The organism is Nonomuraea sp. NPDC048901, from assembly GCF_040649695.1.
Classification (GTDB): Bacteria; Actinomycetota; Actinomycetes; order Streptosporangiales; family Streptosporangiaceae; genus Nonomuraea.
On sequence record NZ_JBEZFW010000004.1, the window covers coordinates 575,030 to 631,021 of the forward strand.

A 55,992-nucleotide genomic window follows, 5' to 3' on the forward strand; every position below is an offset into this window, starting at 1 on the left:
TGACCACCTCGCGGATCGTCTTGCGCTCGGCCAGCGCCTGCTTGGCGATCTTCGCCGCCTCCTCATAGCCCACGTACCGGTTCAACGGCGTGACGATCGACGGCGACGACTCCGCGTACTCCCGCAGCCGTGGCACGTTCGCCGTGATCCCCGACACGCACCGGTCGGCCAGCAGCCGCGAGACGTTGGCCAGCAGCCGGATCGACTCCAGGATGTTCCGCGCGATGACCGGCAGCTGCACGTTCAGCTCGAAGCTGCCCGACGCGCCCGCGAACGTGATCGCGGCATCGTTGCCGATCACCTGCGCCGCGACCATGGCCGTGGCCTCGGGGATCACCGGGTTGACCTTGCCGGGCATGATGGACGAGCCCGGCTGCAGGTCCGGCAGGTTGATCTCGCCCAGCCCGGCGCGCGGCCCGGAGCCCATCCACCGCAGGTCGTTGGCGATCTTGTTGAGCGAGACCGCGACCACCTTCAGCTGCCCCGACAGCTCGACGATGGAGTCCTGGGCGCTTTGCGCCTCGAAGTGGTCCATCGCCTCCCTGAACGGGATCCCGGTCGCCTCGCGCAGCTTCTCGATCGCCAGCTTCGCGAAGCCCGGCGGGGTGTTGATGCCGGTGCCCACCGCCGTACCGCCCAGCGGCAGCTCCAGTACGTGGCCGAGCGCCGTCTTCACCCGTACGGAGCCGTGCTCGATCTGCGTGGCGTAGCCGCCGAACTCCTGCCCCAGAGTCACAGGCGTGGCGTCCATGAGGTGCGTCCGCCCCGACTTCACCACCTGGTCGAACTGGATCGCCTTGGCCCGCAGCGCCGCCGCCAGGTGTTCCAGGGAGGGCAGCAGGTGGTAGGTCACCTCCGTCGCCGCCGCCACATGGATCGAGGTCGGGAACACGTCATTGGACGACTGCGAGGCGTTGACGTGGTCGTTCGGGTGCACGGGACGGCCCAGCCGCTCCTCGGCCAGCGTCGCGACGACCTCGTTGGCGTTCATGTTCGAGGAGGTGCCGGAACCGGTCTGGAAGACGTCGATCGGGAAGTGATCGTCGTGCTCGTTCTCCGCGACGTCGGCCGCGGCCTGGGCGATGGCCTCGGACAGATCCTTCTCCAGCACGCCGAGCTCTCCGTTGACCTCGGCGGCGACCGCCTTGATCAGGCCGAGCGCGGCGATGTGCGACGGCTCCAGCGGCCGTCCGGACACCGGGAAGTTCTCCACCGCCCGCTGCGTCTGCGCGCGCCACCTGGCTCCGACCGGAACGCGCACCTCACCCATGGAGTCATGTTCAATGCGGAACTCGCTCATGCCTCCCAGTCTGGCTCACGCATCCCGGAACAGCCCGAAAGGGGCGCCACGACGAGGCCGCGCCAGCTCACGACAGGACGCGGCTGTCTCGGCTCAGCTGGACAGCAGCGCCACGATGAGGACGGCGATCACCACGGCGGCGGCCGCGGCCACGGCCATCAGGACCAGCATCCCGTTGCGGTTGCCCGTGGGGCCCTGCTCGGGCTCCTTCGCGATGGCGAACAGGTCCGTTCCCAGCCCCTGCCCGGCCTGGCGCTCCTGCCCCGACTGCCCTGCCGGGCGTGACGGGCCTGGGTGCGGGCCGGTCGGCGGCCCCTGCTGCGGCCCCATCGGTCCCATGGGAGGTCCAGCCTGCGGTCCCATATAGGGCGGCCCTGCTTGTGGCCCACCGGGCTGGGGGCCGCGCGGGTTCTGCTGGGGCGGGGGCACCGGGTAGACCTGCTGCCCCGGAGGGTGGTGGATGCGGGTGGTGACGGTGCTCTGCTCGTCGGAGCCACCCCGAGACGGGTCCTGGGGCATGGGGGTCTTCGGACGCGCCACGCTGATGGTCCGCTCGGGGTCGTACGCACCGCTCTGGCGAGGCCCGGTCGGGGCGCCAGGCCCTCCGGCGCCACGCTGAGGGCCACCGGGCCCGGATGGGGCACCCGTGGAGCCGTGCGGGCCGCCCACAGGGCCGGATGGCGCGCCCGTGGATCCCGGAGACCCGGGAGCGGCACCTGCGGGCCCGTGCGGCCGCGCTCCGGTCGCCGGACCGGCGGCCTGCGCGCCAGGCGCCCCGCCTGCCCGCGCGGCCTGTGCTCCTGTCTGGGGGCCCTGCGGGGGCGTGCCGAACGCGTTCGGACCGGGCCTGGGCCCCTGTGACCCGCCCATCGGCCCCTGCCCGCGCGGATCGGCTTGCCCACCGGGACCGAACGCCCCGCCCGGCGCCTGGCCGCTCGGACCCGCTCCGCCCGGCGTCATTCCGCTCGAGTCCGTCGCGGCGTGCGGGGACCGCGCGTCCCGACCGGCCGCCGCGGCCGGAGCCTGCGCCCCACGGCCGGGTGGGGGACCCCACGTGCCGGCCGCCCTGGGGGGCTGTACGGCGGGCGCCGTGTCGTTCGAGTCGGGCACGCCGGCCTCCTGGGCGATCAGGGCCTCCGCCGTGATCGCCGGCATCTCGCTCGTGGGCGTGTCGGCGATCATCCTGAGCAAGGTCTCCGCCTTGGCCGCCGACAGTCGCCGCTTGTGGTCCTTGTCCAGCAGCCCGGTCAGCACCGGCCGCAGCTGCCCGGCCTGGGTGGGCGGGTCGGCGTTCTCGCTCAGCAGCGCGGCGAGCGTCTCCGCGATCGTGGACCGCTCGTACGCGGGACGGCCCTCGACCGCGAAGTACAGCGTCGCGCCCAGCGACCAGACGTCGGACTCGGGCCCGGTGTATTCGCCCCTGGCCCGCTCCGGCGCCGTGTATCCGGGCGAACCGATGACCATGCCGGTCTTGGTGAGCCGGGAGTCGCCCTCGGCCTTGGCGATGCCGAAGTCGGTCAGCACCACGCGGCCGTTCTCGGTGATGAGCACGTTGCCCGGCTTGACGTCGCGATGCGTGATGCCCTGGGAGTGCGCCGCGCGCAGCGCGCCGAGCAGGTCGACGCCGATCTCCGCCACCAGCCGGGGCGGCAGCGGGCCCTCTTCGTCGATCACCTGCTCCAGGGAGCGGGCCTCGATGAGCTCCATGATGATCCACGGGCTGTTGTCGTGGATGAGCACGTCGTGGATCGCGGCGACGGACGGGTGCTGGATCCGGGCGGCGATGCGCCCCTCCCGGACCATGCGTTCGCGCAGCTCAGACCGCTGTTCCTCGGTGAGACCCGGGTCCTGGCGGATTTCCTTGACCGCCACCTCGCGCCCGAGCGCGCGGTCGCGGGCGCGCCATACGGTGCCCATGGTCCCTCGGCCGAGGGGCGCGATGAGCTCGTAGCGCTCCGCGAGCAGGCGTGTCTGCTGTTCCGGCATGAGAAGAAGATATCGATTCTCGCTTGGGAAGTGCTTTACCCTCGCTTGCGAAGTTCTCTTGGCCAGAACCGTCGAGGAAGGCACAACTTTATCACCGTCGCTTTGAAACGGGCATAAGCGGATGGTGTAGGTCGGGGCTCGACCCGTTTCCGATGGACGCCTTCACCCGGTTTACGTTCCTGACGTGGTGGCGGGACCGCCAAAGCGGCCGCGGTGGCCTCTGCTCGGTGCAGCCCGCGGTGTGCGGGCCTGCGCGCGAAAGAGGGAGTGGTGATCACCGGCGCCGGCCGTACCGATCTGGTCGGGGCCAGCGGCTCCTCCGCGGAGCCGCCCGCCGCGACCCTGGCCAGCATCAACGAGGCGCGTACGGAGTCGAGCCTGGTCTGCGGGTCGATGCGCAGCAGCGCGTCGAGAACCGGCGCCAGCGGCCCGGCCTTCGTCATCGGGATCGGCTCGCCGCTGGTGAGCGCGGCCAGCGCGGCGGCGGCAGTGCGGCGCCCGTGCAGGCCCCGGCCCTCGACGGCGGTGTAGAGGGTCGCGCCGAGCGACCACAGATCACCGGCCGGACTGGCCTTGGACCCCAGCACCCGCTCTGGAGCGATGTATCCCGCCGAACCCAGCACGATGCCCGCCTGGGTAATAGAAACGTCACCTTCCAGTGCGGCCAGCCCGAAGTCCGTCAGGACCGCGCGGTCCTCCATCACCAGCACGTTGCTGGGCTTCACGTCGCGGTGCAGGATCCCCTTGGCGTGTACGGCCCGCAGCGCCCCGAGGATCTGCCGCCCGATCTCGGCCGCCTTGCGGGGATGGAGCGGTCCGCCCTCAAGGATCAGCTGCTCAAGGGACTTGGCCTGAAGCAGCTCCATCACGATCCACGGCCGGTCGTCCTCGGTGACCACGTCGAACACGGTGATGACCGACGGGTGCGCGACCATCGCGGTCGCCCTGCCCTCGCGCTCGGTGCGGGCGCACAGTTCGGCCCGCAGCTCCTCGTCGAGCACGGCCGGCAGCCGGACCTCCTTGACCGCCACGTGCCGGTCGAGCAGCTCATCGTGCGCTCGCCAAACGGTACCCATGCCGCCGCGGCCGACCGGCTCCAGAAGCCGGTAGCGCGCGGCTAGTAGGTAACCGGAGGGCGCACGCATGGCAGGCAGCTTACCTATTTGTCTAAACCGACCAGTAGAGGCGGGGCCGATAAATTGTTGCGAAGTTAAGTCAACTGGTCTGACTCGTGCCGTCAGCAAACCTGCCGTCCGCATCGGTCCAGTTGATTAGGGAGTAGGCGTGCTCCCAGGCGTCGAACACCGGCGGTGTTCCCATCATGGTGGTAAACGCGCTCGATGGCCAGCCGTCCGCCCAGCGGTTCCCCGGCCCCACACCCCGGCTCCCTACCCCCGCGTACCGCCGTCCGCTTCGGGAACGCGCCAAGTTCCATGGCCGCCGAGCTCGCCCTTGTCGCGCCCGAGGGCCTCGGCAGGGTGCCAGTCCGAATCTGCCTCTGGTCGCTGACCTGCGGATATAGCAATCGGCCCAAGTTGGTCACCAGGATTGTGCGCGATGCCCGCAAGAAGTTCGCAGGCGTCCGGCAGGGTTGCTCATAGGGGCCTGACGCAGCCGTCAGCAGTTTGTAAGGGTGTCGTAAGGGCCCAGGGGCAGACTGAAGTTAAGGGGATCGGATGAACCCGGAGACGGCCGAAACTGTCAGTGGCGGCGGTCACACTGGGGACAAACGCCCTGGTGCTTACCGGAACCAATAACCGAGACGAGTTCGTTGAGGGACGTGATGAGGATGCGCCAGAGTCAGGTTCGTCGCCGACCGGCAAAGAGGCCGGTCGCACCCGCACTGGACCTTCGCACGCCGTCGGGGCGACAGCTGCCCTTTTGAAACCCACAACAGGAGCGCCACCTGAGAGGTGCACGATGTGCAGTCACTACCCGCTTTGTCCCACCGCCGACTCACCCGACCGTGAGGCTTCACACGTGATCTCGGCTCACCCTGATCAGGGCTGGAGCCTGCTGTGCAATGGCGTGGTGCTGTTCGAGGACACCGGGTTGCTCCTTCCAGACGGCTCCGTCGTCGCGCCCCACCGAGGTCTCGTGGCCGCTTGATCCGTTAACGACCAGTGCCGTCTAAGTGTCACCTGACCGGTGTCGTCTGAGCTTCACCTAACGGGTGCCGCCTGAGCGCCATCCGACCGCCGGGGCCGAGCGGCCGGAGACGGCTCACCCGGCACCCTTTCGGCGACCGGTCCGCGAGAGCGTCAGCGGCGGCCGATCGACAGGACCGGCCCGGTGCGATCGGTGAAGAAGTCGTCACCCTTGTCGTCGACGACGATGAACGCGGGGAAATCGACCACCTCAATCTTCCACACCGCCTCCATCCCCAGCTCCGGATATTCCAGGACCTCCACCTTCTTGATGCAGTCCTGGGCCAGCCTGGCCGCGGGCCCGCCGATGGACCCCAGGTAGAAGCCTCCGTGCTCCCTGCAGGCGTCGGTCACCTGCTTCGACCGGTTGCCCTTGGCCAGCATCACCATCGAGCCGCCGGCGGCCTGGAAGCGCTCCACGTAGGAGTCCATCCGCCCGGCGGTCGTGGGGCCGAACGAACCCGACGCGTAGCCCTCCGGCGTCTTGGCCGGGCCCGCGTAGTAGACGGCGTGATCCTTCAGGTATTGCGGCATCTCGCCGCCCGCGTCGAGCAGTTCGGCGATCTTCGCGTGCGCGATGTCGCGGGCGACCACGAGCGGGCCGGTCAGCGAGAGCCGCGTCTTCACCGGATATTTCGACAGCTCGGCCAGGACCTCCGGCATGGGCCGGTTGAGGTTGATGGTGACGACGTCGTCCGAGAGGTGCTCGTCGGTGGTCTCCGGCAGGAAGCGGGCCGGATCTGTCTCCAGCTGCTCCAGGAAGACGCCCTCCGGCGTGATCTTGGCCAGGGCCTGCCGGTCGGCCGAACAGGACACCGCGATGGCCACCGGGCAGGACGCGCCGTGCCGGGGCAGCCGGATCACGCGTACGTCGTGGCAGAAGTACTTGCCGCCGAACTGGGCGCCGATGCCGAGCTTCTGCGTCAGCTCGAAGACCTTGGCCTCCAGCTCCAGGTCGCGGAAACCGTGCGCGGAGGGGGAGCCGGAGGTGGGGATCGAGTCGAGGTAGCGGGCGCTGGCGTACTTGGCCGTCTTCAGCGCGTACTCGGCCGACGTGCCGCCGACCACGATCGCCAGGTGGTACGGCGGGCAGGCCGCGGTGCCGAGCGAGCGGATCTTCTCCTCCAGGAAGGCCAGCATCCGCTTCTCGTTGAGCACGGCCTTGGTCTCCTGGTACAGGAACGACTTGTTGGCCGATCCGCCGCCCTTGGCCATGAACAGCAGTTTGTACTCGTCCGCGTGGCCGTAGGGGTCCTCGGCGTAGAGCTCGATCTGGGCGGGCAGGTTGCTGCCGGTGTTCTTCTCCTCCCACATGCTCAGCGGCGCCATCTGCGAGTAGCGCAGGTTGAGGCGCGTGTAGGCGTCGTAGACACCGCGCGAGATGTGCTCGGCGTCGCGCCCGTCGGTGAGGACGTGGCGGCCGCGCTTGCCCATGACGATGGCGGTGCCGGTGTCCTGGCACATGGGCAGCACGCCGCCGGCCGAGATGGAGGCGTTCTTCAGCAGGTCGAGTGCGACGAACCGGTCGTTGCCGCTGGACTCGGGGTCGTCGACGATCTTCCGCAGCTGGGCGAGGTGCGAAGGACGGAGAAAGTGGGAGATGTCGTGGATCGCGGTCTCGGTGAGCAGCCGCAGGGCCTCGGGCTCCACTTCGAGGAAGCTGCGCCCGGCGGCCTCGACCCGCCGCACGCCGTCCGGCGTGATGAGCCGGTATTGCGTCTCGTCGGCCCCCAGCGGCAGCAACTCGCTGTAATCGAACTCGCCCATGATCCTCCCCATTCGCCGCACAGAGCCTATCTTTTCTACCAGTCTTCTTTACGGCCAGCCCGGTGGGCCCCACCCGCCGACCATGGCCGGGCCCTGTCCAGGGACACGCTCCTCCGGTGGAGGTGGCGGGCCGCCGTGACGTGCGCGACGTCGGCCGTCTGGGTGGTCTGTGAGACGAAGTCGTGGTCTGTCAGCCGACGGTGACCGGTTCCCGCTTCCGTGTGGTGGTCAGGCCGACAAGGATGCCCGCGATCACCAGTGCCGCGCCGAGCAGATCGAAGAGCGTCGGGGTGGCGATGCCCAGCGCGAGCCCGGTGATGATCGCGCCGACCGGAATCAGCCCGGCGAACAGCCCGGCGTGGCCGGGGCCGAGCTTCGGCAGCGCGGTGTACCAGAGGAAGAAGGCCAGCACGGTCACCACGGTCGCCAGGTAGGCCAGGCCGAGCGCCTGCGCCGGGGTAGGCGTCTGGAGCATGCCGGTGCCCTCCTTGACCAGGCCGATCGTGGCCAGCATGGGGACGGCCAGCACCGCCGAGTACGCCGACAATCGGATCGCCCCCAGCGTCGGCAGCAGCGGGATGGCCAGCATCGAGAAGCTGACCTCGCCGACCAACGCGCCCAGCGCCCACAGCAGGCTGGGCAGGTCGCCGCTGCCGAGCCCGGTGGCCAGCGTCGCGCCCGCCACCACGACCACCGCGCCGGTCAGCAACCGGGGCGCGGGGCGGCCGCCGAGCAAGGCCAGGGCGAGCGGCACGGTGCCCAGCACGGTCCCGACCAGCGCGGGGCCGGAGGTACGGGTCGACTCGATCACGCACATGTTGAACAGCACCAGCCCGAGCAGCGTCAGGCCGACGAGCAACAACGTCTCGCGACGCGTCAGCCGGACGAACCGCAGGCCGAGCGCCCGGATGACGACGAGCCAGATCACCGCCGCGACCAGGTAGCGCACGGCCTGCCCGCCGTACACGGGGTAGCCCTGGATCAGGCCGGACACGCCCGCCAGCGTCCCCACGAGGAACATGGCGGTGGCGGCGCCGGCGACTCCGCTTCTCATCAACTACCACCGGGTGAAGCTGGTGGTTTGCTCTCGCGGTCCCGTCTGGCTGAGGGGAGGCCGGTAGCGTGTGGCTGGTTGATGGCAGCCCAGCCCGCGATGCCGCGTGCGGCGATGTTGCGGGCCGCGATGTGGTCGGCGTGCCCAGCGAGGCCACACCTTGTGCAGACGAACCGGCCCCGCGCCGGCCGATTCGCCCTGCTGATGTGCCCGCAGTCCGGGCAGGCCTGGGAGGTGTAGGCGGGGTCGACCAGGACGAAGGCGATCCCGGCGCGGGCGGCCTTGTAGCGGGTGAAGGTGATCTGCTGGGCGAAGGCCCAGCTGTGCAGGGTGCGCCGCTGGAACCGATGAGCCCTTACCCGATCGCGGATGCCCTGCAGATCCTCCAGGGCGACCCCGCGGCCGGTGCGTTCGGCTTCACGCACCACAAACGTGCTGATCTGGTGGTTGAGGTCGGTCATCATCCGGTGTTCACGACCGGACAGACGGCGCAGCACCCGCCGCGCCGCCGCCGTGCCCTTCTTCTGCAGCCGTCGGCGTTGGCGGTGGCGCCGCTCGCGCAGGGTGCGGACGTGCCCGTTGCCGCCGATCGGCCCGCTCAGGGCGGGGCCGGGCAGCACTGCGCCATCGGAGGTGACCGTCAGGTTCGCCACTCCTTGATCCACTCCGACGAAGCCGCCGACCGGCTCCCGAACCACCGGCTGGGGCAGGGTGAGGGTGACCTGCAGCAGCCACACGCCGCGTCGGCAGATCAGGTCGGCCTCCCCGAGCGGCAGCGTGTCGATGGCTTTGAGGTCTTCTGGCCGACCGGTGAAGGGGACGGTGACGCGGCCGGTGGGAGTCCACAGCGACACGGTCCGGGCGTCCCGGTTGAAGCTCATCAGCCGGGCGTCATAGGGGACGGCGCCGTGCGGGCGGAAGATGTGAGCGCGTTTCTTGCTGGCGCGCCGGTTGGCGTAGGCGCCGGCGACCCGGGCGATCGCCCGCACGGCCGCCTGCGCGCCCAGCCCGGCCACCTGCGCCCGCACCTCGTAATAGGCCAGCCGATGCAACTCCACCACCGCGAAGACGCGGTGCTGCCAGGCCAGGCGGGACACGGCAGTGGCCGCCTGATTGCACACCTGCACCGCCGCTGCCAGTGCGTCGGCCTGGTTCGGGGCGACTGTGAGCCGGAGCTGCACGATTGTCGGCAGGCCGTTGCGTTTGGTGGCGGAGCGGCGGATCGCCATCGTGCACCTCCTGCCACAGGACCCTCACCCACCGCACACATTACCGAACGTGACCGAGCCTTTCCATACTGTTTTCGAAAGGAGGGGTGGCGCTTCCTCCCGCCCTCAAGGATCAGGTCTCCGCGCCACCATTCAGATGAAAGAAGACTAGGGACATAATGGCTCATAACAGCAGTCCAATGTCCCGCTAAAAGGATGGACCAATGTGGCTGACCTACATGTCCCGATAAATCGTGATCAAGGGGGCATCGCCGGGCAGATCGCGGCGGAGATTCGCGCGTCCATCCGGCACGGCCGCCTCGCTCCGGGCACCCGGCTGCCCGCCAGCCGAGACCTGGCCGCCGACCTCCAGGTCTCGCGGGGCGTCGTGGTGGAAGCGTACGAGCAGCTGGTGGCCGAGGGCTTCCTGATCTCCCGCGTCGGCGCGGGCACCCAGGTGGCCCCCACCTCGGCCCGCTCGGCAATGGACGTGGTCCCCGCGAGTGGCCCGGTCTACAGCCCTCACTACGGCCACCGCCCCACCTCTCCCGATCTCGGCTGCTTTCCCCGGGAGCGCTGGCTGGCCTCCGTACGCCATGTGCTCACCACGATGCCCTCGGACGTGTTCGACTACGGCGACCCCGGCGGCGTCCCGGAGCTGCGCGACGAGCTGGCCGGTTACCTGCGGCGGGTCCGGGCGGCGGACGTACGCGCCGACAACCTGGTGATCGTCGGCGGGGTGGCCCAGGGGATCAGCCTGGCGCTCCACGTACTCACCCAGGGAACCCGCGGCCTGCGGCTGGCCGTGGAGGACCCGAACAGCCACCGCCAGGTCCCCCTCCTCCGCCGGGCGGGCGCCGAGCTCGTCCCCGTCCCGGTGGACGACCAGGGTCTCGTCGTGACGGAGCTGCGGGCGCGCGGCGCGGACGCGGTCCTGGTCACCCCCGCCCACCAGTACCCCACCGGCGTCGTGCTCTCCCCGGCTCGGCGGGCCGCCCTCATGGAGTGGGCCGCCGAGAGTGGCGCGGTCGTGCTGGAGGACGACTACGACGCCGAGTTCCGCTTCGACCGCGACCCCGTCGGCTGCCTGCAGGGCCTCGCCCCCGCCCGGGTGGTCCTCTCCGGCAGCGTCAGCAAGGCGCTGGCCCCTGGCCTGCGGCTCGGCTGGGTGGCGGCTCCCGCCGAGCTGGCCGAGTCCATGCGGCAGGCGAGAGGCGAGCTGGACCTGGGCTCGCCGGTCATCGATCAGTACGCCCTGGCCCACTTCCTGCGTACCGGCGGCTACGACAAGCACCTGCGCCGGATGCGCCGGGAGTACCGGCGCCGCAGGGACGCCCTGGTCAAGGCGGTGGCCGAGCACCTGCCTGAGGTGCGCGTCCGGGGCATCGCGGCGGGCCTGCACGCCTACCTGGACCTGCCGCCGGGCTCGGACGAGGACGCCTTCGTACGGCCGGCGCGCGAGCTGGGCCTGGCCGCCGACCCGGTCGGCCCGACGCGTCTCACGCCAGGACCGCCCGGGGTCGTAGTCGGCTTCGCCCGCCTCCCCGCCCACCGCGCCGCAGAGGTCATCCAAGGCTTAAAGGTCAGAATGTCAGGACAAAATATTGACTGATGGAGAAGGTCACGCTTAGAAAGAAATCCCCATCTCATTGGAGGCGCCATGCGCGTGGGACTGCTGGGCTTGGGCAGGATCGGCGCGTTTCACGCGGCAACCCTGGCCGCACATCCGCTGGTGGACGAGCTGATCGTCTCGGATCCCGTACGTGAGTCGCCGTACGGCAGGCCGGGCGACCCCTTCGAGGCGGACGCGCTGGTCATCGCCTCGCCGACCAGCACGCACGCCGAGCTCCTGCTGAAGGCGTGCGGGCTGGGCATCCCGGTGTTCTGCGAGAAACCGGTCGCGGGGAGCGTCAAGGAGACCGTGGAGGTGCTCGCGGCCAGCCGGGGCAACCGGGTGCAGATCGGTTTCCAGCGCAGGTTCGACCCCGGTTACATCGACGCGGCGATGGCGCTGCGCGGGGGTGAGCTGGGGGAGTTGCACCGGGTTCACCTCATTACCGCGGATCCGGCGCCGCCGCCCGCCGAGTACATCCCGCTGTCCGGCGGCCTCTACCGCGACTGCCACATCCACGACTTCGACATCCTGCGCTGGGTGACAGGACGCGAGGTGGTGTCCGTGTACGCGACCGGCGCGAACCGGGGCGCCGCCTTCTTCGGCGCGGCAGGCGACGTCGACACCAGCGCCGCGCTGCTCACACTCGACGACGGCACGCTGGCCACCCTGCAGGGCTCCCGCTACAACGGCGCCGGCTATGACGTGCGCATGGAACTGGCCGGCACCAAGGGCACCCGGGCCGTCGGCCTCGGGCCGCGCGCGCCCCTGAGCAGCTCGGAGGGCCTGCAACCGCCAGGGGAGCCGTGGCCCGACTTCGTCACCCGCTTCGCCGACGCGTACGCCGCCGAGATCGACTGCTTCCTGCGCAGCGACGTGAGCCTGTGCTCCATCGAAGACGCCCTGGCGGCCCTGTACGTCGCCGAGGCCGCCGAGCTCTCCCGCCGCGAACACCGCCCCGTCGAGGTCGCGGAGGTGACCGGATGAACCTGGCTGGAGCGCCCATCTCGTGGGGCGTGTGCGAGGTGCCCGGCTGGGGCTTCCAGCTCCCGCCCGAGCGGGTGCTCGCCGAGATGCGCGACCTCGGCCTCACCGCGACCGAGCTGGGCCCGGACGGCTTCCTGACACCCGCCCTCATCGAGGAGTACGGCCTGAGCGTCGCGGGCGGGTTCGTGCCCGTGGTGCTGCACGATCCGGGTCACGATCCGCTCCCCGGGCTGCCCACCGACCCGCCGGGCATGCTCGTGCTGGCGGCGGCCACCGGCGCCGACGGCTACGACACCCGGCCGGTCCTCGACGAGAAGGGCTGGGCGACGCTGCTGGCCAACCTCGACCGGATCGCCGCGGCGTACGGCCGTGGAGCGTCCCTGCACCCGCACGTCGGCACCATGATCGAGACCCGCGAGGAGGTCGACCGGGTGCTCGGCGGCAGCTCGATCCCGCTCTGTCTCGACACCGGTCATCTGCTGATCGGCGGTACCGACCCGGCCGCCCTGGCCGCGGCCGACCCCGGCCGCGTCGCGCACGTCCATCTCAAGGACGTCGACGCGTCGCTCGCCCGGCAGGTCGCCCGCGGCGAGCTCACGTACACGCAGGCCGTGCGCGCGGGCGTCTACCGGCCGCTCGGGCAGGGCGACGTGGACATCGCGGGCATCGTCTCCGGCCTCGAGAGCAGCGGCTACCAGGGCTGGTACGTCATGGAGCAGGACGTGGTCCTGTCCGGTCCGGGGGACGAGCCGATCCACGACGTACGGCGGAGCCTCGCCTACCTGGGGGTCGGCTGACTGTCATGCGATCTCTTTGACCCGTCGCGGCTCGAAGCCCCTGGCCAGGACGATGATCACGGCGGATAGCACCAGCGGCGCGGCGAACGCCACCTGCATGTCGCTGGCGCTGGCGATGCCGCCGACCAGCGCCGCGCCCACGATGAAGCCGACGTAGTTGAACATGTTGACCCGCGCGATGGCCACCCCCGTCCCCGCCGGGTCGAGCCGCCCCGCCGCCGAGAACGACTGCGGCGCGATCACCGACAGCCCCACCCCGGTCAGGCCGAACGCCAGGATGGCCAGCGGCTGGCTGGGCGCCAGGACGATGCCCAGGAAGCCGAGGGCGGCGATCCCGCCGCCGATCCTGACGATCGCCGCCGGTCCGTACTTCCTGACGGCGGCGTCGCCGCCGAGCCTGATCAGCAGCGTGGTGGCCTGGTAGGCGGCGTAGGCCAGCGGGACGACGGTGGGGCTCGCGGCCAGCACCTGCTGCATGTAGACGGTGCTGAAGTTGGAGACCGAGGCGTCCCCGACGTACAGGAAGGCCATCGCCAGGCAGAGCGGGATGATCGGCTTCCACGGGAACCCGCCGGCGGCCGTAGCGGTGGTCTCCTCGACCTTCTCCTCCTCGACGGTGCACAGTTGCGGCCCGGCGTACAGGGAGCCCGCCACCGCCACGACCATCGGAACCGTCATCGTGACGATCAAGGGAAGCTCGGCCGCGACCGATGCCCACAGCGCCCCGGCCGTGCTGAACACGCTCCACATGCAGTGGAAACCGTTCAGCACGGCCCGCCCGTAACGGCGTTCGACCGCCACGCCCTGCATGTTGATGCCCGCGTCGACCGCGCCGAGCCCGAGGCCGAACAGCAGCAACGCGAGCACCAGCAGCGGCACGCTCGGCGCGAGGCTGATGAGCACCACGGCGACGGCCACGACCGGCTGCGCGAGGCGGAGCAGCGGCTTGCTCCCCTTGCGCGAGGCGAACCACCCGGCGCCCACGCTGCCCAGCCCGGCGAAGACCGGCACGATGAGCAGCAGGATCGTCAGGGCGCCCTCGTCGAGCCGGTGTTTGGTCTGCAGGTTCGCGACCTGGGCGAGCAGCGTGATGAACGAGAGGCCCTGCACCGCGTACACGACGAACGTGGCTATACGGGCCTGGCGATCACGAGGAGTCGGCACGGCGGCCTCCTGATGGGGGGAACGTGAGGCGGGGTCAGGTTAGCCGCTTGGCCAGCTCTTTCGCCACCATGCCAGTGTGACGTCACAACCCCGTGACACCGCCGCCCGTGTGCCGACGCCGCCTATGTCGGTGGTGGGATCAGCCCAGCGCTCGCCGTACGAGATCGTCGCTGAGCTCGCGCAACCGCTTCCGCGCCGCGAGGTCGTATGCCTGGGCGTCGGCCCGGCTCTCCCGCAGCCCGTTGAAGTAACGCCCGCTCACACCGTCGAGCTCGTCGATCAACTGCCGCGTCGCCGCCACGCCCTCGTCGACCGTGCTCATCACCGGCGCACCCGCCTCACGGACCATCGTGGTGTCCATGTACGTGGCCGGATGCAGGGCGTTGACCGTCACCCCCTGCCCGGCCAGCTCCTCGGCCAGGTCGAAGGTGAACATGATCTGCGCGAGCTTGCTCTGGTTGTACCCGCGCTGGCGCCCGTAGCCGCGGGTCAGCATCGGGTCGGCGAAGTCGATCGCCTGCTGCCCGGCCGAGGCGACGTTCACCACCTTCGACGGCGCCGACTTGACGAGCAGCGGGAGCAGCCGCCGGGTCAGGTGGTATCCGGCCAGGTAGTTGACCGCGAAGCGGAGCTCGACGCCGTCCCGGCTCTCCGCGCGGCCGGAGCCGGGCGGACCGCCGCCCATCCCGGCGTTGTTGACCAGCACGTCGAGCCGGTCGAACCGGTCGAGCACCTCGTCGGCCAGTCGGTCCACCTGGCGCAGATCGGCCAGATCGGCCAGAACGCCTTCGGTAGTGCCGCCCGCGTCGGCCTGCTCCCGCCGTACTCGCTCCGGGTCGGCCCGCTCTGCGTCGGCCCGCGCCCGCCGTACCCGCTCCGGGTCGCGTCCGTGCACGATGACGCGGTCGTCGGCGGCGAGCCGTCGTGCCAGCTCCCGCCCGAGCCCATCCGTCGCGCCGGTGATCAGGATCGTCCTCATGCCTTCAGCCTGCCCCCTCCGTCGACGGTCAGCACCGTTCCGGTGACGAACGAGTTGCCCACCACGTAGGCGATCGTCGCCGCCACGTCCTCCGGCCGGCCCACCCGGCCGACCGGCGAGCTCCCCGCCGCGTGGGCGAACAGGGCCTCCCGCGCGTCGTCGGGGAGCCCGGACCACCACTCGGTGTCGATCACGCCGGGGGAGACGGCGTTCACCCGGATGGGGCCGAGCTCGACCGCCAGACCGGGCACCGCGGCCTCGATCGCGCCGTTCACCGCCGCCAGAGCGGAGACGCCGGGGAAGGCCGAGCCCGCCGACGCCGCGGTCACGAATGTGATCGAACCTTCGGGACCGAGTACGTCCAGAGCGGCCTGCGCGGCCAGCAGGTGCGGGATCAGCTTGTTCTGTACGGCCTCGACCAGCGCCTCCCGCGTCAGCGAGCGCAGCGGCCCGGCGGGCCCGCGGCCGGTCACGGTGATGATCAGGTGGTCGATGGCACCGGTACGGGCGAAGAGATCGCGCATCGCCTCGGTGTCACGGGCGTCCACGGCCTCGCCCGAGGCCCGGTCGCCGAGCAGCTTCACCGCGGCCGCCACCCGCTCGGCGGACCGGCCGGTGATGACCACCTCGGCGCCGTCGGCCGCCAGCCGGGCCGCCGTCGCCAGCCCGATGCCCGTGGTGCCGCCAATGATCACGACTCGCATCGCGTTTCCTCCTAATTCAAGACATCTTGCCTCGAAACTATATCGAGGCACCGTGTCTTGTAAAGTGGCGGGCATGGTAGGCAGACCGCGTAGCGAGGTGGCCAGGAAGGCGATCCTCAAGGCCGCGCTCGACCTGTGCGAGCGCGACGGATACCCGAACGTCACCCTGAAGGGCGTCGCCGCCGCGGCGGGCGTCGGCAGGCAGACCCTCTACCGCTGGTGGCCGACCAAGCGCGAGGTGCTGCTGGAAGCGATGACCGACCTGGTGGGGGCAGAGATGCGGCCCCCGCCCATCAGCGGGGACGCGGGGACGGACCTGGTCGTGTTCCTGCGCGAGACGTTCGCGGTGGCCCATGGCGTGGCCGGGCGCGTGGTCGTGGGTCTCATGGCCGACGCCCAGGCCGACCCCCGGTTCGCCGAGGAGTTGCGGGCCAAGCTCATCGGCCCGCGCCGGCAGGCATTGCGCTCGGTGCTGGAACGCGGCGCGCTCCCGGCCGACGTGGACGTGGAGCTAGCGGTCGATCTGATCTTCGGCGCCATGTGGTACCGCCTGCTCAACCGCCACGCCGAAGTCGACGAGAGGCTCGCGGAGGAGATAGCGGCCCTGGTCGCGCGGCTCGGCTGACTTTCGGGGCACTTTCGGCTGGCGCGGCGACCGAGGCGCGAGCGAAGTGGCCGCCTGCCGGATATCGTCAGAAGTGTGAATGAACGCCCGGGATCCTGGTTGCCACGCCTGCAGGAAGTCGGAGAACGGCTGGCCGAGGAATGGGTCTCGGCACGCCGCCCCAAGGAGGATGACAGCGGCCCGCGCCCGGACGAACTACGCGCCTCCGACGACGATCGCGAGCGGTTCGTCCAGGTGCTCCAGGACGCCCACGCCGACGGCCGCCTCATGCTCGACGAGCTGGAGGAACGGCTCGGCGTCGTCTACGCGGCCCGGACACTGGGCGAGCTCGCCGCGGTGACGGCCGACCTGCTGCCGGCGGAGCAGCAACCGCTGAACCTCGACGGCAGGCCGGTGTCGGCGTTCTTCAAGCAGGAGCAGCGCGGCGGACGCTGGGTGGTGCCCGCCGAGCTGACCGTGACCGCCATGTTCGGCACCACCAAGCTGGACCTCCGCGAAGCCATCCTGCAGAACCGGCGCGTCATCATCAACGCGACGCTGGTCTTCGGCGGTCTCGAGATCCACGTGCCCGAGGGCCTTGAGGTGATCCGCGTCGCGAAGGGCAGCACGGTCCGGCTGACCAAGCAGCCGACCGAGCCCGAAGCGCCGGTGGTCGAGGTGCGCACCACGAACTTCGTGGGCGACGTCAAGGTCAAAGAGCCGCCCCGCCGCAAGCGCCGCCGCTGATCCCCTATCCGGCCGTGTCGAAGTTGATCGCGCTGTAGGCGCGCAGCTTCGTGAGCTGGTGCTCGCTGTCCACCTTGCGGATGGTGCCGGAACGCCCGCGCATCACCAGCGAGTGCGTCAGCGCCACCCCGCCCCTGAACCGTACGCCCTGCATGAGCTCGCCCTGCGTGATGCCGGTCGCCGCGAAGAACACATCCTCAGAACGCACCAGGTCGTTGGTGGTCAGCACCTGGCCGAGGTCGTGCCCGGCGTCGAGCGCCTTCCGCCGCTCGGCGTCGTCGCGCGGCCACAGCTTGCCCTGGATGACACCACCCAGGCACTTGAGCGCGCACGCGGCCACGATGCCCTCGGGCGTGCCGCCGATGCCCAGCATCAGGTCGATGCCGGTGTCGGCGCGGGCCGCCATGATCGCGCCCGCCACGTCCCCGTCGACGATGAACTTGATCCGCGCCCCGGTCTCCCTGATCTCCTTGACCATCTGCTCGTGCCGCGGGCGGTCGAGTACGACGACCGTCACGTCGGAGGACGAACAGCCCTTGGCCCTGGCGACCGCCTGGATGTTCGTGGCGACCGGAGCCTCGATGTCGACCACGTCAGCGGCGTCGGGGCCGGTGACCAGCTTCTCCATGTAGAACACGGCCGACGGGTCGTACATCGAGCCGCGCTCGCTCACCGCGATCACCGACACCGCGTCCGGCATGCCGAGCGCCGTCAGCCGGGTGCCGTCGATCGGGTCCACGGCCACGTCGCAGTCGGCGCCGCTGCCGTCGCCGACGCGTTCGCCGTTGAACAGCATCGGGGCGTGGTCCTTCTCGCCCTCCCCGATGACCACCACCCCGTTCATCGACACGGTGTTGATCAGCTGGCGCATCGCGTTGACCGCGGCGCCGTCAGCGCCGTTCTTGTCGCCCCTGCCCACCCAGCGGGCCGCCGCCATCGCGGCCGCCTCGGTGACGCGTACGAGTTCCAGAGCCAGGTTGCGATCAGGGGCGCGCTCTCCCGTGGCCAGCGCTGCGGGTACGGACGTCTGATCGGACATGATGAAGGGCCTCCTCGTGGACAAACTGTCTCGATCGTAGTTGTCCCTGTATCCCCGGTCACCGGAGGATAATGTGCCTGCCATGAGCAGCGATGTGGAACAACCGGCGACAGCCCGCACCTCCGGGCGAGGCGCGGCCACGCGCAGCGCGCTACTCAAGGCCGCCAGAGACGTCTTCGTCTCCAAGGGTTTCGCCGAGGCCGGAGTGACCGATGTGGTGGCCAAGGCCGATGCCAGCGTGGGCAGCCTCTACCACCATTTCTCCGGCAAGGCCGACCTCTACCTCACGCTGTTCGAGGAGTGGCAGGGCAGGCAGGCCCAGCGGACCAAGCAGGCCGCCCGCGAGGCTCGCGCCGAAGGAGAGAACGACCCGATGCGGGTCTTCATCCGCGCCGCCCGCGCCTACCTCGACGGGTGCATCGAGGAACGCGAGCTCGCCGCGCTGTTCCTGCGCGGCGACGGGCCGCCCGGCTTCGAGCTCGTCATGCGCGCCCGGTTGCGCAAATGGGCCGAGCGCAACGCCGCGCTCTTCGAGGACCAAGGGGCACTGGTGGTCGTCCTCACGGGCGCGCTCGCGGCCGCCGTCTCCGAGGTGGTGCTGTCGGACGACCCCGCGCTGGCCGAGGACGTGCTCGCCATCATCGGCCAGATCCGCCCGGCCGCTTCGTCGGGCGGCATCACCAGCGGGTAATCTCGCCAGTTGTGCGACGGTTCACGGAAGGTTTCTACGGCTACGCGGTAGCCCTGCTCGTCTGTCTTGTGGGGGTAGGGCTGTTCCTGCTGGTCACGCCGCAGAGCCGGGAGGAGCACATTCCCAAGCTCAACTACTCCATCACCGTCGCCAACTTCGCACATGACGTGCCCTACCAGGTGTGGGCGCCCGCGAAGGACCCGGCGGGCTGGATCCCCAACAGCAACAAGATCGCCAAGGGCTCCGGCGGGGCCCAGGTCCTCTACCTGGGCTATGCGACGGCCAAGAGGCAGCACGCCATGTTCGTGCAGAGCGACGAGAAGCCGGCCGCCGGGTTCGCCGACCGGATGGCCAACTCCAACCGGGCCGTGGGCACCCAGCAGGTGGCCGGGCAACCCTGGGAACAGCGCTTCCGCGAGGACAAGAACCAGCGCTCGCTGATCCGGGTGCTGCCGGAGGTCACCTTGGTCGTCACCGGCACGGCCGACTGGACCGAGCTGGGCGAACTGGCCGCCATCCTGCAACAGCGACCGAAGCCGACAAGCTGACCCACGCCTCCGACCGGAGGCGGCGGCCGGAGGCGAGAGTCTGACCCGCTCCTCGCCGGGGCTCCTCGGCGGGCCAGGGCGCGGGATGTCGGTGCCTGACTCTAGGGTGGTGCCCGTGGCAGAAGAGAAGGCACCCTCATACGAGCAGGCCCGCGAGGAGTTGACCGAGGTGGTGCGCCGCCTGGAGACGGGCGGGCTCACCCTGGAGCAGTCGATCGAGCTGTGGGAGCGCGGCGAGAAGCTGGCCGCCATCTGCGAGGAGTGGCTACAGGGCGCCAGGGTGAAGCTCGCCGCCGCCATGGCCCGCCGCGCCGACCCCACCACCAACCAGTCGGACGACGCCCCGTTCTAGTCGCCCACAGCCGGACGACGTCCCACAGCCGGACGACGCTCGTTCTGGCCGCTGATGCCCGTCAGGCGGAGCGGTGGAGGGCCACTACCGGGATGCGGCGGGTGGTCTTCTCCTGATACTCCGCGAAACCCGGGGCGATCGTGACCACGTGGGCATAGAGCCTGTCGCGCTCTTCCTCGCCCACGACCTCGGCCGTGAGTTCGTACGTCTCCGTCCCGATCTCGGCGGTCACCTCGGGGTTGGCGACCAGGTTGTGGTACCACGCCGGGTGGTGGTCCGCGCCGGCGTACGAGGCGATGACGATGTAGCGGTCACCGTCCTCGAAGTACATCACCGGGCTGGTCGTGCGCTTGCCGCTCTTGGCGCCCGTGGTCGTGAGAAGCAACAGGTTGGCACCCTCGAACATGCCCCCGACCTTGCCCTTGTTGGCACGGAACTCGGCGATGATCTGCTCGTTGAAGTCGTTCGCCATGATCGCTCCTCGAATCGGAAATTTCTCCATTTATGGCAGCCAAAGCCTAGCCGGAGATATTTCCGTTTACCACGTTTATGCTCAGTCTGTGTGCGAGCGTCGATCTCTGCCGATCATCGGGCAGCCCCAGCCCGAACGGGCGGACGCGGCCCGCAACAGGCAGAAGATCATCGAAGTGGCCGCCAAGATGGTCGCCGACGGAAGTCTCGGCCGGCTCTCCCTCGACGAGGTCGCCCGTGAGGCGTGCGTGGGGGTCGGCACCGTCTACCGTCGCTTCGGGGATCGGGCCGGTTTGGTGCTGGCGCTGATCGACGATCGCGAGCGGCGCTTCCAAGAAGACTTCCTGCGCGGGCCGCCGCCGATCGGGCCGGGCGCGCCTCCTGCCGAGCGGATCAGGGCGTTCCTGCACGCGCTGATCGATCGGGTGGTGGCGCAGATGGACCTGTTCCTGCTGCTCGGGCCGCCGACCGCACAGCTCAGTGGGGCGTACAGGGCGCATCACACCCACCTGGCCGGACTCCTCACCCAGGTACGCCCGGAAGGCGCGAGTTTCCTGGCCGACGCGCTGCTGGCGCCGATCAACGCCCATCTGCTCCAGTACCAGCGGGACCAACGTGGCATGTCGATCGAGGAGATCAAGGCCGGATTCGACGCCTTGACCCAGGCGATCAGAACATGAGGCAAGGCAGGTCGCCCTCGAAGTCCGGTTCAAGCGGTTTCGAGAGCCAAGCGCCCGCTAAAAAGCCAGGTCGGGAGCGGGCCGTCCCCGAAAGCCGGCTCAGGAGGCGGTTTCGTCGGAAGCCTTCTTGCGGGGCTTGCGGGGTTTGGCGGGGTCTTCCGTACGGACGGTCAGGCGGTCGTCGCTGAGCCGGATCGTCAGTAGGGAGCCGGGGGCCACGTCCTTGGCCAGCCGGACGACCTCCCCGGACGGATCCTGGACGATGGCGTAGCCGCGTTCGAGCGTGGCGGCGGGCGAGAGGGCGACGAGCCGGGCGCGGAGATGCGACAGTGAGTCCTCCGCGCGGTCGAGCGAGCCGCCCAGCGAGCGCCTGGTCCGGTCGCGGAGCGCCTCGACCTGCTCGGCCCGGCGTTCGAGCTCGCGCACCGGGTCGGCCAGCGAGGGCCGGGAGCGCGCCGACGTCAGCCAGGACATCTCCCGGTCGAGCCAGCCGCCGAGCACCCTGCGACCCCTGTCACGCAGCTGACGCACCAGCGTGAGCTGCTCGCCCACGTCGGGCACCACCTTCTTGGCGGCGTCGGTCGGCGTCGAGGCCCGTACGTCGGCCACCAGGTCGAGCAGCGGACTGTCCTGCTCGTGGCCGATCGCGCTCACGACAGGAGTGCGGCAGGCGGCCACGGAGCGCACCAGCGTCTCGTCGGAGAACGGCAGGAGGTCTTCCAGGGAGCCGCCGCCACGGGCGATGACGATCACTTCGATCTCGGCGTCCGCGTCGAACTTACGCAGCGCCTCGGTGACCTCGCCCACGGCGTACGGGCCCTGGACGGCCACCTCCTCGACCTTGAACCGCACGGCCGGCCAGCGGCGCCTGGAGTTTTCCAGCACGTCACGCTCCGCCGCCGAGTCGCGGCCACAGATCAGCCCGACCGTGCCGGGCAGGAACGGCAGCCGCCGCTTCCTGTCGGCGTTGAACAGGCCCTCGGCGGCCAGCAGCTGGCGCAGCCGTTCGAGCCGCGCGAGCAGCTCGCCCACGCCGATCGGCCTGATCTCCAGCGCGGTGAAGGCGAACGAGCCCTTGTTGACCCAGAAGTCGGGCTTGACGTGCACCACGACCCGCGCGCCGTCGGCCGGGCGGGGCATGGTCGCTTCGTAGACGCCGCGCGGGGCGGTGACCCGGGCCGACACGTTGGCCACCGGGTCGCGCAGCGTCATGAACACCGTGCCGCCACGCGCGCTCAGATCGGTGATCTGGCCCTCGACCCAGACCGTGCCCAGCTTGCCGATCCAGCCGCCCACCATCTGCAGGACGGTGCGGATCGGCAGCGGAGACTCGGGCGAGGTCTTCGAGGTCATGGCGGAAGACTACGGTGCCGGGACGACTTATTCCCCGGCCTGCAGCTTGACCAGGCGGTTCTCGAACATCCGGACAACCTCGGGCCGCCCGCTCGTGGCCTGCTCGTACGCGATGAGCTCGGTGATCTGCTCGGCGGACTTGCCGCGCATCCTGGCGCGCAGGGAGGCGACGGTCAGCTCGGAGTAGCCGGGCAGCGGCTCGGCCAGGTCGGTGGCGGCCTTCGTCTCGGTGACGGCCGCTGCCTCGGCGGTGGCCTTCGCCTTGGGAGTCGCCTTCGGCTTGGGGGTGGTCTTTGCCTCGGGGCTTGCCTCCGCCTCGGTGGTCGCCTCGGTCTCGGTGGCGGTCACCGTCTCCGTGGCGGCCCTGGCCTTGGGGGCGGCCTTCGGCTTGGCGGCGGCCCGAGGCTTGGCAGGGGTCCGGGGCTTGGTGGCCCGCGCGGGCTTGACCTCGACGGCCTCCGGCGCGACCGGCTCCGCCCCGGCCACCGGTTCGGGGGCGACAGCGGGCTCGACGGTGGCGACTTCAGGCTCGGGGGCGACCGCAGGCTCGACGGTGGCGGCCTCAGGCTCGGGCGCGATCTTGGGCTCAGGGACGGCGACGGGTTCGGGCACGACAGCGGGCTCAACGGTCGCGGCCTCAGGCGCGGCCACCGGCTCGGGAGTGGTCACCGGGGCGGGCGCGGCGGCAGCGGTCTCGGTGGTGGTTGCCTCGGGCTTCGGCTTGGCCGCCGGGGCGAAGATGACCGGGTCCGGCTTGGTCTTGGGGGAGCCGTTGGACGCGGGGGTGTCGGACGGCGTGGGGCGCGGCGCGAAGATGACCGGCTCCTTGCGAGCGGGCTTCGCCACCTCCTCGTCTGCGGTCACGGGCGGCGTCACCTGGTCGGCGGCGGACGGGCGGGAGTCGTGGTCCGCCTCCTTGTCCTCCTTGCCGCCGATCCCCTTGATCGAGTTCTTCATCCGGTCGACGAGCAGCAGCGCCTGACCGGCCGCGCTCAAAGTGGTCTGGATCACGAGGAGGGGAAGGTCTTTGGCCTTCTCCTTCAGCTCGTCCTTGTTGGTGATGGTCTTCGTGATGTTGCGTATCACGTCGCTGAGGGACATGACGTCTCCCTGGGAGGTCTGTATTGGACGGCCAGTCTGGCACGGCGGGCAACCACGCACGCGCGGGCCTGTTGGCCGCTCCACGTAGCATAAGAAGTATGGAGCCCCAGACCCCCACTTCCCGCCGAGTGCTCGTTGCCCGGCCACGCGGCTACTGCGCCGGAGTCGATCGAGCCGTGGTGGCGGTCGAGAAAGCCCTGGAGCAGTACGGTGCGCCCGTCTACGTGCGTAAGCAGATCGTCCACAACACGCACGTGGTCAAGACGCTGGAGGCCAGAGGCGCGATCTTCGTCGAGGAGACCGATGAAGTGCCCGAGGGTGAGATCGTGGTGTTCTCGGCCCACGGTGTCTCGCCCGCGGTGCACGACGAGGCCAGGCAACGCGGATTGCGCACGATCGACGCTACCTGCCCGCTGGTCACCAAGGTGCATAACGAGGCAAAGAGGTTCGCGGGTCAGGAATACGACATCCTGCTGATCGGACACGAGGGGCACGAAGAGGTCGAGGGCACCGCCGGTGAGGCGCCCGACCACATCCAGCTCGTCGACGGCCTCGACTCCGTCGACCGGATCCAGGTCAAGGACCCGTCCAAGCTGGTCTGGCTGTCGCAGACCACGCTCTCGGTCGACGAGACCAACGAGACGGTGGCCAAACTCAAGGAACGCTTCCCCACGCTGATCGACCCGCCCAGCGACGACATCTGCTACGCGACGCAGAACCGCCAGGTCGCGGTCAAGGAGATCGCCGCCGAGTCGCAGCTGGTCATCGTGGTCGGGTCGGAAAACTCCTCCAACTCCAAGCGCCTGGTCGAGGTGGCCAAGGACTACGGCGCCGACGCCTCCTACCTGGTCGACAACGCCACCTTCATCCGGGACGAGTGGCTCGAGGGCGTGACCACGGTCGGCGTGACCAGTGGCGCCTCGGTGCCGGAGGAGCTGGTCGCCGAGGTGCTGGCCCGGCTGGCCGAGCACGGGTTCGACGACGTCGCGGAGGTCGAGCCGGTCCACGAGAGCGTGCGCTTCGCACTGCCGCACGAGCTCCGCAAGGACCTCCGGGCTTCCTGACCTCGGGCGCGCGTAGCCTCGTCAGCGTCCCCGGGCGTGCCCGGGGGCCTGGTCACTCCTCGGTGCGCGCCGTGCCGTACACCTTGGGCTCGAAGTAGCCCTCAGGCTCCGGTACGAACGACTGGCGCGGGCGTGGCGCTTCGGCGCCCGCCCGCAGCTCCTCGCGCAGATCCCGTACGTTGTCGCGCAGCCCGCGACGCCAGGCGACGACCAGCACGATCGCCGAGCCCGCGAACAGCCAGGGCGCCCCGCGCGACAACGAGCTGAACAGGCCGACCAAGAGCGACTGCATGATCGACAGCGCGCCGAACGCCCGGCCCAGCTCGACGAAGAACGTCGCGACGAAGAACACCAGCGGCGGCGTCACCACCAGCGACAACAGCTCGCGCGGGTTGACCAGGAGCACGCCGAGCAGGCTCGCCACCACGAACACCGGCCCGACCACGATCGGCAGGTTGATCACGGCGGCCACGACATAGGCCGCCAGTGTGGCGATCAGGGCGAGCGCGATGGCACCGCGAGCGGTCAGCCTGACGGCTGATCGCTTGCCTCTCTCACTCATTGGCCCCCGCCCCCTTACTGCGACCCGTTGGCCAACTTACCGTTCGCGTGCGAGATCAGAGACGAGGTTTCCAGCAGTTCGGGCGAGGCCAGCGGCCTGGGCAGGCCCTCCAGCATCTCCGGAGCGTCGAGTTCGCCGTCGACGACGCCCAGATCGTGCAGCTTGCGCGCGCTGACCAGTACGCGGCTTTCGAGCGATCCCACAGTCTTGTTGTACGCCTCGACGGCCCGGGTCAGGGACTTGCCCAGGGACTCGACATTCCTGCCCAGCGACGAGAGCCGCTCGTACAACTCCTTGCCCAGCTCGAACACCGCACGCGCGTTCTCGCTCAGCGCGGCCTGCTGCCAGGCGTACTGGGCGGTGCGCAGCATCGTGATCAGCGTGGTCGGGGTGGCGATGTGCACGCGGCGCGTCATCGCGTACTCCAGCAGCGCCGGATCCCGCTCCAGCGCGGGCGCCAGGAACGCCTCACCGGGGATGAACAGCACCACGAACTCCGGCGACGGGTTGAACCCCTGCCAGTACGCCTTGGCGGCCAGCCGGTCGACGTGCTCGCGTACGTGCCTGGCGTGCGCGTCGAGCCGCACGGTGGCCAGCGAGTCGTCGGACGCCTCCGCGGCCTCCAGATAGGCGGCCAGCGACACCTTGGAGTCGATCACGATGTTCTTGCCGCCGGCCAGCCGCACGATCATGTCGGGCCGCATGGCGCCCTCGGTGACCTGCTCGTCGAAGTCGCAGTAGCGCTGCATCCCGGCGATCTCGGCGACCCTGCGCAGCTGCAGTTCGCCCCACCGGCCACGGGCCTCGGGCCGTTGCAGCGCGCGGACCAGTGCCGTGGTCTGCGAACGCAGCTCCGCGCTGCTCTGCCGGACGAACTCCATCTGCTTGGCCAGCTCCGCCCGGCCGGCGCGCTGGGCCGACTCGGTGTCGCGCAGCTGGGCCTCCACCCGCGTGAGCGCGTCCTTCAGTGGTTCGACCAGGTGCTCGACCGCCTGCCTGCGCTGGTCGAGGTCGCCGCTGGCCTCGGCGCGGCTGGCGGCCAGCCGCGTCTCGGCCAGCTCCAGGAAGCGGAGGTTGTTGACGTCTAGCGCCCGGGTGGACAGCGCCTGGAAGCGCTCGGCGAGCTGCTCCTCGACGTAGACGAGCTTGTCGGCGGCCGATCTGGCCTTGGCGTCGGACTCGGCCAGCCGCACCGCCGCCCGGGTGCGGGCGATCATGAACCCGATGGCCAACCCAACGGCGAGGCCGATGAGAAGCGAGACGACATCCACTCCTTCGCTGTCCACTCCAACGATGATTGCAGGTCATCGATCGCGGATCTCTCCGACACGCTTGGGCATTCCGCTTGTGCGCCTCATCATCAGTCACCCACAGTACTTGTATGATTACCCGATGGCGGCCGACGCTGTCGCTCGTGGCGGCGCTCGCCGTGGCGGCCGGCGTGGTCGCGCTGGCGGTGGTGGTCGTCCGCGCCGGCTCCCCGCGCCCCGTCGCCGCCCTGAACCCTCGGCCGGCGCTGCGGTGGGAGGCCGGCGCGTGCGTACGCCGATCCGCCGAACGCTACGACCTGACGCCCTGCAACGGCGGCGACGCGGAGGTGGTCGCCTTGTCCGCCGACCCACCGGGGCCGGGCGCCTGTCCCGACGACGTCGACGACGTCCTGCGCATCGACGGAGGGCGCGCCGCCTGCGTACGCAACTTCCTCGAACCGCACCCCGGCGCGCCGGGCGGTGGCGGGGGAGTGCTCAGACCGGGCGACTGCGTCGCGCTCGACGGCCGCGAGCGGCCGTGTTCGGGATCAGGCTGGTACGGCAGAGCCGTCGCCCTCGTCCGTTCACCGTCGAGCTGCCCCGCGACCACGCTCGACACGCTGACTTTGGACGGTCCGGCACCCGGCACGCCATTCGGCGACGCCGTGATCTGCCTGGGCCGCGGCGGCAAGGTGCTCGGCCGGGGGATGTGCGTGGCCGAGCCGGGCCCCGGCGCGGTGACCAGGTCGGCGATCGACCGGGTCGCCTGCGCGTCGCCGAGGGCCTGGGCCCGGGTGACCGCCTTCGCCGAGTCCGCCGCGAGCTGCCCGGGCAGCTCCGAGCGCTACCTGGAGGCTCGGGGCGCCTATCGGCCCGTGACCTGCCTGAGTCTTGTGAGCAAGTAAACTCGGCGAACGTGAGCCTCTCCATCGGCATTGTCGGTTTGCCCAACGTCGGCAAGTCCACGCTGTTCAACGCGTTGACCAAGACCGGCAACGCTCTAGCCGCGAACTACCCGTTCGCCACCATCGAGCCCAATGTGGGCATCGTGGGCGTGCCCGACGACCGGCTGCCCAAGCTGGCCGAGATCTTCTCCTCGGCGAAGGTGCTGCCCGCCAAGGTGGAGTTCGTCGACATCGCCGGCCTGGTCAAGGGCGCCTCGGAGGGGCAGGGGCGGGGCAACCAGTTCCTCGCCAACATCCGTGACACCGACGCGATCTGCCAGGTGATCCGGGTCTTCACCGACCCCGACGTCACGCACGTCGACGGCGAGATCTCTCCCAAGCGCGACATCGAGACCATCAACACCGAGTTGATCATGGCCGACCTGCAGACCGTCGAGAAGGCCGTGCCGCGCCTGCAGAAGGAGGCGCGCCACAACAAGGACAAGAAGGCCGCCCTGGAGGCCGCGGAGGCCGCTCTGGCCGTGCTCGAGACCGGCAAGACCATCTTCGAGAGCGGCCTCGACCGTGAGGAGCTGCGTGAGCTCCACCTGCTGACGGCCAAGCCGTTCCTCTACGTGTTCAACCTCGACGCCGACGAGCTGATCGACTCCGCGCTCAGGGAGCAGCTGTCCACCCTGGTCGCCCCGGCCGAGGCGGTCTTCCTCGACGCCAAGATCGAGTCGGAGCTGGTCGAGCTCGACGACGAGGAGGCGCTGGAGCTGCTGCAGTCGGTGGGCCAGGAGGAGTCCGGCCTGTCGCAGCTGGCGAGAGTGGGCTTCGAGACGCTCGGCCTGCAGACCTACCTGACGGCCGGGCCCAAGGAGACCAGGGCCTGGACGATCCGTAAGGGCGCCACCGCGCCCGAGGCCGCCGGCGTGATCCACACCGACTTCCAGCGCGGCTTCATCAAGGCCGAGGTCGTCTCGTTCGACGATCTGGTCGAGGCGGGCTCCATCGCCAGCGCTCGCTCGGTGGGCAAGGCCCGCATCGAGGGCAAGGACTACGTCATGCGTGACGGAGACGTCGTGGAGTTCCGCTTCAACGTCTAATACGTGTGGCGAAAGTCCGTCTGACCTGTGGCGGAGTGGGTTGGGCGGCCTTTGCGGTCGGCGCAGGGTCCGCAGCGTGCTGACTTCGGTCAGCGCGCGGGTTTAGGGGTTATGCTGCTTCGGTGAGCTGGAACACCAGCAGGTAGGCAGCCAGCGCGCGCAGGTTCGGCCCGTACGACGACGGCGCGCCCGCCACCGTCCGCGGCAGGTCCGCGCCGGTGAGGTGGCCGCACCCGCCACATCGGCAGCGATGCGCCCGGTGCTCGGTCACCGTCACGGTGACCAGGGGAATGTCACGCACCTGACGGCGCGAATAGCCGACACTCTCCTCGGCCGACAGCGGTTTCCCGCATCCGCTGCACGCGGCCGGGATGTGGTCTTCCACCTCACTCGTGCAGGAGCATCCGCAGCTCCGCTCCACGGCCAGAAGCGCACGGGAGTGGCTGGTCGCGCGCGGAGTCGGTTCCTGAGTCCGGTCGCTCGCCACTGAGAGGGGCCCGCGCGGCGGTCAGCCGATTCACTGTTGGTTGATACGACCCGAGTGCTATCATGGCTGATATCGGCTGAGGAGGTGGTTCTGATGTCATCCATCGTCGTCCGCGGGCTCGAGGAGTCCGTAAAGAAGCAGCTCGCCGTTCAGGCGAAGGAGCATGGCCGCTCCATGGAAGCCGAGGTCCGCGACATCCTAACGAAGGCCGCGCGCCGGCCCCACATCGGCCTGGCGCTCATGCGGGCCGCGCAGGAGGCTGGCGGGATCGACGATCTCGTTATCCCTGAGCGCAGCGACGTCGCGCGAGCGGTGGACTTCGAGTGATCGTCCTCGACACGAACGTCATCTCGGAGATCTTCCGACCGAAGCCCGATGCCCGCGTCGTGGCATGGCTGGAGTCTCTCGCCGGCGATGTGGCCATCACCTCCGTCACGCTCGCCGAGCTCCTGGCCGGCGTGCGCCGTCTCCCAGACAGCAAGCGCAGGTCGGCGCTAAGCGCGACGATTGAATTCGCGCTGCAGCCCTACCGGGAGACCAGAGCAGTGCTGTCGTTCGACGAAGAGGCGGCAGCGCACTACGCCGACGTCCTCGTTGTGCGCGAACAGGCCGGACTGCCCATCAGCACGGCAGACGCCCAGATCGCTGCGATCTGCCGGTCCCACAAGGCCGCGTGCGCGACCCGCAACATCAAGGACTTCGTGCAGACGGGAATCGAACTGCTCGACCCATGGACAGACTGAGCTGGCTCCCTCGCTGCGCCCGACGCTGGCACGCTCCTTGGCTGAAAATTCCAGAGTCGCGTTCCGGTTCAACCTTTGATGGGTTTGCCGCCTGACATGCGGAAACATTAATTTGCGCTGGTTTTTGAGGGTGTTTTGTAGCGTTTCATGTCCTCCCACGGAACGTGGTGGAGTTCCGCTTCAACGTGTAGCGGGTGACGCACCACCATGTCGCTTATCCGGCAAATATGGTGGTCAGAAGGAGTCCGACTCTCCGGGGTTGGGCCTCTGGTTTCTTCCCGTGCTGAGATGCCTGACCTTTATGACTCGTGACCTGAACGACAACTGGCGGGGCTGCTCTACTAACATCGATGTTAGTAACCTGTGTGGAGGTCGGCCTGGCAGCTCTTCGCCGGCACCGCGCCGTGCTCACTGACGAACCCGTTCCAGTCGTGGCTGTCTCGCGCAGCGGAGTCGACTGTCCGGGGCTCGATGCCGCCTACGGCCCTGGCGAATTCTGACCGCTTGGCCGCTGTGAGCGGCGGATCGCCACCCTGGCCGACCGCCGTGACGGCCTTCCCCTGGTCGATCTGCTCACCCTCTATGGCAGCTGAGCTCCAGAGTGGCCGGTCTTCGGACGTGCCTGCTCTGGGGAGGGATGGGGGGCGCGTACCAGGTGAAGGCCGACTCTGCCTCGCGCATCCGCTCCTCCAAGCCCTCTGGAGTGTCGTCTTCGACGATCAACGGCCTCGGTGCCGGCCAGGCCGCTATGGCGTAGAAACGGCGGTTGCCGAGACTGTAGAGCACGCTCCAGCCGGGCCATGCCTGATCGAGTAGTTCGGCCTCGGCGCGGGCCGGGCCATCCCACAGGCGGCGGTACGCCTTCGTGTGAGCCTGGCCCTTACGGTGGCGGCCGGGGGCGCGGGCAGGGCGTCGCCGGATCATGAGATCACCCGCTCGGCGATCTCTTCCTGCCGGGCGACCTCGACCTTCAGCGCGTCGAAGGTGTCGGCGTCCACAGTGGGTTCCGCCCCTGCGCGCAACGCGTCCGGAGGGAACGCCTCGCGGCGGACGGCCCAGAAGCGGCCCCTGTCGCTGAGGATCAGCCGCCAACCGGGAATCGTCGGTTCTGGCGTAGCGGTCTTAGCATCGTCCATGGATCGCAACTCCTTTGCGATCAAGGAACCCCGTATGGCCTGCCCGCCTGCGGGGTTCCGCTTTACGTAGCGCTGACTGGTGCCATAGTTGAAGCGACTCAGCGTGTTGGACAAGACACGTAGCGTTGCTCCGAGGTCGGTGCAACGCGTGCAACGGATCGCGAGGCAGACGTGATCAGACAATCGACATCGACCGTTTCGACGACCTGGCAGGAGTTCGGCCGTGCTCTGCGGACATGGCGCGAACGGAACGAACTGAGCCTGCGTGACCTTGCCGGGCGGATTCGATGGGACTACTCATTGATCGCCAAGTGGGAGCAGGGGAAGAACCGCCCGCCCGCCGAGGCGATCACGGCCCTTGACGCCGAACTCGGCGCCGGGGGCGAACTGGTGACCCAGGCGCTTCGTGCGGCCATGGCCGAGACCGATCGGCTACGAAGGGGTACCGTCCAAGCAAACGCCTCAACGCGGGATGAGGGTGAGGATGTGGAGCGCAGACGACTGATGCGGAATGCGGCTGCCGTCGCCGCTGTAGGTGCGCTGGCTCCCGTGCTGACCTCGCTGACCGATGCGCTGGCCATCACGCGACGGCCGCTGCCGGGCGCGAGCGTGTCACGCGGGATGATCGACGACTGGGAAGATGCCGCCGATGTCCACGAGCAGCGAGCGCGCTTCGATCCGCCCGCCGTCGTTCTCGCCGCGCTCGCGGTCGACTACACCGACATGGCCCCTCATCTGGGCCGCGCTCAACCCGATGCCGTACAACGTGACCTCTCCCATGCCGCCGCGCGTCACGCGGCCCTGATCGGTGGCAAGTGGTTCGACCTGGGTAACCGCCGCGAGGCGCAGCGCTGGTGGGCACAAGCCCGGCAGTTGAGCGAACGGTCCGGTGATGACCTCCTGGCGTCGTGGCTGAGAGGCTGGGAGGCGGGCTACCGGCTATATGATCAGGGTGAGGATCTCGACAGTGTGCTTCTCGTGGCGGGGGAAGCACGTCGTCTCGCGGGAGATGCCCCAAGCGCGCCACTCGTGGCCGCTCTCGCAACCGAGGCTATGATCCTTTCGATGGTCGGGCGCCACGCTGAGGCGATCACCGCGCTACGCCGCACTGAGGAGACATACGAGCGGCTGCCTTCCTCGGGAGGCTCAGATCAAGGCCGTACGCTGTGGTACGACCGAACGCTCATCTACACTCTCGCGGGGGACGCCAAGCGCGCCGAGGATGCCCGCCATACGGCCGAGAGCCTCTATCCGGCGGGGCATCGCACAGCGACCCTGCTCGCGCTCTATGGCGCCGCGCTCCACGCCCGCACCGATCCCGCCGAGGGCACGCGTCGGGGGTTGCGACTCCTCGACGCAATACCCCCTGAGCGACGCGATACCCGAGTGATCTCAGCGGCCCATCTGATCATCGACGCCTTGCCGGAGAAGGCCCGCGCTCTGTCTTCGGCACGGGAACTGCGCGCCCTGGCGGTGAGTGGCCGGTCGGCCTGAGCCGGACACACGACGACGCCCCGCTGGTCGATGGCCGGCCGGGGGTGGACGAACCGCGGCCGGGAGTTCTGCGTCAACGGCTGATTCTTGGATAAGTGAGTTGTCAACCACTTTGGGCCCCTACGCGTCGAATCGTCACAGCGTTTACGCTGACTCGGGAGGGCCCTCATGATCCGTCGCATCATCCGGAAACGACGTCCCGCACCTTCACTGGCGGGCATCAGCCTCGAAGAGGAGCTCGCACTGTTGCGGGTCGAGCTCATGTACGGTCTGCGCGTCAATCGCGAGGCGTACTTGCGCAGGAAAGTGGACGAGCGCGAAGAGCTCGCCATGCGGGTGCGCGGGCAGGACGCCGCCGCCATGCTCGAAGGCCTGCGTGGTTCGCTGGAGCGGTCGGTGGCGCCCACGGTGGTCGATCTACGTAGCAGGAGACGGCGCGACTTGGGACAGGACCCAGAGCCTGCCTGAGGGCGCGCCACGCACCAGGCCGCAGGCCCCTTGGCGGGCATGCGGCCGTTCGCGTGTTATACCAATTCCGCAGGTCAAAGAGAGTCCATGGCTGGTTTGGACAGGAATCCGTGGCCGCAGGGCTATGCCATTACCGGCCTCTGGCCTGGTCAAATGCCCATTTGGCAGGGGAAGTGACAAGAGTTGGCACTCCAGCGTGGCATACACAACCTGGTTTGCCCATGGACGGCGATGCCTGCAGCATGGGCGTGGCTTTCCTGGAACAATGGCGGAGACCGGTAGGGTGACTGCTTCACCGCGGATGATGGGGATCGGCAACGGACGACACCGCGCCAGCCCGGGGGATCGGCGCGAGCGGAGGCGTGATGGCTCGTAGGTCAACCGTCCAGCAGGGTCCTCGGATCCCTGGCGACCCCGAGCTTTCGGCTCGCCATGACATGGCCGACTTCGACGTGTCGCCTGCCCGCAGGCCGCGCCGTGGCGGCTGGTCTGGCGCCGGCGGGAGATGGCTGGTGTGGACCGGCCGAATCGTTCTTTGGGCGCTTATCATAGTTATCGTGGTTAATGGGGTCCGTGCCCCATTTGAGAGGTTTACTCAGAGTGGCGCGGCGGCTCCGAATGAGGCGCCCGTGGCCAATCACGGATTCCCGGCCGACCGCGGCATGGCGTTCGCGGCCCAGTTCGCCGGCGTCTATCTGAATTTCACTCCCGCCGACGCGCAGAGCAGGGCGGGCAAGCTGGCCGCGTTCCTGGCGGACGGCATGGATCAGCAGATGGGCTGGGACGGCAATGGCAAGCTGGCCGCCGTCGCGATCCAGCCCTACGACATCGAGGCCACCAGCGCCAGCGACGCGATCGTCACCGTGGCCTTCCAGTCGGGCTCCCGCCGGATGATGCTGTCGGTCCCGATCTACTACTCGGCCGACGACGGCGGCAGCTTCGTCGTCTCCGGCCGGCCCGCCATACTGCCCGCGCCCGGCCGGGCGGATCTGCCCCAGCTCGCCAAGCCCGAGAACGACGACGCCGTCGCCGCCGAGCTCAAGCCGCAACTGGAGGACTTCTTCAAGAACTACGGCTCAGGCGACACGACGGGATTGCAGCGCTATGTCGCCCCGGGCAAGAGCATCACGAGTTTCGGCGGCGCCTTCACCTTCGCCGAGCTCAAGGACATCGTGGTGCCTGTGGGGGGCGCCACTCGAGAGATCCAGGTGGTCGTGGTGTGGAGCGTGCCGAGCGGCGCGACGCCGTCGGCCGAACCGGACGCCGCCGACGCCAACGCGGTCGGCGCCCGCCTGGAGCAGGCATATCGCCTCACCGTCGAGAAGCAGGGCGACAAATGGTACGTCGACGACATCCGCGGTGCCGGTCGGGCCGTTGGGTAGACGCACGAACGCCCTGTTGATCGGTACCCCCGGGAGGACAAAGAAGTGATCTTGAAAACGATAGTGCTCAACCTGATCGAAATGACGCCAACGCCCGCCCCCACCGGCATCGACTCCGAGGGGCTCGCCAACTTCCTGCGGGCCTTCTTCGCCCCGCTCTTCCTTGTCGTCGTCTCCGTGGTCGCGCTCTTCTTCCTCTTCACGCGCGAGATCACGAGGTTCGTGCAGTTCCTCATCCTGGCCATCGCCATCGGCGTGATCTTCTACGTGCCCAACATCATTGAGGTGACGGCGAAGGCGATCGCGGGAGCACTGGGCATCAAGTAAAGGGTTGAGACCGCTCAAGGGCGGTCATTGTACGAGCGGGTGGAGAGGAGGACCGCGTGGACCTGCCCACGTATACCAATATTTGGCGAATTGAGAAGCGGCTCTACAAGCTGTACGACCTACGGCTGCCGATGCCCCTCCCGATCGTGTGGATCGGCGTGTTCGTCGGCGTGCTGGCTCCATGGTCCCTGCTCCTCATGCTCCTGCACATCCCTTTCGCCGCACCATGGCACGTGCTTTACCTGGTGCCACCGGGTGTCGTCACCTGGCTGTCCACCCGCCCGGTGATCGAGAGTAAGCGTTTGACCGAGCTCCTGCAGTCGCAGCTGCGCTACGTGGGCGAGCCGCGGGCCTGGTGCCGGATGGCGCCGACCTCCGAGCCCGAGACGGTCACCTTCGCGGGACGCGTCTGGCGGGTCACGCCCAAGCGGGTCAAGGCGCCGCGCAAGGCCCGCCAGCCCCAGCGCAAGCGCCGCGCCGAGCTGGAGCTCGCCACCCAGACCAGGCGGGCCGTCGGCGCCGAGCCGGTTACCGGCCCGCGCCAGGTCCGCCCCGCGGTCGCGGCCGCCGCCGCGGCGGCCGCCCAGGCTCCGGTCGCCGAGCCCAGGCCCGCCCGTCCCGGCTGGGGTTCGGTCACGCGCCGCGGCACCGCGCCCGCCCTGGGCGCCGAGCTCGCGGTCCAGCCGCCGGCACTTCAGCCTGAGCCCTCCGTACGCCCCGACAAGACACTCGCGATGGGCTCACGGCCGGCCCAGGCGGGGTCGTCGGCGGACAAGACATCGGGTGTGGGGCCAAGAGCGGGCAGGGCCGCTGAGAGCGGCTCACGGCCTACGGAGCGGCCGCTGATCGCCGTACAGGGGGACGAGGGCGGCGAAGACGTCGTCCTGGCGGCCGGGAAACCGGTCGACAGGAGTGGGGAAGAGGTCGCCCGGGTGGCCGGAAAGCCGGTCGACAGGAGTGGGGAAGACATCGCCCGTGCGGCCGGAAAGCCGATCGACACGGAGGCGCTGCGGCGACTGCGCAGGTTGGCGGCGAGCGCCGACACGACGGTGTCCAGCGAGTCGACCCGCGCTGAGACGACTCGCGCTGAGACGAGTCGGGCTGAGACGACCCGCGCCAGGGCGGTCCCGTCTGAGGCGGTGAGCGCCGACACGACGGCGTCCACCGAGGCGGCCCGCACCGAGGCGGCTCCCTCCGACGTGACCCGCGTTGGGGCGGCCCCCTCTGACGCGACCCCCTCTGACGTGATCCACTCCGAAGACGTGACCCGCGCTGAGGCGCCGCACAGCGAAACCGCCTCTCGTGAGGCGATGGCCGGTGGAGCGGCGGAGGCGGGCGGGTCCTCGGGGATGGGCCGGAGTGAGGTATCGCGATCGGCCGACGGCGCCGGTCGCGAGGACGAGCGCGCGACCGGGCCCGAGGAGGTGCGCGCTGCCGGTCCCGAGGAGGTGCGTGCGCCTGGTCCCGAGGAGGTGCGTGCGGCCGGGGTGGACGAGGTGGCACGTGACCAGCACAGGAAGGGGAAGCCGCCCAGGCAGAGCCCGCCGCTCGTGTTCCCGGATGTGCAACGGCTCTGGCCGCCGCTCAGCCCCGACAGCAAGCCGGTGCGGTTCATCCGGCCGGTGACGCGCGACGACGAGGCCCCGAGGGCCGGGACGGCTCCCGTGGGACGCGACGAGCCCGCGACCACCGCGTCCCTCCAAGGGCCCGAGACCACCGCGTCGGTTCACGAGATCGGCCCCGCCAAGAGTGAGCGGGCCCGTCAGGAGCACGGCCCGGCGAAGGGCGAGCGAGGCCGTCAAGGGACCGGCCCCGCGAAGGGCGAGCGAGCCGCGTCGGCAAGCGACCGCGACAGCGGGACGTATGCGGACGAGGCGGCGGTCAGCAGGGCGTACGCGGACGAGGCGGTGGGCATCGGGCGGTTCGAAAGCGAGCAGAGCGGGCAGGGCGGGCAGAGCGAGCAGGCCGTGCGGCCGCCCGCGGCCAGGCAGATCACCCAGGGGCCCACGCCGGGCGAGCGGGTGCGGCGGGTCGAGTCCGTGGTCGGCCGCGACTCCGGTGGCTGGCGGCGGATCGCGCAGGTGGTCGTCGGCGGCGGCAGCGTGCGGACCGACGGATCGGAGATCGACGAGGCCCGGACGAGGGCGGTGTTCAGTGGCAGTCGCCGGGTCGTGGTGCTCGGCTGCACCGGTGGCGCCGGGCAGAGCACGACCGCGCTGATGCTGGGGCACACCTTCGCCCAATATCGCGACGACCGGGTCGTGGCCATCGACGCCAACATCGGTGGCAACACCCTGACCAGCAGGATCGACCCGGAGACCCCCGAGACGCTGGCCTCGCTGCTGGCGGGGCTGGAGCGGGTCAGCGGTTATCTGACCATGCGGGGCTACACCACCCGCACCGGGTCGGGGCTCGAGGTGATCGGCGCCGACACCGACGCGGACGCCGAGCAGCGGCTGTCCGACCGGACGCTGTTCTCCGACCACCGGCTGGGCCAGGCCATGCACCTGCTCGACCGGCACTACAAGCTGGCCGTCATGGACCCGGCCGCCGCGCTCGCGGCTCGCGTGCTCCCGTACGCCGACCAGCTGGTCCTGGTGGTGCCCGCGAGTGAGGAGGCGCCCGAGGCGGTGGCGATGACGTACGAGTGGCTCGACGGGCACGGCTGCGCGGACCTGCGCAGGCGGGCGGTCATGGTGGTCAACGGCGTGAGCAGGCGTTCGATGGCCGATGTCGAGCAGGCGGAGTCGGTGGCCAGCGGCAGGTGCCGGGCCATCGTCAGGGTCCCCTGGGAGGACGACCTGGCGCCGGGCGGCGACGGGGTGGTCGATCCTGGGCAGTTGCGCCCGGCTGGGCGGCGGGCGTACCTCGCCCTCGCCGGGGTCGTGGTCGCGGGCTTTGCGGCACAGACGGTCCGTCCGAGCGAAGAGGAGTTGGCGAGTGACCCCCCGGGCACGAGAATCGGTGAGCGATAAGTGAACATGCGAGCAGGTCTGACTTGTTCATGCGCCGAGGGGGCGGCATGAGCAGGGGGTCCCGAGCGCATCAGCGCCTGGCGGTCCGTTATTTCGACGACCGCATCCTGCTCACCAACACCTGCGCATGGGCGTATTTCCGACTTCCGACGATCAGCTATGAGTTCGTCACGCCCGAAGAGCGTGAGGCGCTGGCCACCAACATCACGATCGCGCTGGCCACGATCCGGATGCCCGACGCCGAGGTACACCTGAGGGTCGCGCACCGCACCTATCCCGCGGCCGAATGGGCGATGGCGCTCAACGCCACCTCCGACGAGGGGTCGGGCTGGCGCGACTATCTGGAGGAGATGTACCGGCACGTCTGGGCCAAGGACTTCTGGTCCAAGGAGGTCTACATCGGTGTCCGCCTCGGCCCCCGGGGCAAGCAGGTGGGCGCGGGCGTGCTGGGGCAGCTGTTCGGCTTCTACCAGCGTACGGAGAAGGCACTCGGGCTCGAGGACGACCATGTGCCGGAGGGCGAGATCGGCAGATGGACCGAGCAGGCCGAACGGCTGGGCCGGGCACTCGCCTCCAGCGCCCTCTATGCCAGGCATGCCACCTCCGTGGAGGTGGCGTGGTTGTTCCAGCACTCGGCCGCGGGCGCGCTCGGCGATCCGCCGCCGTCTGCGAGCCCGAAGCGGCGCTGGGGCAAGGGCGAGATCGAGTCGCTGGTCGAAGGCGAGATCCACAACGGCAGGTCACTGCTGCGCATCGTGCAGCCGCAGGGTGACTCCTATGTCGCGCACCTGTCGTTCGCCCGTTTCCCGGACATCATGCCGTTCCCGGACGGCGAGCCGTGGTTGCACTTCGCCGACCAGTTGCCCTTCCCCGTCGAGGTCTCGTCGAGGATGCGGCTGATCCCGCCGGTCAAGGCGTCGAAGGATGTCGCGCGTAAGCTCGCGCACGCGCGCGACATGGACATCCACATCCGCGAGGCCGGCGCGGAGGCGCCGCTCGCGCTCGCCGAGCAGATCGACGCGGCCCGCATGCTGGAGCACGGCATCACGAAGGAGCGGCTGCCCTTCGTGTACGGCTGGCACCGGCTGATCGTGTCGGCCCCGACCGAGGACATGTGCGTACAACGGGTCGAAGCGGTCGTCGAGCACTACCGTGACATGGGCATCGACGTGGTCAACTCGACGGGCGACCAGTTCTCGCTGTTCTGCGAGGCATTGCCCGGCGAGAAGGTCAGGGTCAACGCCTATGCCCAGCGGCAGCCGCTGCGGACGATCGCCGGCGGCATGGCCACGGCGACCGTGGACCTGGGCGACCGGCTGGGCGACGGCAGCGAGGGCTGGCTCGGGCCGTACATCGGGGAGACCGTCGGCAGGGCCCGCAGCATCGTGCACTTCGACCCGCTGGTCGCAGCCACTCGCAACCGGCCGACGGCCATCGCGATCACCGGCGAGCCCGGTGGCGGCAAGACCACGCTCGCGCTGCTGATGATCTACCAGATGGCGCTACGTGGCGTCACCGTCGCCGTGATCGACCCCAAGGGCGACGCCGAGTCGCTGGTGCAGCTGCTGCAGAAGCGCGAGCGCAAGGCCCGCGTCATCCCGCTCGGCTCGGCCGCGCCCGGCCTGCTCGATCCGTTCTCGTTCGGCGACGACATCGCGGCCAAGAAGACCATGGCCACCGAGACGCTGCGCCTGCTGCTGCCCCGAATGTCGGAGGAACGCGAGTCGGCCATGATCCAGGCCGTCGCGGCCGTGTCCAACGGCGTGGACCCGTCGCTCGGCAAGGTGGTGGAGTTCCTGGAGCAGTCCACGGACGCCGCCTCCAAGAACCTCGGCGCCGTGCTTCGCTCCATGTCGGAGATGCGGCTGGCCAAACTCTGCTTCGACCCCTCAGGAGGCGACCAGGTCGACACCGAGGGCTGGACGACCGTGTTCACGCTCGGCGGCCTGACGCTGCCCGACGTGGCGACGGGCCGCGACGACTACTCCTACGAGCAACGGCTGTCGGTAGCGCTGCTCTACCTGGTCTCCCAGTTCGCCCGGCGGCTGATGAACAGCCTGGACCGCCGCGCGCCCAAGGCGATCTTCTTGGACGAGGCATGGGCGATCACGTCCACGCCCGAGGGTGCGAAGCTGGTGCCGGAGGTCAGCCGCATGGGTCGTTCTCGCAACACCGCGCTGGTGCTCGTCTCACAGAATGCCGGTGACCTGCTGAACGAGCAGGTCACCAACTGTCTGTCCTCGGTCTTCGCGTTCAGGTCCACCGAGCGGGTGGAGGTCGATCACGTGATGTCCCTGCTGGGCGTGGAGGCATCGGAAGAGCACAAGGCGGTGCTGAGATCGCTCGGCAACGGCGAATGCATTTTCCGTGATCTGGATGGCAGGGCGGGCCGCATCGGAGTAGACCTGATCTCCGAAGACCTGCTCCGCTGGCTCGACACCAATCCGACACACGACAAACCCAGCGACAACGGGCATCATGATCTTCAAGGGGGAGTGGGCGGCAGAGCGCAGGAGGTGCGGTCATGAAGATCCGGCTACCCAGGCGGCTCGCGCTCGCTCTGGCCCTGCTCGTGGGCATCCTCGTGGTGCCGATCGTGGTGGGCTCGCTCTCACCCGCCGCGGCGGCTCCCTGCGACCTGTCCGGCGCGCTCGCTCCCGAGGTGATCGGCAGCGGCTCCGACGGCATGATGCAGCCGCCCGTCCCCGAGGGCGGCGCGCCGGCGGCGCCGACCACCAACTACGCCCAGTTCGGCATGAGCGGCCAGTTCTGGCACACCTACGACCTGGGCTGCTCCGACTTCGCCGCGGTGCTCGGCAACACCTGGGCCAACACGATCTTCCTGTGGGCCAAGGCGATCGACCGGGTGACCATCACCACCTACCAGGCGGCGGCCACGGAAGGACCGCTGCAGTCCATCAAGGACGTGGTCGATGACATCGTGACGAACCTGTCCAACGCCATGTACTGGCCGCTGCTCCGGCCGCTCGTCATCCTCGGCGCGATCTGGCTGGCCTGGTACGGACTGATCCGCAAGCGGGCCACCACCACCGCCGAAGGCGTGATCTGGATGGTGCTCGCGGTCACGGTCGCGACCTGGTTCTTCAGCCGGCCCGGCGACTTCACCGGCCTCGGCACGATCGTCACGGACAAGACCGGCGAGGTCGTCAACTCCGCCTTCTCCGGCCTGCCCGGCGCGGGCGGCGCCTCCTGCCTGCCCGGCCCCGGCCAGACGAACCCGCAGGTCAAGGCGGGCGGCTACGGCCAGACCGGCACGCCCGGGGTCGACCAGAACGCCGAGGCGCTGTGGTCCACGCTGGTCTGCAAGCCGTGGCTGATGGGCCTGTTCGGCACCGCCGACCCCAACCAGCCGATCGTGCGAGACTTCGGCCGTACGATGCTGGAAACCCAGTCGATCCCCGCCGCGACGGCCAACCAACCGGCGCCGGACGTCGGCGCGCATCAGGCCAAGTACGCCGAGATCGCCGAGAAGCTCAAGAACGACTCCCGCTACATGATCTTCTCCGGCCGTGACTGGACCAGCAGGCTCGGCGTGGCCATCGGCGCGCTGATCGCCGCCCTGGTCGCCGGGGTGCTCATCTTCCTGGTCGCGGTGTCGCTGCTGGTGCTGAAGGTCGGCTTCCTGCTGCTGCTCATACTCGGGCCGGTGTTCCTGCTGATCGGCGTGCATCCGGGCAGCGGGCGGATCATCGCCATGCGCTGGGTGGAGATGCTGATCGGCACGCTGCTCCGGCAGGCCGTGCTCGCGCTCGTGCTCGGCGTGCTGGTCTACGGCTATGCGCTGATCATCTCGACCGCCATGCCGTGGGGGCTGCAGATCCTGTTCATGGCGTTGCTGACGATCGCGGTGTTCTTCTACCGGCGGCCGTTCCAGCACCTGTTCGCCTCGATGAACGGGCACACCCTGACCACGCGCATGCTCGGCGACGCCGCGTCCTCCTCCGTACTCGAGCGGTCGTCCTCGGCGCTGCCGCCGGTGGCGGCGGCCAGGATCGGCCGCTGGGGTGCGCGTAAGGCCGAGCCGCTCATCCAGGCGGCCGCGATGGGCGCGTCGGCGGGCACCGCGGCGGCGGCGTCCACGGTCGCCCAGGGGCGGGCCCGTGGGCAGGAGGCCGCGGAGGGCGTGGCCGCCTCCGGCACCCGGGTCCCCGCCACGGCGGCGCCGCTGAACACCGACAAGCAGGACGGGAAGGCCGCAGGCCGGCAGGTTCCCGCGCCGCGGGCCGGGGCCGCGCCGCCGCTCAACCTGAGTGGCACGCCGACCCGCACCCGTGGTACTCCATCGCCTGGTGGAGCGCGGCCGTCAGGCGGGTCCGCCGCCGGTCCTGGGAGTGCCGGTGCCGGTGCCGGGAGCGCCGGTGCGGGGAGTGGCGGGGCCGGTGGAGGTGGCTGGTTCGGTGGAGGTTCCGGGGGTGGCTGGGCGTCACGTCGTGGCGCGGGCGGCTCCAGTGGCTCCAGGTCGGGTGGCACGCGGTTCGGCGGTTCTGGCGGTTCTGGCGGCTCCAGGTCGGGCGGGTCAGGGTCGGGTGGATCCTGGCTGAGTGGCTCCGGTCGTTCGGGTGGCTCGGGCGGTTCGGGGGGTTCCGGTGGTTCTGGCGGGTCCCGGTCGGCGAGTCGTGGGTCGTCGGGCGGCGGGATGTTCGGTGGTGGCGGTTCGGGCGGTCGGCGCCCGGCCGACGAGCCGAAGGGCCGCTCCTCGGAGGCGCCGCCGCTCTGGCTGCCGAGCAGCCGCCGTGGCAGCGGCTCCGGTGAGGGCGAGCCGTCCGTGCCGTTCTGGCTCAAGCCCAGCAATCCGGACAGGGACTGATCATGGCGCAGCCGGGTGACAGGCGGGGCGTCGCCTTCGCCGCCATCGTGGTGGTCATCGCCGCCGTCGGCATCTACCTGACGATGTGGCCGGACTCCGGCGAACCGGACGCAGGGAAGGCGCCCGCCGGCCACACCACGACCGTCTCACCGGCCGCGCCGAGCAAGCCGCTGGCGACCGCCAGCGGCAAGCCGTTCGACATCTACTCCTACCTGCCGATGACCAAGGAGCAGCTCGCCGCGGCGTCCGACCTGGCCGAGCGGTTCACCGCCGCGTACGGAACGTTCCGCTACGACGAGGAGCCCTCGGCCTATGTGGACCGGGTCAAGGTGTTCACCACGGCCGAGTTCGGCAACGTGCTCGCCAGGACGCGCACCTCGCCCGGCACCGTCGAGCGCGACCGCGCCGACGAGCTCGTGGCGGCGGGGACGGCCAAGATGAAGGAGATCAGGCAGGTCGAGAAGTCGTCCGTCATCTTCGTGGTGACCGGCACGCAGCAGATCACCGCCAAGAGCGGCAACAAGCAGGTCGTGGACGACTACGCGGTCACAGTGAGTCAGATGGGCGCCGACTGGCGGGTCTTCGACCTGCAACCCGCCGACGCGGGCCAGGACGGAGACACCCAGGGGTGAACACCTCCCGCGCTCGCGTCGCCCTGGCGGTCGGAGCCGCCGGGGTGCTGCTTCTCGCCGTCGTCATCATGTCGCCGATGCTCATGACCTCGATCCCGTCCTTTCTCGGCAGCGGAAGCACCGCCCGTACCGACTGCGTCAACGGCGACACGCCCGTGCAGGAGGTGTCCGACACCGGCGCCTCCGACATCCCGGCCGACTATCTGGAGCTCTACAAGAAGTTCGGTACGAAGATCGGCGTCCAGTGGAACATCCTGGCCGCCGTCGGCAAGCGCGAGACCGACCACGGCCGCTCGAACATGGCGGGCGTCAAGAGCGGCACCAACTACGCGGGCGCGGCCGGGCCGATGCAGTTCCTGATCGGCACGTGGGGCGGCAAGGCGCGGATCGCGATGTCGTCGAAGTTCAACGGGTACGCCTCCGACGGCGACGGTGACGGCGTGGGCGACATCTACAACCCCGCCGACGCGATCCTGGGCGCCGCGAAGATGCTCAAGCGCAACGGCGCTCCGGAGAAGGTACGCCAGGCGCTGTTCATCTACAACCGCGCCTGGTGGTACGTCGACCAGGTCGAGCAGATCGCCAAGGGCTACGCCAAGTCCGGTGACGTCGAGGTGCCGCCGCAGGCCGACGAGGCCTGCGACGATCCGCTGGTCGAGGCCGCGCCGAGTGACGTGGTGGCCAAGATCCTGGAGTTCGCGCTGGCCCAGCGCGGCAAGCCGTACCTGTGGGGCGGGACCGGGCCGGACGCCTTCGACTGCTCGGGTATCATCTACGCCGCCTACCGGGCGGCCGGGTTGTCGATCCCGCGGACCACGTTCGGGCAGTGGCCGTTCGGCGTGAAGATCCCGCAGGGTGACGAGCAGGCGGGCGACCTGGTGTTCTTCAACGCCGGGCCGGGCACGGGGCCGGACAACCCCGGGCACGTCGGAATGATCGTGTCGAAGGGCAAGATGGTGGAGGCCCGCTGCACGCTGTGCGGGCCGATCAAGGTGACGACGTATCAAGCGCGCGGCAATATTATGGGTTTCACCCGTCCGTTACAGAACCCCGACGTGCTCGAACAGCTCAAGAAGCTGCAGAATGCCGCACTATGACAGTGATCGTGGTGACGGCGTGATGATGGTCGTGGTGGCGGTATGACGGTGATCGTGGTGGCGGCGGTGATCGTCTCGTCGGATGGGCACGTACTCGCCGCGCAGCGGGCCGAGCCGCCCGCCCTCGCCGGTGGGTGGGAGTTCCCGGGCGGCAAGGTGGATCCCGGCGAGAGCGAGAGCGAGGCGCTGATCCGGGAGTGCCGCGAGGAACTCGGCGTGACCGTGTCGGTCGGCGCGCGGGTGGGCGGCGACTGGCCGCTGTCCGAGGGGTACGTCATGCGGGCCTGGCTGGCCTCCCTGGCCTCGGGCGTGCCGGAGGCCAAGGAGCATCTGGCGCTGCGGTGGCTCGGGCCTGGCGAGTATTACGACGTGGCTTGGCTCGGGGCGGATCTGCCGGTCATGGAAGCCGTGGAAGATCTGCTCCGACAGGGTTAACCATCTCCTCTGGGTGACATAACGATTACTGAGCGTAATGTCACGCGGCCTGAGGGGAGGCGACGTGGTCAGACATGGCTGGATCGTGGCGGGGGCACTGGCCTTCGCGGGGGCGTCGGTTTTGGCGGGCATCCAGTGCGAGCCCGTGGCGGCCGAGGTCTTCAGGGCCGCTGGCGGGGCTGGGATCGCGCTGGTCTTCGAGCGGCTGGGCGATGCCGGCGAGATCGGGCGATGGGTACGTACGGGGGATGCGCTGCGGTTTCGGGTGAGCCTGGAGGGGATGGGCAGCGACGCCCGGCTCGCGGTGGCGACCAGCCCGGCGAACGCGCTGACGTCGATGACGTGCCCGAGCTTGCCCGCCGGTGGGTTGTTGGACGCGGGTCCGGGAATCGTGGGCGGGCCGGGGGATCAGGCGGTTGAGGGGCGAACGGTTCCGGGCGGGCAGGCGGTTCCGCGCGGGCAGGTCCCGAGTGGGCTGGCGGTTCCGGGTGGGCAGGCCGTTCAGGGTGGGCAGCCGACCGTCGGGCAGGCTTTGCCGGGCGGGCAGGATTTTGGGAGCGGGCAGGCTTCGCCGGATGGGCAGTCGGTAGGCCGCGTGCATGCGTCGGGCGGTGCTCTGGCGGCTCGGACCGCCGCTCTGAACGCGCTCGCCGCTGGGGAGGCGGCTGACGAACAGGCTTCGATGGGTGGGCGATCGGTCGCCGGGGTGGCGGCGTCGCGAGGCGTGCTGGCGTCCGGGCCGTCATCGACGCTGGCCGCGACGCTGAGGACCGCGCTGGTGCCGACCGCTCCGGCGGCCAGCGCGTCGGGTGTGACGGCGCAGGGTATGAGCGCGCCGAGTCTGGCCGCGCCTGGCGGGACGCACCCAGGCAGCGGAGTCGCGCCGGGCGGGGTGGCTCCGGGTGCGGTCCCTGGGGCGCGGGTGTGTGCGCTGGGTGATGTGGCGGGGGATCGGTCGGTGGACGTGCTGCTCACCGTGCCGAGCGGGCCGAAGGAGGTCGTGCTCACGGCGGCGGCTCGGGCGCGTGACACGAGCGGCGGTTTCGCGACCGTCGTCGGCTCGACCACGACCTCTGTCAAGGCTCCAGTGAGCGCCCCTGCCAGGGCGAGCGGCAGACCGGCCGCACCTGTCGCGACCCTGCCGAAGGGGGCGCGTGGACAGGGGGCGGTGCGTGGGGAGGCCGCCGATGACAGCGTGGGGACGCTCATCGAGATCCCGCGTGGCGATGTCACGCTGAGCGGCCGAGCGGTGCGCGTCCAACGCGGCGCCGAGGACGCTCGCCCGGACAAGACGGCGGTCGCCGGAAGCGTACGCCCTAGAAACGGGCATACCGCGAAGTCCCATCTGCGGATGGTCTCAGCCGGTCATGCGCACGCGTCCAGCGCCGTACCGAACGGGACGGCCGTCCAGGTCCCGGCGCCTGAGCTGCGGCGCGAGCCCGCACTGACCCTGCCCCAGGTTCCCCAGGTCCTCTCTCCGCCGACGTCGGGGCTCGGCGCTCCGGGAGTCGGCGGCACTTCAGGAGTCGGCACCGGTGGCATGCCAAGAGCCGGGGCTCCAGCACTGAGCGCCCCACAAGGCGGCACCCCCGCAGGCGGCGCTCCGGGACTTGGAACTCCGGGTTTCGGTGCCGGTGCGGGAGCCGGGTGGGGAGCCATGACATCGGCCGAAGAAGTTGGGCCGCCCCTGCCATTCGCCATTCCGGGTAACCGCTTTCAACCGGCCGAGCGGGTGAATCCCCTGGCAGGCGCACGCGGACTGCCATGGGTCGCGAGCGGGATCGCGGTGCTGCTCGGCGCGCTGTGGCTGGTCGCCAGGGCACAACGGGCGCGATTGCGACGAAAGGTGTTGTAATTCCGTCTTTACTGTTACTTTTACCCGGCTAGGATTCCCTTGACCATGGTTTCGGGACTGCGCGGAGGGCACAGGTGGCACGTACGCGAGCGACGGCCGTGTCCGCACTGATCCTGGCTTTAGGGCTGACAGGTGCCGGTGCGGTTCCCTTCGTCCTCCAGAGCGCGAGCGCCTCCGCGGTCGCCTACGACCCCGCCGTCGAGCCCTGTGAAGCGGGCGAGGTGTGCGACACCACGCCGGAGACCACCGTCACGGTCACCACGACGATGGACACCCCCACTCCGGACCCGGAAACGACGATCACCAAGACCGTCACCGCGCCCACGAAGACGACGACGAAGACGAGCACCCCGAAGCAGTCGAAGACGCCGAGCTCGACTCCCAGCACGGCCAAGTCCACGCCCTCGTCGCTGCAGCCGTTGCCGTCGCAGAGCGTGGAAGTGCCGACTGCGACCGTCACCTCGTCCACGCCCGAGCCCACGGACTCGGGCGTCGTCCTGCCCAGCGTGGCGCCCATCGAGACCCCTTCGACGACGCCGTCGCCGAGTTTGACGGAGAGCTCGACGGAGGAGTCGGTCCCGCTCGAACTGCGTAACGCGGCCCCCGAGTACGACCAGCGGACGCTGACGCAGCAGCTCAGCATCCCGGCGCTCGTGCTGGTGCTGCTGGTGCTGTTCGCGGTGCTCATCTTCGAGGGGCGGCTGCGCCGGATGGCCCACGCGGCGGCCGTACGCAAGGCGGGCCCGCCGGGCGGCCCGGGTCAGCCCGGCTTCCCGGGAGCGCCCGGTGGACCGGGAGGGGTCGGCTATCCGGCGGGCCCTGGCTATGCCACTGCCGGTTTCGCGGCGCCCGGTTATCCGGGCGGTACGGCGTACGCGCCGATCATCAGCTTCGTCCCCGTACAGACCTATCCAGGGGGACAAGTCCAGTACGGCGCGGTCTATCAGGACCCGAACATGTACGGCCAGCCCGGCTACGGCCCCGCGCAGCCGCCCGCAGCGGGCGAGCCGGTGGTGCTGCATCCGGACGAGTTCGACACGTTCAGCCAGGAGCCGGCCAAGTCCGACTTCGATGCCTTCAGCCGTCCCGAGCCCCAGGGGGAGTCGTACCGGGCCCCGTTCGAGGCTCTGGTCCCGGCTGAGCAGCCGCCCGCGGACATCCCGCCCGGTGGTGCCGGTCCGTACGAAGACTCGCCTGAGCGCCCGCTGGGCGCCGCCTCGGCCGCCGAGACCGGCGACGCCGAGCCGTGGCAGAGCATCGGCCGGCCCCGACCCGGCACCGAAGGGCCTGGCATCGAAGGGCCTGGCATCGAAGGGCCTGGCATCGAAGGGCCTGGCCCCGGAGGGCCAACCCTCGAAGGGCCCACACTCGATGGGCTGGCCGCCGAAGGGGCGCCCGCAGATGGGGCGCCCGCCGATGTGACCGCCATCCAGCCGCTGCCTCCGCAGAAGCCCAAGCGCCGCTGGGGACGTCGCCCGTAACGCGGTCGTACGATCTCGCGACTGTGGCGTCCGGCCGTCGGATTCGGCACGCAACTCGCGGCCCTGCCCTCTCGATGACCCGTTTTTCGCGCGGTACGCGAGTATGTCATCCATGTCGACTCCCCCAGCCGCGGCTGAACCCGCATTATCGGAAAAGTCCAGACATTCACGCGTAGCTCGGCGGATCGGTTGCCTGGGCTTGTCGTTGGTGCCGTTCGTGTTACTCGGGGCGATCGTTATGACGCCCGTTTGGCTCAACGACTATCGGCTGGCGCGCATGGTGGACCGCATCCAGGAGTATCCGCCGCCGCCCGGAGCGGACTTCGGGTACATCGACCCGCAAGTGGAGGTGACCGGCGACTCCGGCGACTGCTGGTACACCATTCGCTTCGAGGTCTCCACCGACCGGCCCGTCCAGGAGGTGCTGAACCACTACCGCCAGGCGAAGATCGAGGATCCCGACGGAGACCTCGATGACTTCGAGATCATGGCCTGGACGCCGTTTGACGAGCCTGGCGTTCAACCGGACGAGACTTCTGCCACGAACCAGGTGATCGTCCACCTGGACGGCATGTATGACGGCGGATTGAGGGACATGCGCTGCTGGTGAAGCGGCGTCACGTACGGGTGACGAGTTTGTCGAAGGCGCGGTCCGAGAGCAGCCGGTGGATTCTCAGCAGCAGCTTGGCCAGGTAGCCGACGGCGTACCGCGGCCTGGGGGCCTTGGCGTCGATGGCCGTGCGAATGGCCTGGGCGACCACCGAGGGGTCCGAGGCCTTGTTCTTCCCGGCGAAAGCGGCTTCCGCGCGGTCGGCCATCGCGTTCGCGACGGAGGCGTAGGCGCCTTTGCCGGAGACCTCTCGCAGGTCGTGGGGCGTGCTCGACTCGAACTCCGTCTTGATGAGGCCGGGCTGGACGACCACCACCTTGATGCCGAAGCGGCCGACCTCCTGGCGCAGGGTGTCGGAATAGCCTTCCAGGGCGTGCTTCGAGGCGTGGTACCAGGCGCCGAGCGGGAGCGAGATCACCCCCGCGATCGAGGAGACGTTGACGATCGTGCCGGAGCGGCGCTCGCGCATCCCCGGCAGGACCAGCTGGATCAGCCGGGCAGGCCCGAACATGTTGACCTCGAACTGGTGGCGCGCGGTGTCGAGTGGCACGTCCTCGGCGGCCCCGTACACGCCGACGCCGGCGTTGTTCACCAGCACGTCGATGCGTGACTGCTCGGCGAGGATGGTGTCGACGACGCGTCGCAGGTCCTCCTCCTTGGTGACGTCCATCGCGAGGGTGTGGCCGCCGGCCTTGCGGATGTCCTCCATCCGGTCGACGCGCCGGGCCACGCCGTACACCGTGTGGCCGGCACGCAGCAGGTCGAGTGCGGTGGCGCGGCCGATGCCGGCCGAAGCGCCTGTGACGAGGCAGATCTTGGCTGCCATGGAACGACCTTTCATCTGGGGTGTGCGGCGTAGAGCCACTCCCGGTAGGGCGGTATCAGGGCTTCCGAGGCGGCGATGATCTCCGCGGCGGCGGCCGCGATCACCTGTGCGTCCGGCTGCTCGGCCGGCTCGTACGCGTGCCGGACGATGTGCGCGAGCACCCTGGCCTTGGCCTCGGGGTCCGGCTCGTCGGGCACCGTGATCACGGTGCCCAGGAGGTAGAAGCTCGCCTGCGTCGCGGTCAGGCCGTAGATCAGGTGCTCGACGTCGTCGCGGAGCAGGCCGTGACGGATCATCACCTCGTGGAAGCGCGCGGTGGCGAGCAGTTCGTGGCTGCGCGTCGCGCTGTCGGCCATCCTGCCCTGGAGGAGCGGCAGGTCGCCGGCGAGGAGCGCCCGCAGCATCGGCCGGCGGCAGCTCACCAGGAACAGCGTGCTGAGCATGCGGTGGGGCAGCACCACGGCCGGATCGCGGCGCAACTCCGCCAGCAGCGTCTCCACGTAGATGATGGCCTCGCGCACGAACAGGGCCTCGAAGAGCTGCTGTTTGGTACGCCAGTGCAGGTAGACGGTGCCCTTGCCGATGCCGGCCCGCTGGGCGATGTCGTCGATCGTCACCTTGCGAACGCCGAGGCGCACGGTCAGCTCGGCCGCCGCGTCGAGGATCCGGTCGGCGCGGTCGGCCGCCTCGCTCGGTCTTCCCAGCGCCATCGTGCGACCTCCATCTGACTTATTGACCAGCTTAGCAAAAGAAGTCAAAAAGTCACCCGGCCTCATGAAGAAGGCCGGTGAGGGGAGCCCTCACCGGCCTGCTTCAGTACGAGTACGACGCTACTTGGCGCGCTTGAAGATCTTGTTGCCCAGCCACACGATCGGGTCGTACTTGCGATCGGCCACGCGCTCCTTCATCGGGATGAGCGCGTTGTCAGTGATCTTGATGTGCTCGGGGCAGACCTCGGTGCAGCACTTGGTGATGTTGCAGTAGCCCAGCCCGTGCTCCTCCTGGGCTGATTCCTGCCGGTCCGCCACGTCGTACGGGTGCATGTCGAGCTCCGCGATGCGCATGAGGAAGCGCGGCCCGGCGAAGGCGGGCTTGTTCTCCTCGTGGTCGCGGATCACGTGGCAGATGTTGTTGCACATGAAGCATTCGATGCACTTGCGGAACTCCTGGGACCGCTCGACGTCGACCTGCTTCATCCGGTATTCGCCCGGCCGCACACCCTCCGGCGGGGTGAAGGACGGGATTTCGCGTGCTTTTTCGTAGTTGAACGAGACGTCGGTGACGAGGTCCTTGATGACGGGGAACGTACGCATCGGCGTGACGGTGATCGTCTCGTCCTCGGTGAAGGTGGACATCCGCGTCATGCAGCCCAGCCGGGGCTTGCCGTTGATCTCCATCGAGCACGAGCCGCACTTGCCGGCCTTGCAGTTCCAGCGGACCGCCAGGTCCGGCGCCTGCGTGGCCTGCAGGCGGTGGATGATGTCGAGGACGACCTCGCCCTCGTTCACCTCGACGGTGAAGTCCTCGAGCTTGCCCTCACCGCCCTCACCGCGCCATACCTTGAACTTTGCCTTGTAGCTCATGACTTTGCGATCCCGTCGAACTCGGTCATCTCTTCGTCGGTGAGGTATTTCGCCAGCTCGTCCCGGTCGAACAGCTTGATCAGGTGGTCGGCCATCGTAGGCTGCACCTTCTCCTCGACCGAGATGGACGAGCCGTCCTCCGTCGAGCAGACGAGCAGCTTGCGGCGCCACGCCGGGTTCATGCCGGGGAAGTCGTCGCGGGTGTGCCCGCCGCGGCTCTCCTCGCGCAGCAGCGCGGCCCGCGCCACGCACTCCGAGACGAGGACCATGTTGCGCAGGTCGATCGCGAGGTGCCAGCCGGGGTTGTAGATCCGCGAGCCGGCCGCGCCGACCAGCTGGACCCGCTCCTTGAGCTTCTCCACGGCCTCCAGGGCCTCGGAGACCTCTTCGGCCTTGCGGATGATGCCGACGAGTTCGTTCATCGTCCGCTGGAGCTCGTGGTGCACCTCGTAGGGGTTCTCGCCGGAGCGGCCCAGCGGGGCCAGGGCCTCGGCGTGCGCCTCCTCGACGAGTTCCTGGGACACCTGGGGCCTGGCGGGCAGGCCGTCGATGTACGCGGCGGCTCCGGCGCCCGCTCGGCGGCCGAAGACCAGCAGGTCGGACAGCGAGTTGCCGCCCAGCCGGTTGGAGCCGTGCATGCCGCCCGAGACCTCGCCCGCGGCGAAGAGTCCCGGCACGGCCGCCGCGCCGGTGTCGGCGTCGACCTCGACGCCGCCCATGATGTAGTGGCAGGTCGGGCCCACCTGCATGGGCTCGGCGGTGATGTCGACGTCGGCCAGCTCCTTGAACTGGTGGTGCATCGACGGCAGCCGCCGCTTGATCTCCTCGGCCGGGAGCCGGCTGGACACGTCGAGGAAGACGCCGCCCTGGGGAGAGCCGCGGCCCGCCTTCACCTCGGAGTTGATCGCCCGAGCCACCTCGTCACGCGGCAGCAGCTCCGGGGGACGGCGGTTGTTGGCCTGGTCGGTGTACCAGCGGTCGCCCTCCTCCTCGCTGGTGGCGTACTTGTCCTTGAACACCTCGGGGATGTAGTTGAACATGAAGCGCTCGCCGTTGGAGTTGCGCAGCACCCCGCCGTCGCCGCGGACCGACTCGGTGACGAGGATGCCGCGTACGGACGGCGGCCAGACCATCCCCGTGGGGTGGAACTGGATGAACTCCATGTTGATCAGCTTCGCGCCGGCCAGCAGGGCCAGGGCGTGGCCGTCACCGGTGTACTCCCAGGAGTTGGAGGTGACCACGTAGGACTTGCCGATGCCGCCGGTCGCGAGCACGACGGCGGGCGCATCAAAGACCACGAAATTTCCGGACTCGCGCCAGTAGCCGAAGCCACCCGAGATGCGGTCGCCGTCCTTGAGCAGGCGGGTGACCGTACATTCGGCGAAGACCTTGATGTAGGCCTCGTGATCGCCGTGCGTCTCGAAGTCCTCCTGCTGCAGCGCGACGACGCGCTGCTGCAGCGTGCGGATCAGCTCCAGTCCGGTGCGGTCGCCGACGTGGGCCAGCCGGGGGTACTCGTGTCCGCCGAAGTTACGCTGGCTGATCTTGCCGTCCTTGGTGCGGTCGAACAGCGCGCCCCAGGCCTCCAGCTCCCAGACCCGGTCGGGGGCCTCCTTGGCGTGGAGTTCGGCCATCCGCCAGTTGTTCAGGAACTTGCCGCCCCGCATGGTGTCACGGAAGTGCACCATCCAGTTGTCGTCTGAGTTGACGTTGCCCATCGCGGCGGCCGCGCCGCCCTCGGCCATGACCGTGTGGGCCTTGCCGAACAGCGACTTGCAGACGATCGCCGTCCGCTTGCCCTGCTGGCGGGCCTCGATGGCGGCCCGCAGCCCGGCGCCGCCCGCGCCGATGACGACGACGTCGTATTCGTGACGCTCGATTTCCACAGAAAGATCCTTAAGCGAACGGGAAGGCGATGATGCCCTTGGCGACCAGGCGGACATAGAGGTCGGCGCCCATGACGGAGAACATCGAGGCCCACGCGAGTGGCTGGTGCTTGGCGTTGAGCTTGGAGACGAACGTCCAGGCCCGGTAGCGAAGCGGGTGCCGGGAGAAGTGGTTGAGCCGGCCCGCGGTGATGTGCCGGCACGAGTGGCACGACAGCGTGTAGGCGACGATCAGGACGGCGTTGGCGATCAGGATCCACGAGCCCAGGCCCAGCGGCTTGTGGACGACCGCCAGGATCGCGTCGTAGCTCAGGATCGCGCCGATGACGATGGCCGCGTAGAAGAAGTACCGGTGGATGTTCTGCATGATCAGCGGGAAGCGCGTCTCACCGCTGTACTTGCCGTGCGGCTCCTGAACGGCGCACGCGGGCGGCGACAGCCAGAAGGACCGGTAGTAGGACTTGCGGTAGTAGTAGCAGGTCAGCCGGAACCCGCCGGGCAGGCCGAGGATCAGCAGACCGGGCGGCAGCGTGTACCAGTCACCGATCGGCGCCCAGCCGAACAGCCGCGCGCCCTCGGCACACGAGGTCGTCAGACACGGCGACGAGAACGGGGCGATGTACGGATCGATGTAGTAGCTGCTGTCAATGATCGCCCATACGCCGTAGACGAGGAAGGCACTGAGTGCCAGGAACGTCAGCAGCGGGGCCAGCCACCATCTGTCGGTGCGCAGCGTACGCACCTTTATCTGCGCACGCTGCCTTCTGACAGGAGCATCGGGCGTCGTTTGGGTCATCGCGGACCTCTCCACCTCCCGCGGACCCTGCTCGCAGGGAATCCGGGTCGTTCGCTTGGCGCGTGCACGGCGGGGCGTGGCCTCCGCTCGCAGAGCGCTTTGGTGGGGGATACGTTACGACGACCGCCTCGGGATTTGTGAGGAGGGTCACTCACTTTTTCGATGACTCGCTGTGATTCCTGTCACGTACCCCTGTCACGTGGGCTGCCCTTTGCTCGGCAGCTTAACCACAGTCACGAAAAAATCATCTATTTGGCGGACAACTCGGATAAATTGCTCAAAATCTACCGGCTTGGAGACGTACGCATTCGCGTGCAGCCGATAGCTGTGCAGGATGTCCTCTTCCGCCTCCGAGGTCGTCAGGATCACCACGGGGATCGTGCGCAGCTCGGCGTCGGCCTTCACCTCGGTGAGCACTTCCAAGCCGCCCATCCGGGGCAGGTTCAGGTCGAGCAGGATGAGGTCGGGCGTCGGCGCGTTCTGGTAGCCCTCCTCCCGGCGGAGGAACGCCATCGCCTGCTCGCCGTCGTTGACCACGTGCAGGCGGTTGCGGACCTTGTTGAAGTCGAACGCCTCTTTGGTGAGGAGCACGTCACCCTGGTCGTCCTCGACCAGGAGCACCTCGATCGGCCGCCAGTCAGTCGTCATTTTCATCTCCAGCCGCGGGCAGGGTCCAGCGGAACGTCGCGCCCTTGCCCGCAGCCTTGTCTTCGCCATCCAGCCAGAGCTGGCCGCCGTGATACTCGACGATCTTGCGGCAGAGCGCGAGCCCGATGCCGGTCCCTGGATAGACGTCCCGTGGATGCAGGCGCTGGAAGATCAGGAAGATGCGGTCGGCGTACTTGACCTCCACCCCGATCCCGTTGTCCGAGCAGCTGAACTCCCACATCCGCCCGGCCCGCTTGACGCCGATGTGCACCCGCGGCGGCAGGTCGGAGCGGAACTTGACGGCGTTCTCGATCAGGTTCTGGAAGAGCTGGGTGAGCTGGCCACGGTTGCCGACGACCTTGGGCAGGGCGTCGCGGGTGACGACCGTCCCGGTGTCCTCGATCGCGGCCGACAGGTTGTCCAGGGCCGTGGTGAGCGCCGCGTCCGTGTCGGTGACCACCCGCTCGCCGGTGACCCGGCCCACCCTGGAGAAGTCGAGCAGGTCGTTGATGAGCAGTTGCATACGCTTGGCGCCGTCGACCGCGTAGCGGATGTACTCCTTGGCCCGGTCGTCGAGCCGGTCGCCGTACCTCTGCTCCAGCATCTGCGTGAAGCTGGCCACCTTGCGCAGCGGCTCCTGCAGGTCGTGACTGGCGACGTAGGCGAACTGCTCCAGCTCCCCGTTGGACCTGCGCAACTCGTCGGACTGCTCCTCGGCCCGCCGCCAGGCCGACACGATGCGCGCGCGCATGGAGTCGATGTGGCTCGACAGCTCGGCCAGCTCCGCCGGCCGCGCCACGCTCAGCCGGTGGTCGAAGTCGCCCGCCGCGACCTTGCGCACCTGGTCGGTCAGCTGGGCGATGGGCTTCAGTACGGCGTAGCGGACGATGAACACCAGCCCGATCCCCACCACGGCCATCACGGCCAGCAGCACGATCAGCGCCACGTTCAGCCGGTCGAGCTGGACCGCGACGTCGGGCCGCGGACCCCGCTCCTGTATGTCGGCGACCAGCTTCATGATCAGCGTGGCCCCCAGCACGAACACCACGGCGCTCACCACGCCGACGGCGAGGAACCAGCGGCCTACCGGCAGTCTGCCGACGCCCGTCGCCGGCTTCGGCGGGGGCAGCGGATGGATGCTCACTGAGACCTCCTGCTGACGCGCACCACGGCGAGGTCGTCGCTGAGCGTGCCCACGTGCCTGATGAGCCGGTCGAGATCGATCGAGCCGTGCTCGCGGACCAGGTCGACCAGGCCGTCCACGCCGAGCAGCTCCTTTTGCTCGCCCACCGCGGCCTCGATCAGGCCGTCGGTGTAGAGCATCATGGACCATTCCTCGCCCAGTGGCACGTCGAGGACGGTCCATTCGGCGTCGGAGAAGATACCGAGCGGCGGTCCGGAGGGCGCGCCGGGGACCACGCCGACGACTCCGTCACGGACGAGGACGGGCGGCGGGTGTCCGACCACCCGCATCCTGGCGTTGCGCAGGTCGGGCGTGATGGTCGCCATGCACAGGGTGGTGAAGATCTCCGGGGCCTGGCGCTCGGCACAAAGGACGGCGTCGAGTGTACGCAGCAGCCGCTCGCCCGTCTGCCCGGCGAGCACCAGGGTGCGCCAGGCGATCCGCAGCGCCACACCGAGCGCGGCCTCGTCGGGCCCGTGCCCGCAGACGTCGCCGACCACGACGTGCACCGCGCCGTCGGGCGTCTGCACCGTGTCGAAGAAGTCGCCGGCCAGCAGCGACCCCTGGGTGCCCGGCAGGTAGCGGGTGGTGTGCTCCAGCGCGTCGGTGCGCAGCAGGGCGACGGGCAGCAGGCCGCTCTCCAGCCGGGCGTTCTCCTTGGCCGTCAGCTCGGCCGCGACCAGCCTGAGCTGCGCCAGATCGGCCCGCTTGCGCTCCATCGCGTAGCGGATGGCCCTGGCCAGCAGCCGCGCGTCGACGTCCTGCTTGACGAGGTAGTCCTGCGCTCCGGCCTGGACCGCGGCGACCCCCACGTGAGCGTCGCGCAGCCCGGTGAGCACTAGTACGGCCGCGTGCGGCGCCGCCCCCAGCACCTGCTCCAGCGCCTCCAGACCGGTGGCGTCGGGGAGCGTGAGGTCGACGAGTACGCACTGGATCCGGGCGTCGAGCTTGGCCTTGCCC

The 55,992-nt window shown here is 69.5% G+C and carries 55 protein-coding genes (2 of these 55 only partly in view); 28 read left to right on the plus strand and 27 right to left on the minus strand.

The window, feature by feature from the left end; translation table 11 throughout:
* From AB0C30_RS16510 to AB0C30_RS16520, 3 genes are all read right to left on the minus strand, one after another.
* On the minus strand, positions 1-1,300 hold the 5' portion of the coding sequence (locus tag AB0C30_RS16510; RefSeq protein ID WP_357651720.1) for a class II fumarate hydratase. Its footprint begins 92 nt before the window's first position; 1,300 of the gene's 1,392 nt are visible here — the first part of the coding sequence; the start codon lies at positions 1,298-1,300; its stop codon lies off the left edge, out of view.
* Between the two features lie 93 nt (positions 1,301-1,393).
* Positions 1,394-3,286, minus strand: coding sequence for a protein kinase (locus AB0C30_RS16515; RefSeq protein WP_357944058.1), 1,893 nt, complete (start codon positions 3,284-3,286; stop codon positions 1,394-1,396).
* Positions 3,287-3,321: 35 nt separating this feature from the next.
* Positions 3,322-4,431 (minus strand): serine/threonine-protein kinase, encoded by a 1,110-nt coding sequence (locus tag AB0C30_RS16520; protein WP_357944060.1) that lies wholly within the window; start codon positions 4,429-4,431, stop codon positions 3,322-3,324.
* A 775-nt stretch (positions 4,432-5,206) separates the two neighbouring features.
* Here AB0C30_RS16520 and AB0C30_RS16525 point away from each other — a divergent pair.
* Complete coding sequence (locus AB0C30_RS16525) at positions 5,207-5,395, plus strand: DUF5999 family protein (RefSeq protein ID WP_214639679.1); 189 nt, start codon at positions 5,207-5,209, stop codon at positions 5,393-5,395.
* Between the two features lie 152 nt (positions 5,396-5,547).
* Here the strand turns inward: AB0C30_RS16525 and AB0C30_RS16530 are convergent, their stop codons facing one another.
* The 3 genes from AB0C30_RS16530 to AB0C30_RS16540 form a co-directional block, all read right to left on the minus strand.
* Positions 5,548-7,200, minus strand: a complete 1,653-nt coding sequence (locus AB0C30_RS16530; protein WP_225296469.1) for a fumarate hydratase — start codon at positions 7,198-7,200, stop codon at positions 5,548-5,550.
* A gap of 190 nt (positions 7,201-7,390) precedes the next feature.
* Entirely contained in the window at positions 7,391-8,254 is an 864-nt protein-coding gene (locus AB0C30_RS16535; RefSeq protein ID WP_357944063.1) for a DMT family transporter, read from the minus strand.
* The gene (locus AB0C30_RS16540) at positions 8,254-9,483 is read right to left on the minus strand and encodes a transposase (protein WP_357944065.1); all 1,230 of its coding nucleotides are present in this window, start codon (positions 9,481-9,483) and stop codon (positions 8,254-8,256) included. Before AB0C30_RS16540 ends, AB0C30_RS16535 begins: the two co-directional genes overlap by 1 nt.
* A gap of 205 nt (positions 9,484-9,688) precedes the next feature.
* Here AB0C30_RS16540 and AB0C30_RS16545 point away from each other — a divergent pair, with 205 nt between their 5' ends.
* From AB0C30_RS16545 to AB0C30_RS16555, 3 genes are read left to right on the plus strand one after another with little or no spacing between them, the layout of a single operon-like run.
* The gene (locus AB0C30_RS16545; RefSeq protein WP_357944067.1) at positions 9,689-11,074 is read left to right on the plus strand and encodes a PLP-dependent aminotransferase family protein; all 1,386 of its coding nucleotides are present in this window, start codon (positions 9,689-9,691) and stop codon (positions 11,072-11,074) included.
* A gap of 48 nt (positions 11,075-11,122) precedes the next feature.
* Positions 11,123-12,061: a Gfo/Idh/MocA family oxidoreductase gene (locus tag AB0C30_RS16550; protein WP_357944069.1), complete on the plus strand. Its 939-nt coding sequence runs from the start codon at positions 11,123-11,125 to the stop codon at positions 12,059-12,061.
* A complete protein-coding gene (locus tag AB0C30_RS16555; RefSeq protein ID WP_357944071.1) occupies positions 12,058-12,858 on the plus strand; it encodes a TIM barrel protein in 801 nt (266 codons plus the stop codon). The genes AB0C30_RS16550 and AB0C30_RS16555 overlap by 4 nt, the downstream gene beginning before the upstream one ends.
* Before the next feature lie 3 nt (positions 12,859-12,861).
* Here AB0C30_RS16555 and AB0C30_RS16560 read toward each other — a convergent pair whose 3' ends face one another.
* The 3 genes from AB0C30_RS16560 to AB0C30_RS16570 all read right to left on the minus strand — a co-directional run bounded on the left by AB0C30_RS16560 (position 12,862) and on the right by AB0C30_RS16570 (position 15,705).
* Positions 12,862-14,022, minus strand: a complete 1,161-nt coding sequence (locus tag AB0C30_RS16560) for an MFS transporter (protein ID WP_357944073.1) — start codon at positions 14,020-14,022, stop codon at positions 12,862-12,864.
* A gap of 139 nt (positions 14,023-14,161) precedes the next feature.
* Complete coding sequence (locus AB0C30_RS16565; RefSeq protein ID WP_357944075.1) at positions 14,162-15,001, minus strand: SDR family NAD(P)-dependent oxidoreductase; 840 nt, start codon at positions 14,999-15,001, stop codon at positions 14,162-14,164.
* Positions 14,998-15,705 (minus strand): SDR family oxidoreductase, encoded by a 708-nt coding sequence (locus tag AB0C30_RS16570; protein WP_357944077.1) that lies wholly within the window; start codon positions 15,703-15,705, stop codon positions 14,998-15,000. The genes AB0C30_RS16565 and AB0C30_RS16570 overlap by 4 nt, the downstream gene beginning before the upstream one ends.
* Before the next feature lie 73 nt (positions 15,706-15,778).
* Between AB0C30_RS16570 and AB0C30_RS16575 the strand changes: the two genes are divergently transcribed.
* Entirely contained in the window at positions 15,779-16,330 is a 552-nt protein-coding gene (locus AB0C30_RS16575; protein WP_357944079.1) for a TetR/AcrR family transcriptional regulator, read from the plus strand.
* Positions 16,331-16,405: 75 nt separating this feature from the next.
* On the plus strand, positions 16,406-17,056 hold the full coding sequence (locus AB0C30_RS16580) for a DUF1707 domain-containing protein (protein WP_357944081.1): 651 nt from the start codon (positions 16,406-16,408) through the stop codon (positions 17,054-17,056).
* A gap of 4 nt (positions 17,057-17,060) precedes the next feature.
* On the opposite strand, the gene glpX is transcribed toward AB0C30_RS16580, so the two are convergent.
* Positions 17,061-18,095 carry a class II fructose-bisphosphatase gene (gene glpX, locus AB0C30_RS16585; protein WP_357944083.1) on the minus strand — a complete coding sequence of 345 codons (1,035 nt, stop codon included), beginning with the start codon at positions 18,093-18,095 and terminating at the stop codon, positions 17,061-17,063.
* Between the two features lie 82 nt (positions 18,096-18,177).
* On the opposite strand from glpX, the gene AB0C30_RS16590 reads away from it, so the two are divergent.
* The 3 genes from AB0C30_RS16590 to AB0C30_RS16600 all read left to right on the plus strand — a co-directional run bounded on the left by AB0C30_RS16590 (position 18,178) and on the right by AB0C30_RS16600 (position 19,686).
* On the plus strand, positions 18,178-18,786 hold the full coding sequence (locus AB0C30_RS16590; protein ID WP_357944085.1) for a TetR/AcrR family transcriptional regulator: 609 nt from the start codon (positions 18,178-18,180) through the stop codon (positions 18,784-18,786).
* Between the two features lie 11 nt (positions 18,787-18,797).
* Positions 18,798-19,334 carry a DUF4245 domain-containing protein gene (locus AB0C30_RS16595; RefSeq protein WP_357944087.1) on the plus strand — a complete coding sequence of 179 codons (537 nt, stop codon included), beginning with the start codon at positions 18,798-18,800 and terminating at the stop codon, positions 19,332-19,334.
* 85 nt (positions 19,335-19,419) lie between these two features.
* Positions 19,420-19,686 (plus strand): exodeoxyribonuclease VII small subunit, encoded by a 267-nt coding sequence (locus AB0C30_RS16600; RefSeq protein WP_225296495.1) that lies wholly within the window; start codon positions 19,420-19,422, stop codon positions 19,684-19,686.
* 61 nt (positions 19,687-19,747) lie between these two features.
* Here AB0C30_RS16600 and AB0C30_RS16605 read toward each other — a convergent pair whose 3' ends face one another.
* Positions 19,748-20,158 (minus strand): nitroreductase family deazaflavin-dependent oxidoreductase, encoded by a 411-nt coding sequence (locus AB0C30_RS16605; RefSeq protein WP_357944089.1) that lies wholly within the window; start codon positions 20,156-20,158, stop codon positions 19,748-19,750.
* 88 nt (positions 20,159-20,246) lie between these two features.
* On the opposite strand from AB0C30_RS16605, the gene AB0C30_RS16610 reads away from it, so the two are divergent.
* Positions 20,247-20,837 carry a helix-turn-helix domain-containing protein gene (locus tag AB0C30_RS16610; protein WP_357944091.1) on the plus strand — a complete coding sequence of 197 codons (591 nt, stop codon included), beginning with the start codon at positions 20,247-20,249 and terminating at the stop codon, positions 20,835-20,837.
* A gap of 99 nt (positions 20,838-20,936) precedes the next feature.
* On the opposite strand, the gene xseA is transcribed toward AB0C30_RS16610, so the two are convergent.
* Both xseA and AB0C30_RS16620 read right to left on the minus strand, forming a co-directional pair.
* A complete protein-coding gene (gene xseA, locus AB0C30_RS16615) occupies positions 20,937-22,190 on the minus strand; it encodes an exodeoxyribonuclease VII large subunit (protein WP_357944093.1) in 1,254 nt (417 codons plus the stop codon).
* 27 nt (positions 22,191-22,217) lie between these two features.
* Positions 22,218-23,291: a hypothetical protein gene (locus AB0C30_RS16620; RefSeq protein ID WP_357944095.1), complete on the minus strand. Its 1,074-nt coding sequence runs from the start codon at positions 23,289-23,291 to the stop codon at positions 22,218-22,220.
* 98 nt (positions 23,292-23,389) lie between these two features.
* Here AB0C30_RS16620 and AB0C30_RS16625 point away from each other — a divergent pair, with 98 nt between their 5' ends.
* Entirely contained in the window at positions 23,390-24,355 is a 966-nt protein-coding gene (locus AB0C30_RS16625; RefSeq protein WP_357944097.1) for a 4-hydroxy-3-methylbut-2-enyl diphosphate reductase, read from the plus strand.
* A 52-nt stretch (positions 24,356-24,407) separates the two neighbouring features.
* Here AB0C30_RS16625 and AB0C30_RS16630 read toward each other — a convergent pair whose 3' ends face one another.
* A complete protein-coding gene (locus AB0C30_RS16630; RefSeq protein WP_357944099.1) occupies positions 24,408-24,917 on the minus strand; it encodes a DUF6542 domain-containing protein in 510 nt (169 codons plus the stop codon).
* A gap of 14 nt (positions 24,918-24,931) precedes the next feature.
* Positions 24,932-26,134 carry a DNA recombination protein RmuC gene (locus tag AB0C30_RS16635; RefSeq protein WP_357944612.1) on the minus strand — a complete coding sequence of 401 codons (1,203 nt, stop codon included), beginning with the start codon at positions 26,132-26,134 and terminating at the stop codon, positions 24,932-24,934.
* Between the two features lie 164 nt (positions 26,135-26,298).
* On the opposite strand from AB0C30_RS16635, the gene AB0C30_RS16640 reads away from it, so the two are divergent.
* Together AB0C30_RS16640 and ychF are read left to right on the plus strand one after the other, a co-directional pair.
* Positions 26,299-27,072, plus strand: coding sequence for a hypothetical protein (locus AB0C30_RS16640; RefSeq protein WP_357944101.1), 774 nt, complete (start codon positions 26,299-26,301; stop codon positions 27,070-27,072).
* An 11-nt stretch (positions 27,073-27,083) separates the two neighbouring features.
* On the plus strand, positions 27,084-28,160 hold the full coding sequence (gene ychF, locus AB0C30_RS16645; RefSeq protein WP_357944103.1) for a redox-regulated ATPase YchF: 1,077 nt from the start codon (positions 27,084-27,086) through the stop codon (positions 28,158-28,160).
* 109 nt (positions 28,161-28,269) lie between these two features.
* Here ychF and AB0C30_RS16650 read toward each other — a convergent pair whose 3' ends face one another.
* The gene (locus AB0C30_RS16650; protein WP_357944105.1) at positions 28,270-28,545 is read right to left on the minus strand and encodes an IS66 family transposase zinc-finger binding domain-containing protein; all 276 of its coding nucleotides are present in this window, start codon (positions 28,543-28,545) and stop codon (positions 28,270-28,272) included.
* Positions 28,546-28,740: 195 nt separating this feature from the next.
* Between AB0C30_RS16650 and AB0C30_RS16655 the strand changes: the two genes are divergently transcribed.
* Both AB0C30_RS16655 and AB0C30_RS16660 read left to right on the plus strand, forming a co-directional pair.
* Positions 28,741-28,974 (plus strand): toxin-antitoxin system, encoded by a 234-nt coding sequence (locus AB0C30_RS16655; protein WP_357944107.1) that lies wholly within the window; start codon positions 28,741-28,743, stop codon positions 28,972-28,974.
* Complete coding sequence (locus tag AB0C30_RS16660) at positions 28,971-29,390, plus strand: type II toxin-antitoxin system VapC family toxin (RefSeq protein WP_357944108.1); 420 nt, start codon at positions 28,971-28,973, stop codon at positions 29,388-29,390. Before AB0C30_RS16655 ends, AB0C30_RS16660 begins: the two co-directional genes overlap by 4 nt.
* A 573-nt stretch (positions 29,391-29,963) precedes the next feature.
* On the opposite strand, the gene AB0C30_RS16665 is transcribed toward AB0C30_RS16660, so the two are convergent.
* Both AB0C30_RS16665 and AB0C30_RS16670 read right to left on the minus strand, forming a co-directional pair.
* Positions 29,964-30,314 (minus strand): hypothetical protein, encoded by a 351-nt coding sequence (locus AB0C30_RS16665; RefSeq protein WP_357944110.1) that lies wholly within the window; start codon positions 30,312-30,314, stop codon positions 29,964-29,966.
* Positions 30,311-30,526, minus strand: a complete 216-nt coding sequence (locus AB0C30_RS16670) for a hypothetical protein (protein WP_357944112.1) — start codon at positions 30,524-30,526, stop codon at positions 30,311-30,313. The genes AB0C30_RS16665 and AB0C30_RS16670 overlap by 4 nt, the downstream gene beginning before the upstream one ends.
* Positions 30,527-30,697: 171 nt before the next feature.
* Here AB0C30_RS16670 and AB0C30_RS16675 point away from each other — a divergent pair, with 171 nt between their 5' ends.
* The 11 genes from AB0C30_RS16675 (at position 30,698) to AB0C30_RS16725 (ending at position 46,019) form a co-directional block, all read left to right on the plus strand.
* Positions 30,698-32,020, plus strand: a complete 1,323-nt coding sequence (locus AB0C30_RS16675) for a helix-turn-helix transcriptional regulator (protein WP_357944114.1) — start codon at positions 30,698-30,700, stop codon at positions 32,018-32,020.
* Positions 32,021-32,188: 168 nt separating this feature from the next.
* A complete protein-coding gene (locus AB0C30_RS16680; RefSeq protein ID WP_357944116.1) occupies positions 32,189-32,488 on the plus strand; it encodes a hypothetical protein in 300 nt (99 codons plus the stop codon).
* Positions 32,489-33,117: 629 nt separating this feature from the next.
* Positions 33,118-33,870, plus strand: coding sequence for a conjugal transfer protein (locus tag AB0C30_RS16685; RefSeq protein ID WP_357944118.1), 753 nt, complete (start codon positions 33,118-33,120; stop codon positions 33,868-33,870).
* Positions 33,871-33,951: 81 nt separating this feature from the next.
* A complete protein-coding gene (locus AB0C30_RS16690) occupies positions 33,952-34,197 on the plus strand; it encodes a hypothetical protein (protein WP_357652102.1) in 246 nt (81 codons plus the stop codon).
* A 56-nt stretch (positions 34,198-34,253) separates the two neighbouring features.
* The gene (locus AB0C30_RS16695; protein ID WP_357944120.1) at positions 34,254-37,172 is read left to right on the plus strand and encodes a TcpE family conjugal transfer membrane protein; all 2,919 of its coding nucleotides are present in this window, start codon (positions 34,254-34,256) and stop codon (positions 37,170-37,172) included.
* 47 nt (positions 37,173-37,219) lie between these two features.
* Complete coding sequence (locus AB0C30_RS16700) at positions 37,220-39,700, plus strand: ATP-binding protein (protein ID WP_357944122.1); 2,481 nt, start codon at positions 37,220-37,222, stop codon at positions 39,698-39,700.
* Positions 39,697-42,000, plus strand: a complete 2,304-nt coding sequence (locus AB0C30_RS16705; protein WP_357944124.1) for a type IV secretion system protein — start codon at positions 39,697-39,699, stop codon at positions 41,998-42,000. Before AB0C30_RS16700 ends, AB0C30_RS16705 begins: the two co-directional genes overlap by 4 nt.
* A 2-nt stretch (positions 42,001-42,002) precedes the next feature.
* On the plus strand, positions 42,003-42,632 hold the full coding sequence (locus AB0C30_RS16710) for a hypothetical protein (RefSeq protein WP_357944126.1): 630 nt from the start codon (positions 42,003-42,005) through the stop codon (positions 42,630-42,632).
* Entirely contained in the window at positions 42,629-43,729 is a 1,101-nt protein-coding gene (locus tag AB0C30_RS16715) for a bifunctional lytic transglycosylase/C40 family peptidase (protein ID WP_357944127.1), read from the plus strand. Before AB0C30_RS16710 ends, AB0C30_RS16715 begins: the two co-directional genes overlap by 4 nt.
* Before the next feature lie 42 nt (positions 43,730-43,771).
* Entirely contained in the window at positions 43,772-44,164 is a 393-nt protein-coding gene (locus tag AB0C30_RS16720; RefSeq protein WP_357944129.1) for a (deoxy)nucleoside triphosphate pyrophosphohydrolase, read from the plus strand.
* A gap of 64 nt (positions 44,165-44,228) precedes the next feature.
* Positions 44,229-46,019: a hypothetical protein gene (locus AB0C30_RS16725; protein ID WP_357944131.1), complete on the plus strand. Its 1,791-nt coding sequence runs from the start codon at positions 44,229-44,231 to the stop codon at positions 46,017-46,019.
* 184 nt (positions 46,020-46,203) lie between these two features.
* Here AB0C30_RS16725 and AB0C30_RS16730 read toward each other — a convergent pair whose 3' ends face one another.
* Positions 46,204-46,536: a hypothetical protein gene (locus tag AB0C30_RS16730; RefSeq protein ID WP_357944133.1), complete on the minus strand. Its 333-nt coding sequence runs from the start codon at positions 46,534-46,536 to the stop codon at positions 46,204-46,206.
* Here AB0C30_RS16730 and AB0C30_RS16735 point away from each other — a divergent pair.
* Both AB0C30_RS16735 and AB0C30_RS16740 read left to right on the plus strand, forming a co-directional pair.
* Positions 46,526-47,500 carry a hypothetical protein gene (locus AB0C30_RS16735; protein ID WP_357944135.1) on the plus strand — a complete coding sequence of 325 codons (975 nt, stop codon included), beginning with the start codon at positions 46,526-46,528 and terminating at the stop codon, positions 47,498-47,500. The two genes, AB0C30_RS16730 and AB0C30_RS16735, sit on opposite strands and share 11 nt — an antisense overlap.
* 238 nt (positions 47,501-47,738) lie before the next feature.
* Entirely contained in the window at positions 47,739-48,110 is a 372-nt protein-coding gene (locus tag AB0C30_RS16740) for a hypothetical protein (RefSeq protein WP_357944137.1), read from the plus strand.
* 7 nt (positions 48,111-48,117) lie between these two features.
* Here AB0C30_RS16740 and AB0C30_RS16745 read toward each other — a convergent pair whose 3' ends face one another.
* The 8 genes from AB0C30_RS16745 to AB0C30_RS16780 all read right to left on the minus strand — a co-directional run.
* Complete coding sequence (locus AB0C30_RS16745) at positions 48,118-48,936, minus strand: oxidoreductase (RefSeq protein ID WP_357944138.1); 819 nt, start codon at positions 48,934-48,936, stop codon at positions 48,118-48,120.
* Between the two features lie 11 nt (positions 48,937-48,947).
* Entirely contained in the window at positions 48,948-49,646 is a 699-nt protein-coding gene (locus tag AB0C30_RS16750) for a helix-turn-helix domain-containing protein (protein WP_357944140.1), read from the minus strand.
* A 120-nt stretch (positions 49,647-49,766) separates the two neighbouring features.
* Positions 49,767-50,519, minus strand: coding sequence for a succinate dehydrogenase/fumarate reductase iron-sulfur subunit (locus tag AB0C30_RS16755; RefSeq protein WP_225300743.1), 753 nt, complete (start codon positions 50,517-50,519; stop codon positions 49,767-49,769).
* Entirely contained in the window at positions 50,516-52,462 is a 1,947-nt protein-coding gene (locus tag AB0C30_RS16760) for a fumarate reductase/succinate dehydrogenase flavoprotein subunit (RefSeq protein ID WP_357944142.1), read from the minus strand. Before AB0C30_RS16760 ends, AB0C30_RS16755 begins: the two co-directional genes overlap by 4 nt.
* Positions 52,416-53,201, minus strand: coding sequence for a hypothetical protein (locus tag AB0C30_RS16765; protein ID WP_357944144.1), 786 nt, complete (start codon positions 53,199-53,201; stop codon positions 52,416-52,418). Before AB0C30_RS16765 ends, AB0C30_RS16760 begins: the two co-directional genes overlap by 47 nt.
* A 195-nt stretch (positions 53,202-53,396) precedes the next feature.
* Entirely contained in the window at positions 53,397-53,849 is a 453-nt protein-coding gene (locus tag AB0C30_RS16770; protein WP_357944146.1) for a response regulator, read from the minus strand.
* Complete coding sequence (locus tag AB0C30_RS16775) at positions 53,839-54,993, minus strand: ATP-binding protein (protein WP_357944148.1); 1,155 nt, start codon at positions 54,991-54,993, stop codon at positions 53,839-53,841. The genes AB0C30_RS16770 and AB0C30_RS16775 overlap by 11 nt, the downstream gene beginning before the upstream one ends.
* Positions 54,990-55,992: the 3' portion of a fused response regulator/phosphatase gene (locus AB0C30_RS16780; RefSeq protein WP_357944150.1), read on the minus strand. 134 nt of this gene lie beyond the right edge of the window; only the last 1,003 of its 1,137 coding nucleotides appear in the window; the start codon falls outside the window, past its right edge; the stop codon is at positions 54,990-54,992. Before AB0C30_RS16780 ends, AB0C30_RS16775 begins: the two co-directional genes overlap by 4 nt.

Bases quoted from the DNA above. Each gene is read 5' to 3' on its own strand.
- AB0C30_RS16515 (WP_357944058.1), bottom strand. From the start codon at position 3,286: ATGCCGGAACAGCAGACACGCCTGCTCGCGGAGCGCTACGAGCTCATC.
- AB0C30_RS16520 (WP_357944060.1), bottom strand. From the start codon at position 4,431: ATGCGTGCGCCCTCCGGTTACCTACTAGCCGCGCGCTACCGGCTTCTG.
- AB0C30_RS16525 (WP_214639679.1), top strand. From the start codon at position 5,207: ATGTGCAGTCACTACCCGCTTTGTCCCACCGCCGACTCACCCGACCGT.
- AB0C30_RS16530 (WP_225296469.1), bottom strand. From the start codon at position 7,200: ATGGGCGAGTTCGATTACAGCGAGTTGCTGCCGCTGGGGGCCGACGAG.
- AB0C30_RS16535 (WP_357944063.1), bottom strand. From the start codon at position 8,254: ATGAGAAGCGGAGTCGCCGGCGCCGCCACCGCCATGTTCCTCGTGGGG.
- AB0C30_RS16540 (WP_357944065.1), bottom strand. From the start codon at position 9,483: ATGGCGATCCGCCGCTCCGCCACCAAACGCAACGGCCTGCCGACAATC.
- AB0C30_RS16550 (WP_357944069.1), top strand. From the start codon at position 11,123: ATGCGCGTGGGACTGCTGGGCTTGGGCAGGATCGGCGCGTTTCACGCG.
- AB0C30_RS16555 (WP_357944071.1), top strand. From the start codon at position 12,058: ATGAACCTGGCTGGAGCGCCCATCTCGTGGGGCGTGTGCGAGGTGCCC.
- AB0C30_RS16565 (WP_357944075.1), bottom strand. From the start codon at position 15,001: ATGAGGACGATCCTGATCACCGGCGCGACGGATGGGCTCGGGCGGGAG.
- AB0C30_RS16570 (WP_357944077.1), bottom strand. From the start codon at position 15,705: ATGCGAGTCGTGATCATTGGCGGCACCACGGGCATCGGGCTGGCGACG.
- AB0C30_RS16575 (WP_357944079.1), top strand. From the start codon at position 15,779: ATGGTAGGCAGACCGCGTAGCGAGGTGGCCAGGAAGGCGATCCTCAAG.
- glpX (WP_357944083.1), bottom strand. From the start codon at position 18,095: ATGTCCGATCAGACGTCCGTACCCGCAGCGCTGGCCACGGGAGAGCGC.
- AB0C30_RS16590 (WP_357944085.1), top strand. From the start codon at position 18,178: ATGAGCAGCGATGTGGAACAACCGGCGACAGCCCGCACCTCCGGGCGA.
- AB0C30_RS16600 (WP_225296495.1), top strand. From the start codon at position 19,420: ATGTCGGTGCCTGACTCTAGGGTGGTGCCCGTGGCAGAAGAGAAGGCA.
- AB0C30_RS16605 (WP_357944089.1), bottom strand. From the start codon at position 20,158: ATGGCGAACGACTTCAACGAGCAGATCATCGCCGAGTTCCGTGCCAAC.
- xseA (WP_357944093.1), bottom strand. From the start codon at position 22,190: ATGACCTCGAAGACCTCGCCCGAGTCTCCGCTGCCGATCCGCACCGTC.
- AB0C30_RS16620 (WP_357944095.1), bottom strand. From the start codon at position 23,291: ATGTCCCTCAGCGACGTGATACGCAACATCACGAAGACCATCACCAAC.
- AB0C30_RS16625 (WP_357944097.1), top strand. From the start codon at position 23,390: ATGGAGCCCCAGACCCCCACTTCCCGCCGAGTGCTCGTTGCCCGGCCA.
- AB0C30_RS16630 (WP_357944099.1), bottom strand. From the start codon at position 24,917: ATGAGTGAGAGAGGCAAGCGATCAGCCGTCAGGCTGACCGCTCGCGGT.
- AB0C30_RS16635 (WP_357944612.1), bottom strand. From the start codon at position 26,134: ATGATCGCCCGCACCCGGGCGGCGGTGCGGCTGGCCGAGTCCGACGCC.
- AB0C30_RS16640 (WP_357944101.1), top strand. From the start codon at position 26,299: ATGATTACCCGATGGCGGCCGACGCTGTCGCTCGTGGCGGCGCTCGCC.
- AB0C30_RS16655 (WP_357944107.1), top strand. From the start codon at position 28,741: ATGTCATCCATCGTCGTCCGCGGGCTCGAGGAGTCCGTAAAGAAGCAG.
- AB0C30_RS16665 (WP_357944110.1), bottom strand. From the start codon at position 30,314: ATGATCCGGCGACGCCCTGCCCGCGCCCCCGGCCGCCACCGTAAGGGC.
- AB0C30_RS16670 (WP_357944112.1), bottom strand. From the start codon at position 30,526: ATGGACGATGCTAAGACCGCTACGCCAGAACCGACGATTCCCGGTTGG.
- AB0C30_RS16680 (WP_357944116.1), top strand. From the start codon at position 32,189: ATGATCCGTCGCATCATCCGGAAACGACGTCCCGCACCTTCACTGGCG.
- AB0C30_RS16690 (WP_357652102.1), top strand. From the start codon at position 33,952: ATGACGCCAACGCCCGCCCCCACCGGCATCGACTCCGAGGGGCTCGCC.
- AB0C30_RS16700 (WP_357944122.1), top strand. From the start codon at position 37,220: ATGAGCAGGGGGTCCCGAGCGCATCAGCGCCTGGCGGTCCGTTATTTC.
- AB0C30_RS16705 (WP_357944124.1), top strand. From the start codon at position 39,697: ATGAAGATCCGGCTACCCAGGCGGCTCGCGCTCGCTCTGGCCCTGCTC.
- AB0C30_RS16710 (WP_357944126.1), top strand. From the start codon at position 42,003: ATGGCGCAGCCGGGTGACAGGCGGGGCGTCGCCTTCGCCGCCATCGTG.
- AB0C30_RS16720 (WP_357944129.1), top strand. From the start codon at position 43,772: ATGACGGTGATCGTGGTGGCGGCGGTGATCGTCTCGTCGGATGGGCAC.
- AB0C30_RS16730 (WP_357944133.1), bottom strand. From the start codon at position 46,536: ATGGGCGCCACGCTGGGCAGGACGACGCCCGAGTCCGTGGGCTCGGGC.
- AB0C30_RS16740 (WP_357944137.1), top strand. From the start codon at position 47,739: ATGACGCCCGTTTGGCTCAACGACTATCGGCTGGCGCGCATGGTGGAC.
- AB0C30_RS16745 (WP_357944138.1), bottom strand. From the start codon at position 48,936: ATGGCAGCCAAGATCTGCCTCGTCACAGGCGCTTCGGCCGGCATCGGC.
- AB0C30_RS16750 (WP_357944140.1), bottom strand. From the start codon at position 49,646: ATGGCGCTGGGAAGACCGAGCGAGGCGGCCGACCGCGCCGACCGGATC.
- AB0C30_RS16755 (WP_225300743.1), bottom strand. From the start codon at position 50,519: ATGAGCTACAAGGCAAAGTTCAAGGTATGGCGCGGTGAGGGCGGTGAG.
- AB0C30_RS16760 (WP_357944142.1), bottom strand. From the start codon at position 52,462: ATGTCCGCCTGGTCGCCAAGGGCATCATCGCCTTCCCGTTCGCTTAAG.
- AB0C30_RS16765 (WP_357944144.1), bottom strand. From the start codon at position 53,201: ATGACCCAAACGACGCCCGATGCTCCTGTCAGAAGGCAGCGTGCGCAG.
- AB0C30_RS16770 (WP_357944146.1), bottom strand. From the start codon at position 53,849: ATGACGACTGACTGGCGGCCGATCGAGGTGCTCCTGGTCGAGGACGAC.